53 protein-coding genes and 1 other RNA gene (2 of these 54 only partly in view) are annotated in these 57,552 nt (G+C 55.1%); 39 read left to right on the top strand and 15 right to left on the bottom strand.

Translation table 11 applies throughout. The annotated features are described in order from the left end of the window. The 4 genes from IXC47_RS02060 to IXC47_RS02045 form a co-directional block, all read left to right on the top strand. Positions 1–320 carry the 3' portion of an RNA-binding S4 domain-containing protein gene (locus tag IXC47_RS02060; protein WP_175624903.1) on the top strand. Its footprint begins 61 nt before the window's first position, so 320 of the gene's 381 nt are visible here — the last part of the coding sequence; its start codon lies beyond the left edge, outside the window; the stop codon is at positions 318–320. A 90-nt stretch (positions 321–410) separates the two neighbouring features. After that, the gene (locus tag IXC47_RS02055; protein WP_195874545.1) at positions 411–2,201 is read left to right on the top strand and encodes an acyl-CoA dehydrogenase C-terminal domain-containing protein; all 1,791 of its coding nucleotides are present in this window, start codon (positions 411–413) and stop codon (positions 2,199–2,201) included. 58 nt (positions 2,202–2,259) lie between these two features. After that, positions 2,260–4,647 (top strand): 3-hydroxyacyl-CoA dehydrogenase/enoyl-CoA hydratase family protein, encoded by a 2,388-nt coding sequence (locus tag IXC47_RS02050; protein ID WP_195874544.1) that lies wholly within the window; start codon positions 2,260–2,262, stop codon positions 4,645–4,647. 13 nt (positions 4,648–4,660) lie between these two features. Then, positions 4,661–5,857 (top strand): acetyl-CoA C-acyltransferase, encoded by a 1,197-nt coding sequence (locus tag IXC47_RS02045; RefSeq protein WP_175624906.1) that lies wholly within the window; start codon positions 4,661–4,663, stop codon positions 5,855–5,857. A gap of 83 nt (positions 5,858–5,940) precedes the next feature. Here the strand turns inward: IXC47_RS02045 and IXC47_RS02040 are convergent, their stop codons facing one another. Beyond that, positions 5,941–6,687 carry an SDR family oxidoreductase gene (locus tag IXC47_RS02040; protein WP_195874543.1) on the bottom strand — a complete coding sequence of 249 codons (747 nt, stop codon included), beginning with the start codon at positions 6,685–6,687 and terminating at the stop codon, positions 5,941–5,943. A 95-nt stretch (positions 6,688–6,782) separates the two neighbouring features. Between IXC47_RS02040 and IXC47_RS02035 the strand changes: the two genes are divergently transcribed. Then, complete coding sequence (locus IXC47_RS02035) at positions 6,783–7,715, top strand: AraC family transcriptional regulator (protein WP_175624908.1); 933 nt, start codon at positions 6,783–6,785, stop codon at positions 7,713–7,715. A 41-nt stretch (positions 7,716–7,756) separates the two neighbouring features. On the opposite strand, the gene IXC47_RS02030 is transcribed toward IXC47_RS02035, so the two are convergent. Then, positions 7,757–8,284 (bottom strand): GNAT family N-acetyltransferase, encoded by a 528-nt coding sequence (locus IXC47_RS02030; RefSeq protein ID WP_195874542.1) that lies wholly within the window; start codon positions 8,282–8,284, stop codon positions 7,757–7,759. 305 nt (positions 8,285–8,589) lie between these two features. Between IXC47_RS02030 and IXC47_RS02025 the strand changes: the two genes are divergently transcribed. From IXC47_RS02025 to IXC47_RS02010, 4 genes are all read left to right on the top strand, one after another. Next, positions 8,590–9,537, top strand: coding sequence for an ABC transporter substrate-binding protein (locus IXC47_RS02025; protein ID WP_175624910.1), 948 nt, complete (start codon positions 8,590–8,592; stop codon positions 9,535–9,537). Positions 9,538–9,592: 55 nt separating this feature from the next. After that, positions 9,593–10,423 carry an ABC transporter permease gene (locus IXC47_RS02020; protein ID WP_233588345.1) on the top strand — a complete coding sequence of 277 codons (831 nt, stop codon included), beginning with the start codon at positions 9,593–9,595 and terminating at the stop codon, positions 10,421–10,423. Then, on the top strand, positions 10,416–11,213 hold the full coding sequence (locus IXC47_RS02015; protein WP_012080927.1) for an ABC transporter ATP-binding protein: 798 nt from the start codon (positions 10,416–10,418) through the stop codon (positions 11,211–11,213). The genes IXC47_RS02020 and IXC47_RS02015 overlap by 8 nt, the downstream gene beginning before the upstream one ends. Before the next feature lie 105 nt (positions 11,214–11,318). Continuing rightward, positions 11,319–12,140, top strand: a complete 822-nt coding sequence (locus IXC47_RS02010; RefSeq protein ID WP_175624911.1) for an alpha/beta hydrolase — start codon at positions 11,319–11,321, stop codon at positions 12,138–12,140. Here the strand turns inward: IXC47_RS02010 and IXC47_RS02005 are convergent. Then, positions 12,137–13,126 carry a GlxA family transcriptional regulator gene (locus IXC47_RS02005; RefSeq protein ID WP_195874541.1) on the bottom strand — a complete coding sequence of 330 codons (990 nt, stop codon included), beginning with the start codon at positions 13,124–13,126 and terminating at the stop codon, positions 12,137–12,139. The genes IXC47_RS02010 and IXC47_RS02005 overlap by 4 nt on opposite strands. Positions 13,127–13,372: 246 nt before the next feature. Between IXC47_RS02005 and IXC47_RS02000 the strand changes: the two genes are divergently transcribed. Continuing rightward, positions 13,373–14,062, top strand: a complete 690-nt coding sequence (locus IXC47_RS02000; RefSeq protein ID WP_195874540.1) for a M24 family metallopeptidase — start codon at positions 13,373–13,375, stop codon at positions 14,060–14,062. 22 nt (positions 14,063–14,084) lie between these two features. Here IXC47_RS02000 and IXC47_RS01995 read toward each other — a convergent pair whose 3' ends face one another. Then, positions 14,085–14,792, bottom strand: coding sequence for a GntR family transcriptional regulator (locus tag IXC47_RS01995; RefSeq protein WP_195874539.1), 708 nt, complete (start codon positions 14,790–14,792; stop codon positions 14,085–14,087). Between the two features lie 19 nt (positions 14,793–14,811). Continuing rightward, entirely contained in the window at positions 14,812–16,611 is a 1,800-nt protein-coding gene (gene atzF, locus IXC47_RS01990; protein WP_195874538.1) for an allophanate hydrolase, read from the bottom strand. Between the two features lie 436 nt (positions 16,612–17,047). On the opposite strand from atzF, the gene IXC47_RS01985 reads away from it, so the two are divergent. The 3 genes from IXC47_RS01985 to IXC47_RS01975 all read left to right on the top strand — a co-directional run bounded on the left by IXC47_RS01985 (position 17,048) and on the right by IXC47_RS01975 (position 21,069). Next, complete coding sequence (locus tag IXC47_RS01985; RefSeq protein WP_195874581.1) at positions 17,048–18,697, top strand: L-lactate permease; 1,650 nt, start codon at positions 17,048–17,050, stop codon at positions 18,695–18,697. A 152-nt stretch (positions 18,698–18,849) separates the two neighbouring features. Next, complete coding sequence (locus IXC47_RS01980) at positions 18,850–19,917, top strand: carbon-nitrogen hydrolase family protein (protein ID WP_175624916.1); 1,068 nt, start codon at positions 18,850–18,852, stop codon at positions 19,915–19,917. 54 nt (positions 19,918–19,971) lie between these two features. Next, the gene (locus IXC47_RS01975; RefSeq protein ID WP_195874537.1) at positions 19,972–21,069 is read left to right on the top strand and encodes an enolase C-terminal domain-like protein; all 1,098 of its coding nucleotides are present in this window, start codon (positions 19,972–19,974) and stop codon (positions 21,067–21,069) included. Between the two features lie 47 nt (positions 21,070–21,116). Here the strand turns inward: IXC47_RS01975 and IXC47_RS01970 are convergent, their stop codons facing one another. From IXC47_RS01970 to IXC47_RS01950, 5 genes are all read right to left on the bottom strand, one after another. Then, positions 21,117–22,067 (bottom strand): LysR substrate-binding domain-containing protein, encoded by a 951-nt coding sequence (locus IXC47_RS01970; RefSeq protein ID WP_175624918.1) that lies wholly within the window; start codon positions 22,065–22,067, stop codon positions 21,117–21,119. Between the two features lie 62 nt (positions 22,068–22,129). After that, positions 22,130–22,591 (bottom strand): NINE protein, encoded by a 462-nt coding sequence (locus IXC47_RS01965; protein ID WP_175624919.1) that lies wholly within the window; start codon positions 22,589–22,591, stop codon positions 22,130–22,132. Between the two features lie 3 nt (positions 22,592–22,594). Further along, positions 22,595–23,881, bottom strand: a complete 1,287-nt coding sequence (locus IXC47_RS01960; RefSeq protein ID WP_195874536.1) for a c-type cytochrome — start codon at positions 23,879–23,881, stop codon at positions 22,595–22,597. A 12-nt stretch (positions 23,882–23,893) separates the two neighbouring features. Next, a complete protein-coding gene (locus tag IXC47_RS01955) occupies positions 23,894–24,643 on the bottom strand; it encodes a c-type cytochrome (protein ID WP_230089336.1) in 750 nt (249 codons plus the stop codon). 207 nt (positions 24,644–24,850) lie between these two features. Continuing rightward, positions 24,851–26,266, bottom strand: a complete 1,416-nt coding sequence (locus tag IXC47_RS01950) for an aminotransferase-like domain-containing protein (protein WP_195874535.1) — start codon at positions 26,264–26,266, stop codon at positions 24,851–24,853. 116 nt (positions 26,267–26,382) lie between these two features. Here IXC47_RS01950 and rnpB point away from each other — a divergent pair. The 21 genes from rnpB to lpxC all read left to right on the top strand — a co-directional run bounded on the left by rnpB (position 26,383) and on the right by lpxC (position 47,636). Next, positions 26,383–26,705, top strand: an RNA gene (gene rnpB / locus IXC47_RS01945) — RNase P RNA component class A. Positions 26,706–26,888: 183 nt separating this feature from the next. Further along, positions 26,889–27,443 (top strand): fasciclin domain-containing protein, encoded by a 555-nt coding sequence (locus IXC47_RS01940; protein WP_175624922.1) that lies wholly within the window; start codon positions 26,889–26,891, stop codon positions 27,441–27,443. Positions 27,444–27,610: 167 nt separating this feature from the next. Continuing rightward, positions 27,611–27,763, top strand: coding sequence for a DUF3096 domain-containing protein (locus IXC47_RS01935; RefSeq protein WP_175624923.1), 153 nt, complete (start codon positions 27,611–27,613; stop codon positions 27,761–27,763). A 69-nt stretch (positions 27,764–27,832) separates the two neighbouring features. Beyond that, positions 27,833–28,336 carry a DUF4124 domain-containing protein gene (locus IXC47_RS01930; RefSeq protein ID WP_175624924.1) on the top strand — a complete coding sequence of 168 codons (504 nt, stop codon included), beginning with the start codon at positions 27,833–27,835 and terminating at the stop codon, positions 28,334–28,336. Positions 28,337–28,867: 531 nt separating this feature from the next. After that, positions 28,868–29,296, top strand: a complete 429-nt coding sequence (mraZ, locus tag IXC47_RS01925; RefSeq protein WP_124574501.1) for a division/cell wall cluster transcriptional repressor MraZ — start codon at positions 28,868–28,870, stop codon at positions 29,294–29,296. Positions 29,297–29,303: 7 nt separating this feature from the next. Next, positions 29,304–30,272, top strand: a complete 969-nt coding sequence (gene rsmH / locus IXC47_RS01920) for a 16S rRNA (cytosine(1402)-N(4))-methyltransferase RsmH (protein WP_195874579.1) — start codon at positions 29,304–29,306, stop codon at positions 30,270–30,272. Further along, on the top strand, positions 30,269–30,541 hold the full coding sequence (ftsL, locus tag IXC47_RS01915) for a cell division protein FtsL (RefSeq protein WP_124574502.1): 273 nt from the start codon (positions 30,269–30,271) through the stop codon (positions 30,539–30,541). Before rsmH ends, ftsL begins: the two co-directional genes overlap by 4 nt. Next, positions 30,538–32,298, top strand: coding sequence for a peptidoglycan D,D-transpeptidase FtsI family protein (locus tag IXC47_RS01910; protein WP_175624926.1), 1,761 nt, complete (start codon positions 30,538–30,540; stop codon positions 32,296–32,298). The genes ftsL and IXC47_RS01910 overlap by 4 nt, the downstream gene beginning before the upstream one ends. Then, positions 32,298–33,824 (top strand): UDP-N-acetylmuramoyl-L-alanyl-D-glutamate--2,6-diaminopimelate ligase, encoded by a 1,527-nt coding sequence (locus tag IXC47_RS01905; protein ID WP_195874534.1) that lies wholly within the window; start codon positions 32,298–32,300, stop codon positions 33,822–33,824. Before IXC47_RS01910 ends, IXC47_RS01905 begins: the two co-directional genes overlap by 1 nt. Next, positions 33,824–35,191, top strand: coding sequence for a UDP-N-acetylmuramoyl-tripeptide--D-alanyl-D-alanine ligase (locus tag IXC47_RS01900; protein WP_195874533.1), 1,368 nt, complete (start codon positions 33,824–33,826; stop codon positions 35,189–35,191). The genes IXC47_RS01905 and IXC47_RS01900 overlap by 1 nt, the downstream gene beginning before the upstream one ends. A 1-nt stretch (position 35,192) precedes the next feature. Continuing rightward, positions 35,193–36,362, top strand: a complete 1,170-nt coding sequence (mraY, locus tag IXC47_RS01895) for a phospho-N-acetylmuramoyl-pentapeptide-transferase (protein WP_175624929.1) — start codon at positions 35,193–35,195, stop codon at positions 36,360–36,362. After that, the gene (gene murD, locus IXC47_RS01890) at positions 36,362–37,858 is read left to right on the top strand and encodes a UDP-N-acetylmuramoyl-L-alanine--D-glutamate ligase (protein WP_195874532.1); all 1,497 of its coding nucleotides are present in this window, start codon (positions 36,362–36,364) and stop codon (positions 37,856–37,858) included. Before mraY ends, murD begins: the two co-directional genes overlap by 1 nt. Continuing rightward, positions 37,855–39,063 (top strand): putative lipid II flippase FtsW, encoded by a 1,209-nt coding sequence (ftsW, locus tag IXC47_RS01885; protein WP_175624931.1) that lies wholly within the window; start codon positions 37,855–37,857, stop codon positions 39,061–39,063. The genes murD and ftsW overlap by 4 nt, the downstream gene beginning before the upstream one ends. Beyond that, positions 39,060–40,136: an undecaprenyldiphospho-muramoylpentapeptide beta-N-acetylglucosaminyltransferase gene (murG, locus tag IXC47_RS01880; RefSeq protein ID WP_195874531.1), complete on the top strand. Its 1,077-nt coding sequence runs from the start codon at positions 39,060–39,062 to the stop codon at positions 40,134–40,136. Before ftsW ends, murG begins: the two co-directional genes overlap by 4 nt. Further along, positions 40,133–41,533: a UDP-N-acetylmuramate--L-alanine ligase gene (gene murC, locus IXC47_RS01875; protein WP_175624933.1), complete on the top strand. Its 1,401-nt coding sequence runs from the start codon at positions 40,133–40,135 to the stop codon at positions 41,531–41,533. Before murG ends, murC begins: the two co-directional genes overlap by 4 nt. A gap of 8 nt (positions 41,534–41,541) precedes the next feature. Further along, a complete protein-coding gene (locus tag IXC47_RS01870) occupies positions 41,542–42,519 on the top strand; it encodes a D-alanine--D-alanine ligase (RefSeq protein ID WP_195874530.1) in 978 nt (325 codons plus the stop codon). Positions 42,520–42,544: 25 nt separating this feature from the next. Next, positions 42,545–43,312: a cell division protein FtsQ/DivIB gene (locus IXC47_RS01865; RefSeq protein ID WP_195874529.1), complete on the top strand. Its 768-nt coding sequence runs from the start codon at positions 42,545–42,547 to the stop codon at positions 43,310–43,312. A 10-nt stretch (positions 43,313–43,322) separates the two neighbouring features. Further along, positions 43,323–44,555, top strand: coding sequence for a cell division protein FtsA (gene ftsA / locus IXC47_RS01860; protein ID WP_175624936.1), 1,233 nt, complete (start codon positions 43,323–43,325; stop codon positions 44,553–44,555). A gap of 149 nt (positions 44,556–44,704) precedes the next feature. Then, positions 44,705–45,889 (top strand): cell division protein FtsZ, encoded by a 1,185-nt coding sequence (gene ftsZ / locus IXC47_RS01855; protein WP_175624937.1) that lies wholly within the window; start codon positions 44,705–44,707, stop codon positions 45,887–45,889. A 153-nt stretch (positions 45,890–46,042) separates the two neighbouring features. Beyond that, the gene (locus tag IXC47_RS01850) at positions 46,043–46,546 is read left to right on the top strand and encodes a peroxiredoxin (RefSeq protein ID WP_175624938.1); all 504 of its coding nucleotides are present in this window, start codon (positions 46,043–46,045) and stop codon (positions 46,544–46,546) included. A gap of 154 nt (positions 46,547–46,700) precedes the next feature. Continuing rightward, positions 46,701–47,636 (top strand): UDP-3-O-acyl-N-acetylglucosamine deacetylase, encoded by a 936-nt coding sequence (lpxC, locus tag IXC47_RS01845; RefSeq protein WP_175624939.1) that lies wholly within the window; start codon positions 46,701–46,703, stop codon positions 47,634–47,636. A 72-nt stretch (positions 47,637–47,708) separates the two neighbouring features. Here the strand turns inward: lpxC and IXC47_RS01840 are convergent, their stop codons facing one another. Then, on the bottom strand, positions 47,709–48,224 hold the full coding sequence (locus tag IXC47_RS01840; RefSeq protein ID WP_195874528.1) for a DciA family protein: 516 nt from the start codon (positions 48,222–48,224) through the stop codon (positions 47,709–47,711). Positions 48,225–48,272: 48 nt separating this feature from the next. Here IXC47_RS01840 and IXC47_RS01835 point away from each other — a divergent pair, with 48 nt between their 5' ends. The 5 genes from IXC47_RS01835 to IXC47_RS01815 all read left to right on the top strand — a co-directional run bounded on the left by IXC47_RS01835 (position 48,273) and on the right by IXC47_RS01815 (position 55,021). Then, positions 48,273–49,217 (top strand): M23 family metallopeptidase, encoded by a 945-nt coding sequence (locus IXC47_RS01835; protein WP_175624941.1) that lies wholly within the window; start codon positions 48,273–48,275, stop codon positions 49,215–49,217. A gap of 248 nt (positions 49,218–49,465) precedes the next feature. Beyond that, positions 49,466–52,228 (top strand): preprotein translocase subunit SecA, encoded by a 2,763-nt coding sequence (gene secA / locus IXC47_RS01830; protein ID WP_195874527.1) that lies wholly within the window; start codon positions 49,466–49,468, stop codon positions 52,226–52,228. 173 nt (positions 52,229–52,401) lie between these two features. Beyond that, entirely contained in the window at positions 52,402–53,637 is a 1,236-nt protein-coding gene (gene argJ / locus IXC47_RS01825; protein ID WP_195874526.1) for a bifunctional glutamate N-acetyltransferase/amino-acid acetyltransferase ArgJ, read from the top strand. Positions 53,638–53,670: 33 nt separating this feature from the next. After that, positions 53,671–54,543 (top strand): ATP-binding protein, encoded by an 873-nt coding sequence (locus IXC47_RS01820; RefSeq protein ID WP_175624944.1) that lies wholly within the window; start codon positions 53,671–53,673, stop codon positions 54,541–54,543. 58 nt (positions 54,544–54,601) lie between these two features. Continuing rightward, complete coding sequence (locus tag IXC47_RS01815; protein ID WP_195874525.1) at positions 54,602–55,021, top strand: NUDIX domain-containing protein; 420 nt, start codon at positions 54,602–54,604, stop codon at positions 55,019–55,021. A gap of 9 nt (positions 55,022–55,030) precedes the next feature. Here IXC47_RS01815 and yacG read toward each other — a convergent pair whose 3' ends face one another. From yacG to IXC47_RS01795, 4 genes are all read right to left on the bottom strand, one after another. Further along, the gene (yacG, locus tag IXC47_RS01810) at positions 55,031–55,225 is read right to left on the bottom strand and encodes a DNA gyrase inhibitor YacG (RefSeq protein ID WP_195874524.1); all 195 of its coding nucleotides are present in this window, start codon (positions 55,223–55,225) and stop codon (positions 55,031–55,033) included. A gap of 10 nt (positions 55,226–55,235) precedes the next feature. Further along, positions 55,236–55,991, bottom strand: coding sequence for a cell division protein ZapD (gene zapD / locus IXC47_RS01805; RefSeq protein ID WP_195874523.1), 756 nt, complete (start codon positions 55,989–55,991; stop codon positions 55,236–55,238). 192 nt (positions 55,992–56,183) lie between these two features. Next, positions 56,184–56,810 (bottom strand): dephospho-CoA kinase, encoded by a 627-nt coding sequence (coaE, locus tag IXC47_RS01800; protein WP_195874522.1) that lies wholly within the window; start codon positions 56,808–56,810, stop codon positions 56,184–56,186. A 5-nt stretch (positions 56,811–56,815) separates the two neighbouring features. Next, on the bottom strand, positions 56,816–57,552 hold the 3' portion of the coding sequence (locus tag IXC47_RS01795; protein WP_195874578.1) for a prepilin peptidase. 127 nt of this gene lie beyond the right edge of the window; only the last 737 of its 864 coding nucleotides appear in the window; its start codon lies off the right edge, out of view; the stop codon is at positions 56,816–56,818.

Raw genomic sequence — 57,552 nt, 5'->3', positions numbered from 1 at the left:
GGACGCTGGCGACCGATGCCGTTGACAGGGGCAAAGTGAAACTGGAGCAGGAGCGAACCAAGCCGGCTCGTACGGTCAAATGTGGTGATGTGCTGCAGATAGATAATGGCTCGACCGAGTGGGAAGTCGTCGTGCAGGCTTTATCCGATGTGCGAGGTTCGGCTGAAATGGCGCAGAAGCTTTACACGGAAACCGAACTAAGCCTTATCCAGCGGCAGCACGAAGCGGATCAGCGCAAGTTCTTCAAGGAGCCCGGCCTGGGTATCAAGGGCAGGCCGACCAAGCGCGATCGCCGCTTGCTGGATAAAACCAGTCAATAAGATAGTGTGCAGCGCGTCAAAGTCGCTGTCATGCGCTAGTATTCAACTAGCAATTTAATAAATCAGTAAATCAGCCGCGAGGAGACGTTTATGGGTCAATACATTGCACCGTTACGCGATATGCAATTTGTACTGCACGAATTACTACATGTTGCAGATGAATTGAAGGTTTTACCCAAGCATGCTGAGATCGACGCCGACATCATCAACCAGGTGCTGGAAGAAGGCGGCAAATTCACCTCTGAAGTCCTGTTCCCGCTGAACCATAGCGGCGACCGTGAAGGTTGCAAACTGGACAGCACCACACACGAAGTCACCCCACCCAAAGGTTTCAAGGCCGCCTACGAGCAATACGTGGCAGCGGGCTGGCCATCGCTGACCTGCGATCCGGAATACGGCGGCCAGGGTTTGCCTATGGTGTTGCAAAACTCTTTTTATGAAATGCTGAATTCGTCGAACCAGGCCTGGACCATGTATCCGGGTTTGTCGCACGGTGCTTACGAGTGCCTGTATGCGCATGGTACCGAACAGCAAAAAGCGCTGTACCTGCCGAAGCTGGTGTCCGGAGAGTGGACCGGAACCATGTGTTTGACTGAAGCGCAGTGCGGTACCGATCTCGGGCTGTTGCGCTCGAAAGCCGAGCCACAGGCAGACGGCTCGTACAAAATCACCGGCAGCAAAATCTTCATTTCCGCTGGCGAGCACGATATGGCTGCCAACATCCTGCATCTGGTGCTGGCTCGCTTGCCGGATGCACCGGAGGGTACCAAAGGTATCTCGCTGTTCATCGTGCCTAAATTCCTGCCGGATGCCGATGGCAAGCTGGGCGTACGCAATCCTATCTTCTGCGGTGCACTGGAAGAGAAAATGGGCATACACGGCAATGCGACCTGCCAGATGAATATCGATGGCGCTACCGGCTGGCTGATAGGCGAACCGAACAAAGGCTTGAACGCGATGTTCGTGATGATGAATGCAGCACGTCTCGGCGTCGGCATGCAATCGCTGGGCCTGACCGAAGTGGCGTATCAGAATGCCCTGGTCTACGCAAAAGACCGCCTGCAAATGCGCAGCCTGTCCGGTCCCAAGGCAACCGACAAACCGGCTGATCCCATCATCGTGCATCCCGACGTACGTCGTATGCTGCTGACGGCCAAGGCCTATGCCGAAGGTGGTCGTGCGTTCAGCTCCTACGTTGCGCTGCAAATCGACAAGGAATTGAATCATCCGGATGAGGCAGTGCGCGCCGAAGCGGTGGATGAAGTCGCATTGTTGACACCTATCATCAAAGCCTTCCTCACCGACAATGGCTGGATCTCGACTTCGGAAGCGATGCAAGTCTATGGTGGTCACGGCTTCATCTCCGAATGGGGCATGGAGCAATACGTGCGCGACTCGCGCATCAATATGATTTATGAAGGCACCAACACCATCCAGTCGCTGGACTTGCTGGGCCGTAAAATCCTGCTGGATAACGGTGCCAAGCTGCGTAAATTCGGCGCCAAGATACAAGCCTTCATCGAAGAAAACGGCACCGATGAAGCGATGTCGGAATTCATCACACCATTGGCTGACCTCGCAGACAAGGTCACCAAGTTGACGATGGAAATCGGTATGAAAGCTTTCCAGAATCCGGATGAGGTCGGCGCGGCTGCTGTACCTTATCTGCGCGTGGCCGGTCATTTGGTCTATGCCTACTTCTTTGCGCAAATGGCAAAGATCGCATTGGCCAAACAGGATGACAGCGATCCATTCTATAAATCCAAGCTGGCGACCGCGCGCTTCTACTTTGCACGCCTGTTGCCGGAAACCGCGATGCTGATACGCCAGGCACGCGCCGGTTCGGCCAGTCTGATGGCACTGGATGCCGAATTGTTTTGAACTTCAGGCCAGCTCGTTACGATAGAAAAATACGCATTACTCATTGAGAGGTTTAGGCATGTCAAATTTCATCGTCAGGAAAGTCGCCGTATTAGGCGCGGGCGTGATGGGCGCGCAAATTGCCGCGCATTGCGTGAATGCCAAAGTGCCGGTCATATTGTTCGACCTGCCAGCCAAGGAAGGCCCAAAAAACGGCATCGTCTTGCGCGCGGTCGAGAACCTTAAAAAACTCAGTCCGGCACCTTTGGCGAACGTTGATTACGCGCCTTTGATCGAAGTGGCGAACTACGAAGATGACCTGGAAAAGCTCAAGGATTGCGACCTCATCATCGAAGCGATCGCCGAGCGCATGGACTGGAAGCATGACCTGTATAAAAAGGTTGCGCCGCACATCGCAGCCAACACCATCTTTGCATCGAATACTTCCGGCCTCTCCATCACCGCATTGTCCGAAGGATTTGCAGCGGATTTGAAAGCCCGTTTCTGCGGTGTGCACTTCTTCAACCCGCCGCGTTATATGCATCTGGTGGAATTGATACCGACCGCCGCGACCAAAGCGGAAATCCTTGATCAGTTGGAAGGCTTCCTCACTTCGACCCTGGGCAAGGGTGTGGTGCGTGCCTACGATACGCCTAACTTCATTGCCAATCGCGTCGGTATCTTTGGCATGCTGGCTACCATGCATGAAGCTGAAAAATTCGGCCTCACCGTGGACGTGGTGGATGACCTGACCGGTAGCAAGCTGGGACGTGCCAAATCAGGCACCTTCCGCACTGCCGATGTGGTCGGTCTCGACACCATGGCGCATGTGATCACCACCATGCAAAACACTTTGCAGGACGATCCTTTCTTCCCGGTATATAAAACGCCGGACATCCTCACCAAGCTGATAGGTGGCGGCGCACTCGGACAAAAAGCCGGTGCCGGGTTTTATAAAAAAGTCGGCAAGGATATCCTGCGCATCGATCCGGCCAAAGCAGATTACGTCGCCGGTGGCGGCAAGGCAGATGACTTGATCGGCCGCATCCTGAAAGAAAAAGATCCGGCCAAGCGCATGAAAGCGCTGCACGACTCCACCAATCCACAAGCGCAATTCCTGTGGGCCATCTTCCGCGATGCCTTCCACTACATTGCCGTGCATCTGGAATCCATCGCCGATAACGCACGCGACATAGACTTCGCCTTGCGCTGGGGCTTCGGCTGGAATAATGGCCCGTTCGAAACCTGGCAAGCCGCAGGCTGGCAACAGATCGCGACCTGGGTCAAGGAAGACATAGATGCAGGCAAGGCACTCAGCAATGCGCCGTTGCCGGCATGGGTATTCGACGGACGCAATGGCGTGCATGCGGCGGATGGTTCATGGTCGCCCAAGCAAAAGAAAAACATTCCGCGCTCCCATCTTCCTGTCTATCAACGCCAGGCCTTCCGCGCTGCGCTGGTTGGTGACAATGGTGCGAATGGTCAGACAGCAGGTGCCACCGTATTTGAAGATGAGTCTGTACGCATCTGGCATCAGGATGATGAAGTCCTCATCCTGTCCTTCAAAACAAAAATGCACGTCATCGGTGCCGGCGTCACTGCAGGCATCAAGCGCGCGATAGAAGAAGCAGAGCAGAACTACAAAGGCCTGGTCATCTGGCACGCGGATGCCGCCGAAGGTGGCGCGTTCTCGGCGGGTGCTGATTTGCAATCGATGCTGCCGCTCTTCATGTCTGGCGGTGTGAAAGCGATAGAGCCCGAAGTCGTCAAATTGCAGCAGGCGCACCAGGCATTGAAATATGCGAATGTGCCGGTGGTTGCCGCGGTCGCCGGACTGGCGCTGGGCGGTGGCTGCGAATTGCTCCTGCATGCCGCCAAGCGTGTTGCTTCGATCGAGTCCTACATCGGTCTGGTTGAAGTCGGCGTCGGCCTCATTCCTGCCGGTGGTGGTTTGAAAGAAGCGGCTGCTCGCGCGGCCAGCGATGCGCGCGGTAACGACATCCTGCAATTCCTCAAAAACTACTACATGAACGCAGCCACGGCTGCGGTCTCGCGTTCCGCACTGGAAGCGCAAACCATGGGTTACCTGAAGAGTGATGACATCATCGTCTTTAATGCCTATGAGTTGCTGCACATCGCGAAGACACAGGCACGCGCCATGTTCGACGCAGGCTATCGTGCACCACGTAAAGCACTGGTGCCTTTGACCGGTAAATACGGCCTGGCGACGATAGGTGCGCAGCTCCTCAATATGCGTGATGGTGGTTTCATCTCGGCACATGATTACAAGCTCGGCATGATGATTGCGGAAGTCGTCAGCGGCGGTGACATCGAGCAGGGCAGCCTGGTCGATGAGCAATGGCTGCTGGATCACGAGCGCAAGGCCTTCATGGAATTGCTGAACAACCCTAAAACCCAGGAACGCATCATGGGCATGATGCAGACCGGTAAACCAGTGCGCAACTGATCAGGAGCATAAGATGAGCAAACAACTTCAAGATGCCTACATCGTTGCCGCGACACGTACGCCTATCGGTAAGGCGCCACGCGGGATGTTCAAGAATACGCGGCCGGATGATTTGCTGGTGCATGCCTTGCAATCAGCTTTGGCGCAAGTGCCATCGCTGGATCCGAACCTGATTGAGGATGCCATCGTCGGCTGTTCTTTCCCGGAAGCGGAGCAGGGTTTGAACATGGCGCGCATGGGCGTGCTGCTGGCAGGTCTGCCGAAGACCGTGGGCGGTGTCACAGTGAATCGCTACTGCGCATCCGGCCTGACCGCAATTGCCATGGCAGCGGACCGCATCCGTGTGGGCGAGGCTGATGTCATGATCGCTGCCGGTGCCGAGTCCATGTCCATGGTACCTATGATGGGCCACCATCCGTCGATGAACATGGGCATCTTCAAGGAAGAAAATATAGGCATGGCCTACGGCATGGGCCTGACCGCAGAGAAAGTCGCGACGCAATGGAAAGTCAGCCGCGAAGCACAAGATCAATTCGCACTGAATTCACACCTGAAAGCATTAGCGGCGCAGCAAAGCGGCGAATTTAATAATGAAATGACGGCGGTGGAAATCGTCGAGCGCTTCCCGAATCTGTCGACTGGCCAAATTGATGTCAGCACCCGCATCGTGAACATGGATGAAGGCGCACGTGCCGACACCAACCTCGAAGCACTCGCCAAACTGCGCCCAGTGTTTTCGCCTAAAGGGTCAGTCACTGCAGGCAACAGCTCGCAAACTTCGGATGGTGCAGGGGCGCTCATCCTGGTCAGCGAAAAAATCCTCAAGCAATTCAACCTGACACCGCTGGCACGCTTCGTCTCCTTCGCCGTGCGCGGCGTACCACCGGAAATCATGGGCATAGGTCCGAAGGAAGCGATTCCGGCCGCCTTGCGTGCTGCAGGCCTGAAGCAGGATCAGATGGACTGGATAGAGCTGAATGAAGCCTTTGCCGCGCAAGCCTTGGCTGTTATTCAGGATCTGGGCCTTGATCCGGCCAAGGTCAATCCTATGGGCGGCGCGATTGCGCTGGGCCATCCATTGGGCGCGACTGGTGCGATTCGCTCGGCGACCGTGGTGCATGCACTGCGTCGCAAGAATCTGAAGTATGGGATGGTGACGATGTGCGTGGGTACGGGTATGGGGGCTGCGGGGATTTTTGAGAAAATGTAAGGCAACACCGCCTCATAAAAAAGCACAGGATTTATACCCTGTGCTTTTTTTCTGCCCGATGGCCTTGTTCATTCCGTCCGCGATCAACTCTGCTCGAACCATTCAACGGCATCGGCGCCAGCAGGAACACGGAATGCAGTCGTATTGTCTTGCGTCACTTGCCAGACCACTTTGGCGACATCGATCGCATGCGTTACTGCACCCTGGTAGTTCTGGAATCCCGACAGCACTGCATTCATGGTGGCTGCATAGTCATCAGGAAATGTCTGCGCGACCCGTGCATGAGCATTGCTGGCAAATGCGGTTTCCGGTGCCATGCCGGGCAATACCGTACCCACCCTGATATTGAATTCCTGCAGCTCCAGTGCCAGCGATGCGGTGAATGCGACTATCGCTGCCTTGCTGGCCGTGTAGACCGGTAGCAAAGGTGTCATCGTCAACGTCACAGACGATGCCACGTTGACGATGACACCGGATTTGCGTGCGCGAAACTGCGGGAGCAGGGCTTGCGTCATGGCCATAGTGCCAAACGTATTTGTCTCAAACACATCGCGTACCGCATCCATGCTCGTGCTTTCGAATGGTCCCAGCATGCCGACACCGGCATTGTTTACCAGGACATCCACGGGGCCGGCTTCCTCGACTGCACGACGTATGCTCGCGGCATCTGTCACGTCTAGTTGCAGGATGCGTAAGTGCTCGGATTGCGGCAAAACATCAGCGCGTGGTGTACGCATGGTGGCGATGACATTCCAGTTGCGTTCCAGGAAATATTTGGCGATTTCAAGACCGAATCCGGATGAACAGCCAGTGATTAAAACGGTTTTCATGTGCGTCCTCTCATCAATAGGGAGGCTCAACGATAGTCGTGATGCGGCAAACCATCTACAATAGAAAGTCTTAAATTTGTTTGCGAGAGTCCGAAATGGTTGATCCTTTGACCTCGGTTGTCACCCTTCTTCAGCCCAAGATGGCGTATTCAAAAATTGTGACCGGTGCCGGGCGCTGGGGTGTACGCGGTGAATTCGATGATGCGCCCTTGTTCTGTTGCGTCGTCCTGGAAGGGAGGATGCGCTACATGGTTGACGAGTCGCCATTGATAGTTGAAGCAGGCGATTTCCTGCTGATTCCTTCGATGTCGAAATTCTCGGTATCGAGTTTCGACGTGCCTGCCGATCACGAATGGCAAACGGAACCTGCATTGCTGGAAAACGGCGAGCATCGCAATGGTTTGCTATCAGTCGATGCCGATGTGAGAACGCTGGTCGGTTTCTGTCATTTGACTTCGCCAGATTCTGCCTTGCTTTTGACGCTGCTGCCGAAGCTGGTTCATATTCGTGGCGACCTCCGCCTGTCGGCGCTGGTTCAGTTGGTCATAGATGAGTCGCGCTCACAGCGACCCGCACGGGAAGTGGTACTTGAGCGCCTGCTTGAAGTGTTGCTGATAGAGGCTTTACGTTCGTCCAACAATGCGGGGACTTCACCCGGCCTGTTGCGTGGACTCGCCGATATTCGTCTGGCGAATGCCATACGGTGCATCCATGAAAATCCGGAGCAGCCGTGGACTGTTGCACTGCTGGCGAAAGCATCGGCGCTGTCGCGTTCCACTTTCTTTGAGAGATTCAGCACGGCTCTGGGTGTCACGCCGATGGATTATCTGCTGTCGTGGCGGATGGCATTGGCCAGAAATTTTCTTGAGCAGAAAAAGAGCATTGCAGAAGTGGCGGCGTTGGTCGGCTACAGTTCATCAAGTACTTTTACCGTTGCTTTCACTCGTCACACCGGTATGCCGCCTGGTCAATATTCCAAATCGCGCCTCCTTGCGGCGGTGGCCGACAAGGTGGATGCTGTTTCATGAATTGTTTTCAACTTTGAACGAGTGCTAGATAAAGCTCTCTGCTATTTGATGGCCGTTGCGATCGATAGTCGCATAGCAATTCGCCTGCTTGCTGGCAAACCATACTTCACCTCTGCATCAAGCAATTGCCTTAAGCGTTGTTCTACCGACGCAGACACAATCTGAAATCCGAGTTGTGCATACCAGGGGGCATTCCAACTAACATCGCTGAAGGTCGTTAAGGTGAGTGCAGACAAACCACGATCCGATGCATGTTTGTATGGCTCCTGCACCAATCGTTTACCTATGCCCATGCGCTGAAAGTCTGCGTGAACGGAAAGCTCCCAAATATGCAGTTCATCATCGAACTCCTCTGTGCAGATAAAACCTATGACTTGTCCGGCATCAGTCTGTGCAACCCAGACAGTCCCTAGCGAGATAAGGCATATAAGTACGGGCTCGGACAAAGTGTCACTGTCAGCAAGCCATTCCAGACCTGGTGCTGTTTTGAATAATTGGGCTGCCGACTTTTCGATGACGGGTAACAGCGCCGCATCTTGCAGACAGGCGGGACGGATAGAAAATTCCATATCTAAGGTGTGTAGCAATCAGATTTAAATTCTACGACAGAGGCATGATAAGCATCTGTTAGCAAAGTAATGCACTCAAGCAGTGCAAGCACGCACCACGGCGACCCCCTGCGCCTGCATCCGGCGCAATCCCTCATCTCCCTCTGAACACAGTCAGCAATTTGTCGACTATTTGCCGAAAAATCGTAGTGGCACAGACCTTGCTATGACGTAGTTAAGCTTGTACACAAGAAGGTATTCTAATTACCGATCTGGTGTTGGCAGGCCGAATGCGCGCTTACTCGTCAACTTAATAAGGATCAGCCATGCACCCACGCAGAAAATTTATTGCCTCCCTGATTGCAGCATCGTTTGTCTGTGCCGCAGCGTCTACATCAGCACTGGCAGCGGATCAGGTGATCCGTGTCGGCACTCTTAAACTGATGCATGGCATCACGCCTTACTTCTACGATAAGTTCACACCACCGGGCTACAAGATAGAAGTGATCCCGTTTGAAACACCAACCGATGGCAAGAATGCAGTCGTGACCAAATCAGTTGATTTCGGTACCTACGGCCTGGCAGCAGCGACATTGGGTGCAGCAGCAGGTGAGCCGGTCGTGATCGTCGCAGCGCAGTGCAATCGCGGCATGGCAGTGGTGGCACGTGCTGACAGCAAGATCGCTTCCATCAAGGATTTGAAAGGCCAGCGCGTCGGCATCCTGCCTGGCTCGACGCAGGAAGTGGTGATTCTCGATCGCCTGAAACAAGAGGGCATGACTGTAAAGGACATCAAGCCTGTGCGTGTCTCTTTCAGTGAGATGGCTTCCGCACTGGAACGCAATGATATCGATGCATTCGTCGGTGCAGAACCTGGTCCATCCATCAGCGTCAGCCGTGGCATCGGCAAGATAGTTGAGTACCCGTATTCGACGCCGACCGGCACCGTGAATATGGTCATGACCACGCACGCAGATAACCTGAAAAACAAACAGGAACTGATCAAGGTCTTCCTGAAGATACATCGTCAGGCTACCGAGTACGCAATGGCGAATCGTGGCGCCTTCGTCGAGATGTCGGAACAGAAGCTGGGCTTGCCAGCCAAGGTCGTAGAGCTGGCCGCGCCTAACGTCGAGCTGACCTGGAAACTCGATGATGAATGGATCAAGCGTGCCAAGTACTACGGTTCGCAAATGCTGGACAAGAAACAAATCCGCCAGTTGCCTGATTACGGCAAGTTCATTGATGCCAGCTTCAATCAGCAAGTGAAGTAAGCATGACGTATCAAGCAGCAAGTATCTAGCTTAGTTTTATCTGGAAGGATTTATCGTGGAACAAACCGTCGAGTTACCGATGAAAGTTGTCAGGCCTGAGTTGTGGCCGCGTATCAAGCGTAGCCTGACGCCGTTGATAGTGCCCCTGTTGTTGCTGTTGGGCTGGCATGTGGGTGTCAAGGCGTCAGGTACGCAGTTGATCCCGCTGCCCAAGGACGTCGGCCTGATGTTGTATGACTTCGCGTTCGGCGGTATCTACGACGATGCCTTCAGCGAAACCTTGCCGCTGCATTTATGGAAATCGGTCACGCGCGTCTACGGTGGTTTCTTCGCCGCCGCGCTGGTCGGTATTCCGCTCGGTTTGCTGATCGGTCGCATCAAGGTAATACGCGAGTTGCTCGATCCGACCTTGCAGTTGCTGCGTCCAGTACCGGTGACTGCGTGGTTGCCGCTGTCGATGATTTTCTTCGGCATTGGTCCGAACGCAGCGATTTTCCTGGTCTTCCTCGGTGCGTTTTATCCGATTGTTTTTAATACGACTTTTGGTGTGAAGGCAGTTGATAACCGTTTGTTTGAAGCGGCGCTGATGCTGGGCTGTAATGGCTCATCGTTGTTCCGTCAGGTAGTGCTGCCTGCTGCAATGCCATCCATCCTGAATGGCTTGCGTCTGGGGCACGGCTTCGCCTGGATTCTGATCGTGGTCGGTGAGATGACAGGTGTACCGGAAGGCCTGGGTGCGGTGATTATGGATGGTCGCATGTTGTCGCGTACCGACCTGGTGATTGCAGGCATGGTCGTGATCGGCATCGTTGGTTACAGCACCGATCGCATCCTGGTCGCGATCAACAATTATTTACTCAAATGGAGCCCGCAACATCATGTCTGATACATACTCCGAACGTCGCCCTTTACCGGCGATAGATATCAAAGGCGTCAGCAAGGTTTTTTCGATAGGCGGACAAACCGTGCAGGCTTTGCGTGAAGTGAACCTGACCATTAACAAAGGCGAGTTCGTATGCCTGATCGGTGCTTCGGGCTGCGGTAAATCGACGCTGTTGCGCATCATGGCTGGCTTTGAAACGACTTCTTCCGGTAGCGCAAATATGTATGGCATGCCTATCGACGGACCTAGTCCGGAACGCGGCATGGTGTTCCAGGATTACGGCTTGTTCCCGTGGTTGACCGTGAAGGAAAACATAGGCTTCGGTCAGCGTCAGCGTAATCTGCCCAAGGCCAAGCTGGAAGAACTCTCGGCTTATTACACCGATATGGTTGGACTGACCAAATTTGCCAATTACTATCCGGGGCAGTTGTCCGGCGGCATGAAGCAACGTGTGGCGATAGCCCGTGTGCTGGCGAATGATTGTGAAGTTTTGCTGATGGATGAGCCGTTCGGTGCGCTGGATGCGTTGACACGTGAAAAACTGCAGCAGGATTTGCTGGAAATATGGGAACGTACCAAGGTGACCGTCGTGTTTGTCACGCATGCGGTAGAGGAAGCCGTGATGCTGTCGGATCGGGTGGTGGTGATGACAGCTGGCCCGGGCCGCATCGAAGAAGATATCAAGCTGGATCTGGCACGTCCGCGCGATATTACGGCGGTCGAGTTCAATGAAATCCGGCGCGATATTACCCAGTATTTGACCAGTCACGTATCGGCCAAAGTCGCAGCCTGAAGTTGGCAGCAAAATAGTCGTAAAGGCGGAAATTCGCGCTACCATGGCATAGGATTTCCGCCCATGCGGAAAAAGAGCCAAATAAAATAACAACGTGAATCCGCTATGAATTCGATATATCACGGCATGGACCAGGCCGCTCTGGACGCCGGTTACAACAACTCGCTGGCGGTCAAGGATAGCCCGGCCATATTGAAAGATTTTGATCAGCGCAGTGCGGCTTTGCGCGCCGAGTACGGGCAGCGGCTGGATTTGCGCTATGGCCCGGCAGAACGCAATCGCATCGATTACTTTGCCGGCAACAAGCCGGGACCGCTGCTAGTGTTTATCCACGGCGGCTACTGGCAAATGCGTGCCAAGGAAACCTTCAGCTTTCTCGCTGCAGGACCGTTGGCGCACGGCATGCATGTCGCGCTGATTGGTTATACGCTGGCACCGGATGCGACATTGACTGAAATCGTGGCAGAGGTAAGGGCGGGCATCGCCTGGTTGCGGCAGCATGCCGCAGAGTTTGGCGCTGACGTGGAACGCATAGTCGTATCCGGTTGGTCGGCCGGTGGGCACCTGACTGCCATGTGCGTCGATGAGCCCGGTGTGATCGGTGGTGTGGCGATCAGCGGCATCTATGACCTGGAACCGATACGCCTGTGCTACCTGAATAACAAACTACAACTGAGTGCAGCGGAAGAGAAAGAGCTGAGCCCGTTACTGCTGCCGCTCAGTCCACGCCCGTTGACGCTGATGTATGGCTCGGATGAGTTAGCCGAGTTACAGCGGCAGTCCGAGCAGTTCGGTGCAGCGCGCAATGCCTTGCCGGGTGCGCTGGTGCCGCTGGCACAGCGCAATCACTTTACTATCCTCAATGATCTGGCCGCGGTCGATGGCGCGATTACGCGTGAAGTGTGCGTCATCGCCGGGATTGCTTAATTCGCTGCAGCGGCTATCGTGGCGTCGGAGCGGAAGCGCTGGCGGTAGTCGCTCGGTCCTATGCCCAATCGTTTCGAGAAGATGCGGCGCAGCGTAGCTGCATTCGTCAGTCCGCAACGGCGGGCAATTTCACTCAGGCCGAGATCGGTCGATTCCAGATAACGACGTGCCGCATCGATGCGGGCGTCATTGACGAAATTCATCAGTGTTAAACCGGTTTCCTGCTTGAAGACGCGCGACAGATTGCGCGCACTCATTTGCATTTCATCGGCGATGCTGAGCAGCGTATGCTCAACGTTGAGGTTGTTGAGTACATAGTTCTGTACTGCGGCAACCGGCGAATCGTTCTTGACCTGGACTTCCAGCAGCGGACTGAATTGCGATTGTCCGCCAGCGCGGCGCAGGTAGACGATGAGATACTTGGCCACATCGAGTGCCATTTGTTTGCCGAAATCTTCTTCTATCAAAGCCAGCGATAAATCGATGCCTGCTGTCACGCCAGCCGTGGTGTAGAGACTGTCGTCCTTCACATAAATCCGGTCAGGCTCTACCGTCGCCTTGCGGAACATGGACGCCAGGCGTGCGGCATCCATCCAGTGTGTGGTGACGGTCTTGCCATTGATCATGCCCGCCGCACCCAGTGCGAATACACCGTTACAGATCGCGCCTATGCGACGGCAGCTTTCGCCTTGCGCCGCCAGCCAGTCGGTCAGCGTGGTGTCTTCCAGGATGTCGAACACCCCAAGCCCGCCCGGCACGATCAGCGTATCAAAGTGCGGGCAGGGATCAAAGATGGTGCGATCCGGCATGACGGTCAGTCCGCTGGATGACTGGATAGGCCCGCGCGTGGTGGCGATGGTCAGGATTTCATATTCGCATTCGCCATTGCTGAGTACTTTGACCTCGGCAAAGGCATCGCCGGGCGCAGCGATGTCCAGCATCTGGAAACGGGGGAAGACGACGAGGCCTATCGTAATTTTGCGCATGAAAAGTGGTGTGCAGAAAAATTCGGGATTGGTATAAATCTGTGCAAATCATACCTGATGCAGGCCGCCAGTTGCATATAGACAGAATCAGGGGGCAAGCATTGCTTTGGCAGGATAGCCGCCATGTTTGGCGGATTAAGACCGCAGACTATGGTTTTGCTTTTTGCTCTTGCTTTGCATACTGGATACGGGTTCAGCACAGCTCATTTCGGGATGTGCGACTGCTTATTCAATCAGGAGAGCAAGATGGAAGTAGCAATATCCAGTGCCGAGGATGTAGGCCCGGCTTTTTCAGTAGATGGCATGTTGCAGGCGCGCGCCAAAACCCGTGAAGCGATACGTACCATCGCCGCGTTGGTGCGACCGGGCATGGTGGAAGAGGATGCGGTCGATATGGCGAAGCGTACGCTGATCGCTTCCGGCCTGGATCTGACCTGGCATCCGACGCGCATACGCTTCGGCCGGAATACCATGAAGGCGATGAAGCAGGCTTCCGAGCCGGGCATCGTGTTGCAGGAAAACGATATTTTCTTTATCGATATGGCACCGCGTTTTGCAGCATGGGAAGGGGATGGCGGCGCATCTTTTGTAGTCGGCCAGAACGCCGAGTACGCACGCTGTGCTGCCGATGCAGAAGAGATTTTTCATGCCGTGCGCAAGGTCTGGCTAGAGGAGCAGGCGAGCGGACAAGAGCTGTATCGCTACGCCGAACAGCAAGCACGGCAACGTGGCTGGGAATTGAACTTTGACCTGCCCGGCCATCGCGTATCTGACTTCCCGCATGCGGCCATACACACGGGTTCGCTGGCCGATTTTGCAGCGACACCATCCGGCATGCGCTGGATACTGGAAATCCATATCCGTCATCCGGAACAGCAGTTTGGTGCTTTCTTTGAAGACATGCTGCTGGACGACAGCAGCTATATCGTCGCCTGATCCGTATCAGTTGCCGTTCCGCTCAGGCCGATAGCTGCGCCGCCAGCCGCGCCTGGTGCAACATCTGTATTGTGATTTTCTTCACTTCAGATTGACTCAGGGCGATGTGGGCGCGCAGCAGGTCCTTGGCCTGACAGCTGCGTTTCTCGATGATGGCACGCAGGATGTGCGCATGTTCGGTATAGGTGACTTCTATGCGCATTTCCTTGGTGAATTCGAGACGACGGATGACGCGTATGCGTTCGGTGATTTCGTGATGTATGCGTGCCATCTCGACGTTGCCACTGGCTTCCACCAATTGTTCATGGAAGCGTTCGTCATGCACCGAGAGGGTGGGAACATCGGTGATGCGTTCATGTTCCGGTACGAACCAGAGCGCCGCCAGTTCCTGCAATAGTGGCGGTGCTTCCGGCATCGCGCACAATTGCTCGACGGCCGCGCATTCGAGCACGCTGCGTACATCGTACAGCTGCTCAAACATCTGGAAATCGAAGGGCCGGATTTGCCAGCCTGCCTTGTGCAAGACTTCTACATAGCCTTCACGCTGCAAACGGAATAATGCTTCGCGTACCGGCGTACGGCTCATTTGCAGGCGCTCGCTCATTTCGTTTTCGCTAAAGCGATCACCGGGCAGGAAGTGGAAATCAAAGATATCCGCTTTCAGCCGGGTATAGGCTTGCGAGGCGAGGCTGTCCGGCAGGACTTTGGCAAATTTAAGCTTGGGGATCATGGACGTTCCAAAAGTCAGTTCAGGCTGCCTTGTTGCAATATGCGCGCCAGCCACCGTAGGCCGTAATGTCCTGCGCACTTTCCAGTGCATAGGGTTCACAGATGAAACCCTTCACTAGCCTGCCGTCGGCCAGTTCCAGCGTGCCTATACCCAGTGGCGCGGGTACACCAGCGACAAAGGAGCCGAAGGCGGTGAGCGGGATATCCCATAACTCCACAGCAATCGCAGCGCCGTCCTTGCAGCGCGCCAGGCCGGGTTTGGGCGGGACGGTTTGTGCCAGTGCGTACAGGCGGTAATTGCTGGCGGTTAGGGTGCTTTCTACCAACAGGGCTTTGCGTTCAGTCAGCTCACGATTCAGTGGCATGCCGGTCAGGTGCGCACCTACCACAGCGATGCGCAAATGACCTGCCGGTACTTGCTCCTTGGTCGATGACGTTGCGTCAGCCCCGTTATAAGGCAATCCGGTAGCACCACGCGTCAGCCCTGTTTGCGCCTGCCAACGTTTTCCGTAGGCAGCCAAGGCCTGATCCGACCAGGCCGGGCCTATCAGCGTCAGGCCGAACGGCAGGCCGTCGTTACGCAGGTTGGCCGGTACGGCCAGAGCGCACCAGTTCAGCAGATTGACGTAGTTGGTGTACTTGCCCATATGACTGTTGAGGCGTACCGGATCGGCTGCTACATCGGCGATTTTGTAATGCGTCGGTGCGGTCGGTACCAGCAAGGCATCGACCGAGGCCATGATCTTGTCGGCAGCGCGCTTGAGATCGGCCAGCTTGTATTGCGCATTGAAGGTATCCGCCGCAGAGAATTCCTGCGCGCGGAAGATGATGTTGCGTACGACCGGATGGATGGCATCCGCATGTTCTTCGGCGAAGGCTGCAATGGCGGCATAGCGTTCGGCTACCCATGGGCCATCGTAGAGCAGGGCGGTGACTTGATCGAAGAGTGAGAAGTCGAGCGGGATGCATTCCGCGCCAGTGGCACGTACTGCATCCAGTGCTTTTGCATAAGCCGCTTCGGCCACAGCATCGCCATAGAATTCAGGTGCAGCCGGGATGCCGAAACGCGGTTTGGCTGGCAGTGTGGTTGACACTTGTTCCGGACGCGCACGGGAATAGGCATCTGCGTCATCGTAGCCCGCAGCTTGTGTATAGACCAGTTCTGCATCAGCGACGGTGGTCGCGAAAATGGAAACGCAATCCAGCGTACGGCATGCCGGTACTACGCCACGTCCGCTGAGTGAACCTACCGTTGGTTTCAGTCCGACGATATTGTTAAGTCCTGCCGGTACGCGACCCGAACCTGCGGTATCGGTGCCGAGTGAAAACGGTACCAGGCCACGCGCAACGACCGAGGCCGAACCGGAACTGGAGCCACCGGAAACATATTCCGCATCGAAGGTATTTGGCACGACGCCGTAAGGAGAGCGGATGCCGACCAGGCCGGTAGCGAATTGATCAAGATTGGTTTTGCCGATGACGATAGCGCCTGCATCCAGCAAGCGCCGTACCACGGTCGCATGTTGTTGCGCGATGTAGGCAAACTCGGGACAGGCTGCGGTAGTGCGTATGCCTGCCACATCGATATTGTCCTTGGCCGCAAACGGTACCCCGTACAAAGGCAGCTTGCTCAGATTTGGATCGGATACACGTCTGGCTTCCAGCGCTTGTAGTTGTGTTGCCAGATAAGGCTGGTCTATCAGCGTGATCCAGGCGGCATCATCCTGCGCCATGCTGTCCAGCAAGCCGGGAAGTAAAGATGCCGGTGTTGCACCGTCGCGGTAAGCGTTTTGCCAATCAACTATAGTCCATCCCAACATTTTGAATACCCTTATGTATACAAGTTTGTATTTGTCTTAGCATGAGTCATGCCAGTGGAAATTGGCAAGCTTTTGCTCACGGCAGGGCAGATGTGTGCACTCTTGCATGTGGCCTGTTTCGCCTTGGTGCGGGCGCGCACTTTTCGAGTGCGTTTGTATGTTGCGTACGATAAGAGTGCGCTTTCTTCTGCAGTTTTTCTCTCGCTACTCTCGTCAATTCTCTCTGTTGTTTTTCGCTGATGTTCACGTCGCGAAACACTTCACTTCTCATAGCAAATTTCATTTTGCTTCACATCGGATTGCATCCTTTTCACGCCTTCGCCGGAATCAGCTATGACAGAATTTGCGTCGCTGTTCCGCTGTAAAGATCAATTAAAAAAATGACGTCGGCTTCACGCCTGCTAACGATTACACCCATTTCCTGGGAGACTAAATGATGTGGTCACACGTGTACGATCCTTTTAACAACGCGCTACTCTCAACGCTGGCGGCGGCAGTACCTGTCGTCGTGATGTTGTCGGCGTTGGCTTTCTTTCATATCAGGGCACATATTGCCGCGCTGCTCGGTCTGGGCTCGGCTATCGTGGTCGCGATATTCTGTTTCACCATGCCTGCTTCGAGTGCGCTGTCGTCCGCTGCATACGGCGCGGCAAATGGTCTGATGCCTATCGGCTGGATCATCCTGAACGTCATTTTTCTGTATCAACTCACCGAGCGTAAAGGCTACTTCAAGGTGCTGCAGGAAAGTATCACCGGCATTACGACGGACCGACGTTTGCAACTGTTGCTGGTGGCGTTTTCCTTCGGTGCATTCTTTGAAGGTGCAGGTGGCTTCGGCACGCCGGTAGCAGTAACTGGTGCGATGCTGATCGGACTTGGTTTCGCTCCGCTGGCTGCTTCCGGTTTGTCGCTGATTGCTAATACCGCACCGGTAGCGTTCGGTGCACTGGGTACGCCTATCATCGCGCTGGCTGGCGTGACCGGACTCGACATGCTGCAACTGTCGGGCATGGTAGGTCGTCAGCTGCCGGTGTTTTCCATGCTGGTGCCGTTCTGGCTAATCTGGGCCTTCTGCGGTTTCCGCGGCATGCTGGCTGTGTGGCCTGCGATCCTGGTAGCTGCTGCTGCGTTCGCGGTACCGCAGTACCTGATTTCCAACTTCCACGGTCCGTGGCTGGTGGACGTTGGTGCAGCGATTTCGTCCATGGTCTTGCTGACTCTGTTCCTGCGCGTATGGAAACCAGCCGCGATCTGGACTTCGGCTGCTGGCAAGTTCAAGGCTGCGCCACAACAACAGCAAGCGTCAGTGATCCATACCCATACACGTGAGGCGGTGATACGCGCGTGGTTGCCGTGGTTCATTCTGTCGGTGCTGGTGTTCCTGTGGGGTATACCGGGCTGGAAGAAGATGCTGGATGGCATCTCGGTGCTGCGCTTCGAATGGCCGTGGTTGCATATGTTGACGCAAAAGATGCCACCAGTCGCTTTGCATCCGCATGTGGAAGCCGCCATCTTTAACCTGAACTGGTTGTCTGCAACCGGTACCGGGATTTTCATTGCGTCGATGATTTCCGGCCTGGTGATGGGCTATCGCTTCAAGCAATTGTTTGTCGTGTATTGGGACACGCTGAAGATACTGCGTCACTCACTGATCGCCATCGCAGCGATGCTCGCGCTCGGTTACATCACACGTTACTCCGGCATGGATTCGACCCTGGGCTTGGCATTTGCACACACCGGTGCCTTCTATCCTTTCTTCGGTACTTTGCTGGGCTGGATGGGCGTCGCACTGACTGGTTCCGATACTGCAGCGAATGTCTTGTTCGGTGGCTTGCAAAAAACTACCGCAGAGCAGCTGGGCCTGAATCCTGTGTTGATGGCATCAGCCAATTCATCGGGCGGCGTGATGGGCAAGATGATCGATGCGCAATCCATCGTGGTGGCCGCTACCGCCACCAAGTGGTACGGCCATGAAGGCGAGATCCTGCGCTATGTCTTCTTCCATTCGATCGCACTGGCTTGTCTGGTTGGTCTGTTCGTCACCTTGCAGGCGTATGTGTTCCCGTTCACCCGCATGGTCTGGTAGCGGCTCTGGCATTAGGGATGCAGTTTTCCTGCATCCCGGATGCAAATCATTTCAATCTGTAAAGCGCTCTTTTTTCGCTGTACCCCGCCTATAGTGGCACGTGACTTTCGGACTCACTATCCGGACTCAAAATATATTTTAGGAGAGTAGTAATGAAGGAATATCCAAAATTCAAGGCCGCAGCATGTCATGCAGCGCCTATCTATTTCGACACCCCTGCCACCATTGATAAAGCTTGCGACCTGATCGCTGAAGCTGCGCGCAATGGCGCTTCGTTGATTGCATTCCCGGAAGCGTTTGTCTCTGCATTCCCGATCTGGTGTGGTGTATGGGCGCCAGTTGAAACGCATGAATTCTTTTTCAAGCTGGCTTCGTCAGCGATAACAATCAATGGCCCGGAAGTAGCGCAGTTGCGCGAAGCAGCACGTCGTCATGGCGTGTTTGTTTCGATGGGTATCAATGAAGGCACACCTGTCAGCATGGGCTGTGTCTGGGATACCAACATCCTGATCGGCGACGACGGCAGCATCCTGAATCGTCATCGCAAACTGATCGCCACCCATTGGGAAAAGCTGGCATGGGCCAGCGGTGATGGCAGTGGCTTGCGCGTGGTCGATACACGTATCGGTCGCATCGGCGCACTGGTGTGCGGTGAAAACACAAACGCACTGGCGCGCTTCTCACTGATGGCGCAAGGCGAAAACGTACACATCTCCGCATACTCGCCACGCTGGCCTACCCATCCTTCCGGCGAAGTGGCGTATGACCTGGAAGCATCGATCCGCCTGCGTGCCGGTGCTGCTGCGTTTGAAGGCAAGATGTTCAACATCGTTGCTTCCGGCTTCCTGCCACCAGAAGCGATCGACATGATCAGCCGTAATGATCCGCGCGTACGTCGCCTGATGGAAGAAGCATCGAAGAGCGTTTCCATGATCATGGGCCCGGATGGCATGCCTATCAGCGACACCTTGCAGGATGAAGAAGGCATCGTCTATGCCGATATCGATCTCGCCAAATGCGTCGTACCTAAACAATTCCAGGATGTGGTCGGTTACTACAATCGTTTCGATGTATTCGAATTGAAGGTCAATCGTCGCGCATTGACACCAGTCGAGTTCAATGACGCAGAAGCGGAAACCGAGCGCGCGCAGTTTGCTGCCGAGCTCGGGCCTTTGCCTGCACTGTCACGTGTACCTGACGGCAGCGACCGTTTGCAATAAGGTTAAGCCGCCTTTACGAAGGCGGTGTTTTCATTTTTAGATAGCAGGGCGATTATGTCTTTACCTCTCATCACTGAAATGCGTGTACGTGCGTTGATCATACCGCTCGCACAGCCGCTGAAAACGGCGAGCGGCACGGTGCAAGCGGCACCCATGCTATTGCTGGATGTACAGACGGATGCCGGTGTTTGCGGTCATGCGTATATCTTCACGTACACGCCGCTGGTGCTGGGCGCAGTCAAGCAACTGGCGACTGACCTGAACTTGTTGCTCGAAGGTCAGCCGCTGGATCCGCTGGGGCTGACGAATAGTCTGCGTAGCCGCTTCATGCTGATCGGTACCTATGGCCTGTTGGACATGGTGCTGGCCGGTATCGACATGGCGGTGTGGGATGCGCATGCGAAGTTCCTTCAGCTGCCGCTGGTGCGTGCGCTGGGTGGCAGCGTAGGCAGTGGTACTGCAGCTGACGGTATCCCTGCGTATGCCAGTTTCGGTATGGATGGGATGGCAGATGCGGTCAAGCATGTGGCCGCTGCAGTGGAGCGCGGCTTCAAGGCGATCAAGATCAAGATCGGCTATCCGACCTTGCAGGAAGATATTGCGGTGGTGCGTGCAGCGATCAAGGCGACGGAAGGTGCGGCGCGCCTGATGGTCGATTACAACCAGAGTCTGGATGTGGCTGAAGCGATGGTGCGTTGTCCGGCGCTGGATGATGAAGGTTTGCTGTGGATAGAGGAGCCGACCCGTTACGACGACAACTGTGGTCATGCGCAAATTGCAGCTGCCATCAAAACGCCGCTGCAGCTAGGCGAAAACTTGTGGGGGCCTCGTCAGGTAGCAGAGAGCCTGCGCATGAAGGCATCGGATTACATGATGCCGGACCTGATGAAGATAGGTGGCGTGTCGGGCTGGATGCAAACGGTCGGTTTGTGCGCGGCGAATAATGTGCGTGTCTCGAATCACTTCTTCCAGGAAATCAGCGTGCATTTGCTGCGCGTGACACCGACTGTGCATTACATAGAGTATTTCCAGATGGCAGATCCGATACTGGTCGACCCATTGCAGGTACGCAATGGCAACGCGATCGTACGGGATAGTCCTGGCAACGGTATCCAGTGGAAAGAGGAAGCCGTTGAACGTTACACCCTCTGAAGATGGTGTGTCTCTTTAGGCAGTGCCCCGCGCGTGCGAGGTGCTGCCTATTTTTTTCTTTTGCCTGATGGTTTGCTGGCCAGCGCCAATGCCTGCATCGCATCTTCACGCTCAAGGTCGCTGCGCAGCCAGTTGATCACTTCCAGCGACTCCGTATGTTGCAAGGCTTCCGGCAAGCAAGTTGCGAAGTAGGAATAGGCAGGCTTCGCACTCAAATCAAACACCGGTACCAGCCGCCCGCTGGCGGTCAGTGAGGCTGCCATTTTCGGACGCGCCAGCGCGACGCCGTGACCCCATGCCGCTGCCTGCATGCAGGACCCGATATCGACGAATTGCAGTGTGCCGACCGGCTCGCGCCAGTCCAGACCGGCCGCCTGGAACCATGGATGCCACGGTTCTATCGTGCAGCGTAGCAAGGTCGCGCGCTGCAGGTCTTCGTAAGTCTCAAACGGACCGTGTTGCGCCAGGTATTCCGGGCTGCACATAGGCACCACATCTTCATCGAGTATGCGCGTGACGTGATAGCCGGGATAGTGGCCTATGCCGAAACGTATTTCTATATCCGAATCGTCCGCTTTCAAACCGACCAGTGGCACTGATAGCTGTAACTCAAAACGCAGTGCCGGGAAATTTTCCTGCAACGAGCTCAGGCGCGGAATGATGATCTGATAGGCAAAGGTCGGTGGCGCGGCGATGCGCAATTGCTTTTTAACTTTGCTGCTGGCAGCGGGATTGCGCCCGAAGTGACTCAGTGTATTCAGCGCATTGCGCACCGCTTCCAGGTAAGCCTGGCCATCGGCGGTGAGGACTGCTTCGCCACTGGTCTTGCGAAACAGTTGCAGATTGGTCGCTTCTTCCAGTTGCTTGATGCGATGACTGACAGCGCTCGGTGAAATGCACAATTCGCGCGCGACCAGTACACCGCTGCCCAGGCGTGCACGCGCTTCAAATGCAATCAGGCAAGGAATCGGCGGCAGGCGGAAATCGATAGTAGACATGGATGCGCTATCTCGATGGTGATGTGCAATGAACGATTATAGAGCGCTATGCGGAGATGCGATTAACCGTAAGCACCACCAGTGAGAAATAAATCTGTCATGCGTGCCATGCTGATGACGATGGTGGTGAATGTGCAGGCGAAAGTGAGCACGATCAGGATGACGACAGACCAGCGCGAGTCGGATTGTTGTGCCGACAGTTCGTTATGTTTCGCATCCCATTTCTCATCCGGTGTGAGGCCGATCACGAGCGCTTCTATCCACGCCGCAAAGACGGGAATAGGAAACAGGCTGAGCAGATTCAGCGCCAGCGAACTCGATGTCTGCGCGACGAACAGGGTCAGGATGAAAAGAACAAAAGCACAGAAGTAAATCCAGGCCCAGAAGTCCTTGCGACCATATAAGTAAAAACGATGTGCACCGGTGCCACCGAGCAAAACCGCCAGCAAAGTGGTGCTGGTCTTGCTCTTGTGTTTGCTGCTCAGTAGTGGTGTGTGACGTGATGATGAATGCGATGCAGGCATGTTTTAACGTGAGCGATAACGATTGACATCGTTGGGTGAGACCGCGCTAGCCTGGTTGCCCCAGGAATTGCGGATGTAGGTCACGACAGAGGCGACTTCTTCATCCGTCATCGAGTGACCGTATGGTGGCATGCCGTAAGGACGCGGATTGCCTGCAGTACTCGGGGCATAGCCGCCATGCAAGACCATGCGGATGGCATTGGTCGCAACCGGTGTGGTGATAGCGCGGCTACCGGCCAGTGCCGGATAGATGGAGGCCACACCTTTGCCGGATTCCTGATGACAGCTGGCGCACTGGTTTTCATACAGCTTGGCACCGGCCTTGATCATGTTTCTCTTGGTTTCATCCGGGATGCTTTCAGCTGTCACTGCCGGTGCCGCGATTTGTTGCGGTAGTGATTTCAGGTAAACCGCCATCGCCTTGACGTCTTCATCCTTCGCATATTGCAGGCTGCCGAATACCACTTCTGCCATCGGACCGCTGACTGAGCGACTTGGTGCGACGCCGGTTTTCAGCAGTGCTGCCAGGTGTTCGGTTTCCCATTTTCCGAGGCTGGTCTGGGCGTCACCATTCAATGGCGGTGCGTACCAGTTCAGCACCGGGATCATGCCGCCGCCGAGCTCGGCTTTCAGGTCAGTGCCGCCGAGATTATCGCGCGGGGTATGGCAGGCACTGCAATGGCCCAGGCCCTGTGCCAGATAAGCGCCGCGATTCCATTCCACCGATTGCTTGTCATCATTCGCGTACTGGCCGGGACGGAAGTAGAGCGCACGCCAGACATAGAGTGCGAGACGGTTGTCGTAAGGGGAGCGCAGCTCAGGTGCGCGATTCGGCTGGCTGACCGCAGGCAGGGTTTGCAGGTAAGCGAAGATGGCATCCGAATCTGCGCGCGTGACCTTGGTGTAGTTGGTGTACGGGAAGGCTGGATAGAGCAGGCTGCCATCTTTCGATTTGCCGTTGTGCATCGCTTGCCAGAAATCGTCGCTATTCCATTTGCCCAGACCGGTTGCGTCATCCGGCGTCAGGTTGGATGTATAGATATTGCCAAACGGGGTCGGTACCGCACGGCCACCGGCGTAGGACTCGCCGCCGCGCGAGGTGTGGCAGCTCATGCAATTGCCGACGCGTGCGAGATAGGCACCTTGTACCAGTTGCTGGGCCGGATCGGCAGGTGGCACCGACGGCTGGTCGAGGTCAGGGTTGCGATTGGCGAGGAATAGCCAGACGATGAAGACCGTGAAGATGCCGAGCAGCAGAGCGAAAAAGCGCAAGAGATAGGATCGTTTCATGGGTCTGCTTCCCTACGGTGCGAGTTTGCCGCATTCCAGCGGGAGCTTGGCCGTGATGGCGGGGGCTGGCGAGGCATCGGCCGGTACGCGCTGTTCGGACAACCAGGCGGCGGCGGCACTGATATCTTCCGCACTCATTTTTTTGACGATGTCGGCCATGCAGTCCGGCTTGGCGGCGTGGCGCGTGCCTATCTTCCATGCGCCTATTTGGCCCAGCAGATAGTCACGCGGCAAACCGATCAGGCCGGGGATGGCAGGTGCGGTGCCGGTCATTTTTGCGCTATGGCAGGCGACGCAGGCCGGTATACCTTTGGCTTTGTCACCGTCATGCACCAGGCGACGACCCCGTTCCAGTTCAGCAGGATTTGATTGCGAGGCTTGCGGTTCGGGGTAGGGCGGATGCTGATCGGAGAAGTATTGTGCGATTTCGCGCAGGTAGGTATCCGACATGTTTTCCAGCATGGCGGTCATGACCGGATAAGTCCGTTTGCCGTCGCGGAAGTTGATGAGCTGGTTATATAGATAGCCGGCTGGTTTGCCTGCAATGCGTGGATAGTAGCCGTCGCTGCCGGCGCGGCCTTCCTTGCCGTGGCACACCACACAGGCGGCCACGCGTTGCGCGATGGTATCGGGGATTTTTCTGTTGTCTGGCGTCGTATCCGCGGCAGCAATTGCCGTGGTTGCAGCAAGCGCGAGGCTGGCGCTGGCGAGCAGGCGCATCAAGGCTGAGCATTTACTACGCATGGTGTGCGATGCACTCATTGTTATAGGTCTCTAGTCTTAGGCCGAGGGACTGATGATGCGTGCTTAACCCTCTGCAGCTTGTCGGATTTTCTACATGATACTGCAAGGGTAAGGGGGCAGCGCTGCTTTGCCTAGCATCAGTAGCTGCGCAAAAAACCATAGCAGTTTGCGTACAAGTGCCTGATAACCATTTTGTGATGATTAAAAAGGCATCGCCGCGCGGGCTCAGACCATCTTTTGTACCAATGCACCTAGCGTGGCCAGCGCCGTTTCGCTGCGCTCATCCCATGCATGCCCATAGTTCAGGCGTATGCAATTGGTGAAGCCGTGATGGGCGGAAAAGATGGGCCCCGGTGCAATGCTGATGCCCAGCGCCAATGCCTGGCGGTGCAATTCCAGCGCGTTTACTTCGGCTGGTAATTCCAGCCATAGGAAATATCCGCCTTTGGGCCGTGTCGCCTGTGTACCCGGCGGAAAGTAGCGGGCGATCGCTTCCATGAAGAGTGTTTGCTGGACCGACAGTGTGTGGCGCAACTGGCGCAGGTGTTTGTCGTAGCCGCCTTTTTCCAGATAGGTGGCGAGTGCTGCCTGTGCCGGAGCGGAAGCGGCCAGCGTCGTGGTCAGCTTGTGGCGCGCCACGGCACGAGTAAAACGGCCGGGTGCAGCCCAGCCGACACGATAGCCGGGAGCCAGGCATTTGGAGAAAGACGAGCAATGCATGACCAGGCCTTTGCTGTCATAGGCCTTGGCCGGCATCGGTCGTTTGTCGCCGAAGTAGAGTTCGCCGTAGACATCGTCTTCGATCAGCGGGATTTCATGTTGTGTCAGCAACTTGACGAGGTCGCGTTTTTTTTCATCCGGCATCAGGCTGCCGAGCGGGTTCTGGAAGGTGCTCATCAGCCAGCATGCTTTTGGCTGGTGTCGCTCGATGGCGCGCGCCAGCGCTGCGAGGTCTATGCCTTCGCGCGGATGGGTAGGTACTTCTATCGCGTGCAAGCTGTTACGTTCCAGTGCTTGCAGTGCTGCGTAGAAGGTCGGCGATTCGACCAGTACCGCATCACCGGGACGTGTCACTGCACCCAGGCACAGATTGAGTGCGTCCAGCGCACCGTTGGTGATGACGATTTCATCGCTATGTATATGCAGGCCGTCGGCCAGATAGCGCAAGGCGATCTGACGACGCAATTGCGGATTGCCCGGTGTCAGGTCATCGACGGCGCTCCACGGATCGAGTTGCTGCACGCTGGATGCCATTGCCCGCGCCAGCCTGGCCATAGGGAATAGCAAAGGGCTGGGGAAGGCGGAACCGAACGGCACCAGGTCGCGCATCTTCGCGGATTCCAGGACTTCAAACACGCGTTCACTGATGTCGACAGGCGATGACGCTTCGTCTGGCTGCGAGGCCTGTTCCGGTTCCGGCGGTAATTTCTGCGCGGCACCGGCTACGTAGTAACCGGAGCGTTCGCGCGCCCTTATCAGGCCGCGTGCTTCCAGCAGGTAGTAAGCCTGGAAGACGGTGGATGGGCTGACCGCGCGACTGGTGCTGGCCTGGCGTACTGAAGGCAGACGATCACCCATGCGCAAGACGCCATCCTGTATGGATTGCGCGAGTTCGGCGGCGAGCGTTTCGTACAATTTCATGTAATGAATCTCTGCGTGCAGGGGGATGGGTGAAATCAGGATAAATTTCTATCGCGCAAGTGCATGATAAAACATTATTCGCGCTTGCCGACGCTTGCTGGACTACAATGTCGCCTGAAGTAAGCCAAGACAACCGCTGGCTGTCATTTCGGTGATGGCGGGAGGAAGGTCCGGACTCCATAGAGCAGGGTGACGGTTAACGGCCGTCCGCCGTGAGGCGAGGAATAGGGCCACAGAGACGAGCGTATTAAGTTACGGTGAAACGCGGTAACCTCCACTCGGAGCAATTCCAAATAGGCACGCGTTGACGTTGCTCGCGGAGCGTGCGGGTAGGAAGCTTGAGCCGTGGAGTAATTCACGGCCTAGAGGAATGGTTGTCATAACGCATGGGCTTGCCCATGCGTCGTAACAGAATCCGGCCTATCGGCTTGCTTCAACTTCTATGCAAAACGGTGCGATGAAAGTCGCACCGTTTTTTTTTGCGCCATCGGTATGGCCATGCAGCCAGTTAAGTTGCTGCAGGTATATATGCAGGCAAATACATACGCACATAGTTGAATCTGTCCGTGTCGGGACGCCGTATATCACTACGCAATCCTGCACATTCCGGAAGGAAACGATCATGCGCAAACTTTCTTATGCCTTGCTGCTGTCCGCCTCACTCGCTTCAGTTTCATTCGTTTATGCTGCCGATGCCGTCATGGTCGGTGGGCAAAGCATGCTGCCCAGCAAGGATATTGTTGATAACGCAGTGAATTCAGCCGATCACACTACCTTGGTCGCTGCCGTGAAAGCAGCGGGCCTGGTTGATACCCTGAAAGGGAAAGGCCCGTTCACTGTATTCGCGCCAACCAATGCTGCGTTCGGCAAATTACCCGCCGGTACGGTAGAGAATCTGGTCAAGCCGGAAAACAAGGCAACCCTGACAAAAATCCTGACCTATCACGTGGTACCCGGCAAATATGACTTTGCTGCTCTCGAAAAAGCCATCAAGAAAAACAAAGGCAGCGCACAACTGGCAAGCGCCAATGGTGCAAAACTGACCTTTGTCATGAATGGCAAACACAATATCAATGTGAAGGATGACAGCGGTAATACGGCCAGTATCAGTACCTATGATGTGTATCAATCTAACGGTGTGATCAACGTGATCGATACGGTTCTGCTGCCGAAATAAATAAATCCTGATGCGATGCCTGAGGGTGTTGCTTGGCGCGCGATCGTTACCGATTGCGCGCTTTTTTATTTGCGACATGGTGCGCTGTGCAAGCGAACGAGCGATGCGGATAGGGTAAGCTTCTGCCGCAAGAATTTGCCTTGACGGTTTACATATAGGAGTCTGCCTTGAATCTGCATATTACCCTCGCACCACTGCTCGCCCTGATCTCCGGTATCCTGATTTTGCTGATGCCGCGTTTGCTGAATTTCATCGTGGCCTTGTACCTGATCGTGATCGGTCTCATCGGCTTGTTCGGCACCGGTCACTTCTTCCGCTGAGATGACGTGGGCATGCGCGTTACAGGCATGCTATAAAGCTATTACCTGTCCGCGTATACAAGGCGACTCATGGCACACACCTTCCTTACTTTTATCGCTTGCTGCTGCATGGCGTCGGCCGTGCATGCAGATGAAATCTATCGCTGGGTAGATGAAAAAGGGCGTACCCAGTTTTCGGACCAGGTGCCTGAGCGTTACCGGAATGCGGCGACCAGGGTCGATACCAATCCTTCCGAACTGACTGATGCGCAGCGCCAGGATGCGGCGGTACGTGCAGCGCGTGAAAAAGCGATGGTGGAACGTGCGAATGAAGAGCGGCCAGCGCCGCCGCAACCGGCAGGAGCGGTGATGGGGGCGCGTGACAGCCTGACGCAGAAGCAGCTCGATTGCGAACGCATGCAACGCGAGTATCGTGAAAGCCAGGAGTGCTTTGCTCCATTCATCATACGTGGCCGCGATGGTCGTCCGCGTCGACGTGGTGCAGCAGTGCGGGAGGAAGCTTTCCTGTACTGTAAACCAGTACCTGATCCGTCGGCCCAATGTGGTTCGCCGCCGCAATATATCGGACAGTAAAATCCGGTTTGGCAGGACGGTGGCGAATTGTTAAATTGGCCTGTTTAAATAGTGCAAATTAGGCAATAAAACAACCTTGTTTTTGCGTTGCATCATATTCTTTTGATATCAAATGCTGTGGTCCGCAGCGAAATTTTCGATATCAGCCAAGAAATCGGCATTAAGCCGATTTTTCCGCGATCTTGACGACAAGACGCACCAAAATCCTACAGAAATTTCCCCATCGTGCACTGCGTTTTCCTGGATAAACACATGTGTTTATCTGAAGTGCCACTTTCACTATCAATCATAAGTGCTTAATTCTTAGAGGTATTTCATTTACATGTTGCGTCAACGTAATGCGCTAAGTCCTTGACTTCATTGAAAAAATTCTTGTTTTTACCCCTGAATATCGCTTGACCGGTAATGGTGCATCCTCTAAAGTGGGCGACAGTGTGAAAAAGTGTTTATTTGTGGGTATTTGAAACGTAAAAAATAAACACGGAATCCACCCGATTCAGCATGTAAAACGTACAAAAAAAGGATTTCAGGGTGTTTCAAGGCGCGTCCTCTCTCAATCTCGATGCCAAAGGCCGGATGACTATTCCGTCGCGGCATCGTGACGCACTGCTTTTGCAGTGTGAGGGTCGTGTCACCCTGACCAAACATCCGCACGGCTGCCTGCTGTTCTTCCCGCGCCCGGTATGGGAAACCCATCGCGAACAAATCGCTGCATGGCCTATGTCTGCGCGCGCGTGGCAACGAATTTTCCTCGGTAATGCTTCTGACGTAGAGATGGATGGCGCTGGTCGCATCCTGATCGCGCCTGAATTGCGTTCGGCGGTAGGTATGACGCGTGACGTGATGTTGCTCGGTATGGGTAGCCATTTCGAGATTTGGGATGCGGCGAAACTGGCGGAAAGCGAAGCGGCGGCCGTAGCCAACGGCATGCCGGATGTACTCAACGATTTTTCTTTCTGACGCCGTGATGAATGCAGATGCGGTGCAGCAATACCAGCACCGTACGGTGTTGCTGGATGAGGCGGTCGATGCGCTGGCGCTGAGTGGTGATCGCGTCAATGGCGTGTACGTCGACGGCACCTTCGGGCGTGGCGGGCATAGCCGCAAGATTTTGCAGCAGCTTGGTAGTGGTGGTCGTTTGCTGGCCTTTGACAAGGATACGCAGGCGATAGCCAATGCAGCGACGATCAATGACCAGCGTTTTGAGATTGCGCACGACAGTTTTGCAACCTTGAGTGAGGCTTTGGCTGTACGCGGTATCAAGCAGGTGGATGGAGTATTGCTGGACCTGGGGATTTCGTCACCGCAAGTTGACGATGCGACGCGTGGTTTCAGTTTTCGCGCAGACGGGCCGCTCGATATGCGCATGGATACAACGCGCGGCATGTCGGCAGCGGAGTGGCTGGCGACGGAAACTGAACAAAAAATCGAGAAAGTGATACGAGATTATGGGGAAGAACGGTTTGCTTTTCAGATTGCAAAGGCGATTGTTGCTCGCAGGGCAGTCGAGCCAATTTCAAGCACACGACAGCTTGCCGAGATCGTGGCACGCGCCGTCAAAACCCGCGAGAAAGGCAAAGACCCGGCCACTCGCACCTTTCAGGCTATCCGGATTTTCATCAATCAGGAGCTTGAAGAACTCGAAGTAGTCTTGAACGAGGCATATCGGTATCTGGCCCCGCATGGGAGATTGGTTGTGATCAGCTTTCATTCTTTGGAAGATCGCATCGTCAAGCAGTTCATGGCCGGCAAAGCGAATGTGCCGCAGCCAGACCGTCGCCTCCCGATTCGTGCCATCGATTTGCCGCAACCAGAAATGAAGCTGTTGTCCCGAGTAAAACCATCCGCTGCAGAAATCAGTGAAAACCCACGCGCGCGTTCCGCCGTGATGCGGGTGGCTGAGCGTCTGTCGGCGGGCGCTGGAGGGACAATATGAGCGGCCGCATCTGCTTCGTCCTCACCCTGATTCTGGTCGCCTGCGCGTTGTCGGTCGTCAACGCGCATTATCAATTCCGTCGTCTCTTCATTGAACTCGAACGTGCCCAGGCACAAGCGCGTCAGCTCGACATTGAATGGGCGCAGCTGCAACTCGACCAATCCACACTCGGCAAACACGCGCGTATCGAAGGCAACGCACGCCGTGATTTGCGCATGGTGCCGGTGACACCGGCCAGCACGCAGTACCTGACGATGGGGGCTAAATGACGCGTAGTACGTCGCGCACTGCCGCATCCAAGGGCGTGCCATTCTCGTCGAACCCGGTACTGGCAACCAAGTTGCCAGCCTGGCGTTCTCGGGTCGTGCTATTCCTGATTTTCGCTGCTTTCCTGACCCTGGCTGGTCGCGCCTTGTGGCTGCAGGGCATGTCGACTGAGTTCCTGCAAAAGCAGGGCGCTTCGCGTTATGCGCGTACGCTGGAATTGCCTGCGACACGCGGCAAGATTACTGATCGCAATGGCCAGGTATTGGCTTCGTCTATCCCGGTGCGTGCAGTGTGGGCGATCCCGGAAGATGTACTGGAATCACCACCGGAAAAATTGCAGGCACTGGCCAAGTTGCTGGATATGCCAGAGCGAGAACTGCGCCGCAAGCTGGATTCTGATCGTACCTTCGTCTATCTGAAGCGTCAGGTTGAACTCGACACCGTCGACAAAATCCTCAAGCTCGGTATCGCCGGTATCGACACCCGTAAAGAATACAAACGCTATTACCCTGAGGGTGAGGTGATGGCGCATATCGTCGGTTTCACCAATGTCGAAGACAAAGGCCAGGAAGGTATGGAGCTGGCTTATCAAAAGACCCTGGTTGGTGTGACTGGCAGCCGCCGCGTCATCAAGGACCGCCTGGGTCGCATAGTTGAAGATATCGAATCGGTGCGTGAGCCGCATGACGGCAAAGACCTGGCTTTGTCGATAGACAGCAAGATCCAGTACATCGCATTCACCGCCCTGAAAGAAGCAGTCGAAGAGAACAAAGCCAAAGCGGGTGGCATCGTCGTCCTCGATGCGAAAACCGGTGAAGTACTGGCGCTGGCCAACCTGCCGACCTATAACCCGAACAACCGTTCTGTACTGACTGGCGCGCAACTGCGCAATCGCGTGATTACCGATACCTTCGAGCCAGGCTCTACGATGAAGCCGTTCTCGGTTGGACTTGGACTGGAAACCAAGCGCGTTACGCCTAACACCATGATCCAGACTGCGCCGGGCAAGATGACTATTGGTACGGCGACCATCGGTGATGCCCATGCATCCGGTTTGCTGTCGGTGTCACAGGTGATACAGAAATCATCAAACATCGGCACTGCAAAAATTGCACTGCAAATGGAACCACATGAAATGTGGGACATGTTTACCAGCATAGGCCTAGGCCAGCAGCCTAAGATTAATTTCCCAGGTGCGGTAGCAGGGCGGGTACGGCCATATAAATCCTGGCGTCCGATTGAGCAAGCCACCATGAGTTACGGGCACGGTATATCCGTGTCTTTGTTGCAATTGGTGCATGCGTATACAGTCTTCGCGCGTGATGGTGATTTGATTCCGATTACCTTCCAGCGTGCGACCGACCAGCCTATCGGCGAACGTATTTTCAGCCCGACTACTGCGCGCCAGATGCGCGGCATGCTGGAGATGGCGGCGGGTCCGGCTGGTTCAGCTCCACGGGCACAAGTGCCGGGTTATCGCGTCGCCGGTAAAACCGGTACCGCTTACAAAATTGAAAAAGGCCAGTACGTGCGGAAGTATGTTTCTTCCTTCGTTGGTTTTGCGCCGGTATCTGATCCGCGCATCATTATTGCCGTGATGATCGATGAGCCGGGCGCAGGTAAGCACTACGGTGGTCAGGTTGCCGCGCCGGTGTTCGCGACCGTGACAGCAAATGCCTTGCGTTCGATGAACGTCGCGCCGGATTCCAGCGTGACCAATATCATCATCCCGGCCGGTTCGGAACAGGAGAATATGTAATGTCTATCCTGACCACGACCGCGCTCGCAAACATCCTCGACTGGCTGGCCGCTAACGCGCCCAAGGCCGAGCTCGCGTCTGATTCGCGTCGTATTGCGCAGGGAGATGCTTTCTTTGCCTATCCTGGTGACGAAGCCGATGGTCGCAACTACATCGCCAACGCGATCGAGCGTGGCGCACAGGCAGTAATCTATGAAGCTGCCGGTTGCACCTGGGATGCGGAATGGAATGTGCCGCACCTGGCGGTCGAAGATTTGAAAGCGCATGCAGGCGAAATCGCCGCAGCGTATTACGCCCATCCTGATCGTTCGATGTTTACCGTCGCGATCACCGGTACCAATGGCAAAACCTCATGTGCGCAATGGCTGGGCAATGCCTTGTCGCGCCTCGGTCAACCGACGGCAGTGATAGGTACGCTCGGTATCGGCATCTATACCAATGGCGGAGCGGGTGATTTTGACGTCACCGGTTACACCACGCCGGATGCAGTCTTGCTGCAACGCTCGTTGGTCAATGTACGCAATCTCGGTGCAAGCGCGCTGGCAATAGAAGCGTCGTCCATCGGTTTGCATCAGGGGCGCTTGTCCGGCATGCACTTCGACATGGCCTTGTTCACCAACTTCACGCGCGATCACCTGGATTACCACGGTGATATGGCGGCTTATGAAGAAGCCAAGGCGATGCTGTTTGACTGGCCGGGACTGCAACACGCGGTCATCAATCTGGATGATGCGATGGGTCTGCGCATGGTGCAGCGCTTGCAAGGCAAACAGGCTGATACCGCGATTACAGGTTACACACTGGGCGAGCAAAAAGTCGACGGTATTGCACTGTTGCGCGCAACGGATATCCGCAGCAACCAGAGCGGTACTGCTTTCCACCTCGAATCAGCGGTGGGTAGTGCACAAGTCAAAACGCAGCTGGTGGGCCAGTTCAATGTCAGCAATGTGCTGGGCATTATCGGCATCCTGCTGGCGAAAGGCGTGAGCCTGCATGATGCAGTCAACGCCATCGAGGCTCTGACAGCAGTGCCAGGCCGCATGCAGCAACTCGGCGGAGGTGAAGCACCGCTGGTCGTGATTGACTATGCGCACACGCCAGACGCGCTGGAAAAAACACTGGCTACTTTGCGCAATGTCGCAAATGACCGCGGTGGCGAGCTGTGGTGTGTGTTTGGTTGCGGCGGTGACCGCGATCCGGGCAAGCGTCCGCAAATGGGCAAGGTCGCAATGGCGGCTGACCATATCGTGGTGACGACAGACAATCCGCGCAATGAAGAGCCGACCACCATCATCAGCGACATCGTGGCTGGCATTACTGCACCGAAAAATGCACCGCAAATCATAGAGGATCGCGCCAGCGCGATTTTGTGGGCCGGACGTCATGCAGCGCGACACGACGTTATCCTGCTGGCGGGTAAAGGACATGAAGCCTATCAGGAAGTGAAAGGCCGCAAATTACCTTTCCTCGACGCCGACCATGCCGCACTGGCTTTGTCGACACGTGTCATGCAGGGAGCGAGCTAATGAACTCTACATTAGCCATCCTCCAGTCTGCACTGCAAGGTGCACGCATGACGGCTGACGCAGCTTTTGATGGTGTCTCGACTGACAGCCGCACTGTAGGCGAGGGTAATTTGTTCGTCGCTTTGCGCGGTGAGCGCTTTGATGCGCACGACTTCCTGCCGCAAGTGGCGGAGCGCAAAGTCGCGGCCGTGGTGGCAGAAACCGTACCGGCAGGCCTGACAGTGCCAGCGTTGATTGTGCCGGATACCCGCGTCGCGCTCGGACAGATCGCGCATTACTGGCGTCAGCAATACGCGATACCTGTGATTGGCGTGACCGGCAGCAATGGCAAAACCACGGTCAAGGAAATGATCGCGGCGATTCTGGAAGCAGCATGCGGTGTCGATAACTATCTGGCGACACGCGGCAACTTCAATAACGACATCGGCGTGCCTTTGACGCTGATGCGCTTGCAAAAGTCTTGCAAAGCCGCGGTGATCGAACTGGGTATGAACCATCCGGGTGAAATCGCCGTGCTGTCCGCGATTGCGCGTCCGACGGTCGGCCTGGTGAATAACGCACAGCGCGAACATCAGGAATTCATGGAGAGCGTGGAAGCGGTTGCCAAGGAAAACGGTGCGGTACTCGCTGGCTTGCCAGCTGACGGCATCGCGGTATTTCCGGCAGATGACGAATTCACGCCTTTGTGGCGCACGCTGGCAGCGCAGCGCAAGGTGCTGACTTTCGGTTTCTCGGATGATGCAGACGTACGTTGCAGCTACAGCGCGAACGCCTTCGGCAGCGATATGGAAGTAACGGCAGGTCGTCAGCAATTCAGCCTGGCGCTGGCTGCTGCCGGTGTGCATAACGTCCGCAATGCGCTGGCAGCGATCGCTTGCACACTGGCGATTGGTATTTCGACCGATGCCATCGTGCGCGGCTTGCAGGCGTTTGCACCTGTCAGTGGTCGTTTGCAACGCAAGCATGCAGCGAATGGTGCACTGGTCATAGACGACACCTATAACGCCAATCCGGACTCGGTACGTGCTGCGATTGATGTGCTGGCGCAGATGTCGGCGCCACGCATCCTGGTCCTCGGAGATATGGGCGAAGTCGGTAATGACGGTCAGCAGTACCACGAAGAAATCGGTGCGTATGCACGTACTAAAGGTATACAGCATGTGCTCGCACTGGGCGATATGACGCGTTACATCGTCAGCGCCTTCGGTAGCGGTGCACATCACTACGACAGCGTAGAAGAATTAAACAATGCATTGGCTGGAATCTTTACGGTGGATGTAACGGTGCTGGTTAAAGGTTCGCGTTTCATGAAGATGGAGCGCGTGGTCCAGCACTTACTTGGTCAACAAACTCAGGAAGCCCATTAATATGCTGCTCTGGCTGGCACAATATTTTCAAGACGAACTAGGGCCACTGCGGGTCTTTAACTTTATTACTTTCCGCGCGGTGTTCGCGACCCTGACTGCACTGGTCATCGGCCTGGTCACAGGGCCGGCCGTGATCCGCATGCTGACCCGCCTGAAAGTCGGACAAGCAGTGCGCACCGACGGTCCGCAAACACATCTGGTGAAAAGCGGTACACCTACCATGGGTGGCGTGTTGATCCTGGTTTCCATCGGCATTTCGACTTTGCTCTGGACTGATCTCAGCAACCGCTTTATCTGGGTCGTGTTGATCGTGACGCTGGGCTTTGGTGCGATAGGCTGGGTCGATGATTACCGCAAGGTGGTCTATAAAGATCCGAAAGGCATGGCTTCGCGTGAAAAGTACATGTGGCAATCCATCATCGGTTTGTTTGCTGCTATTTATCTGGCGTTTTCGGTCTCCGCACCGAGCAATTCGCAATTCCTCGATCTGTTTGTGGCATGGGTGCAGTCCGGCTTCAGCATGGACTTGCCACCTAAAGCCGATCTGATTGTTCCTTTCTTTAAGACCATCAGCTATCCGTTGGGCGTCTGGGGCTTTATCGCACTGACTTACTTCGTTATCGTCGGCACCAGCAATGCAGTCAACCTGACCGACGGCCTCGACGGTCTGGCGATCATGCCGACCGTGATGGTGGGTACCGCGCTGGGTCTGTTTGCTTACCTGACCGGTAGCGCCAACTATTCCAAATACCTGTTCATTCCGCATATCCCGGGTGCCGGCGAATTGATTATTTTCTGCGGTGCGATGGCCGGTGCGGGTTTGGCTTTCCTCTGGTTCAACGCACATCCGGCGCAAGTTTTCATGGGCGACGTCGGTGCGCTGGCACTGGGTGGTGCGCTCGGCACCATCGCCGTCATCGTGCGCCAGGAAGTTGTGCTCTTCATCATGGGCGGCATCTTCGTGGTGGAAACACTGTCCGTCATGTTGCAGGTGGCCTACTTCAAGTACACCAAGATGCGCACCGGTATCGGTAAGCGCGTGTTGCTGATGGCGCCTTTGCACCATCATTTTGAACAAAAAGGCTGGAAAGAAACACAAGTCGTGGTGCGCTTCTGGATCATCACGATGATGCTGGTGTTGTTTGGTTTGTCTACTTTGAAATTACGCTAATGAACTACGCAGGTAAACACGTTCTGGTTTTAGGGCTCGGTGAATCCGGGCTGGCGATGGCGCAATGGCTGGTCCGTTGCGGCGCGTCTTTGCGTGTTGCCGATACGCGTGAGCAACCGGATCGCCTGCCGCAGTTGCGCGAGATCGCACCGCAAGCCGAGTTCATCGCAGGTACATTTGATGCCGCCTTGCTGGAAGGAATCGATTTCGTTGCCGTCAGCCCTGGCCTGATGCCAGCGCGCGAACTGGCCGCGATTATTCCAGCTGCCGCAGAAAAAGAAATCCCGGTCTGGGGCGAGATCGAGCTGTTCGCGCAGGCCCTGGCTGCACTGAAAGAAGAAAAAGAGTACGCACCGAAAGTCATCGCTATCACCGGCACCAATGGCAAAACCACGGTCACCAGCCTGGTTGGTTTGTTGTGCCAGCGTGCGGGTTTGACGGTGCAGGTGGCGGGCAATATCAGCCCGGCAGCACTGGATAAATTGCATCAGGTGCTGGCCGATGATCAATTGCCGCAAGTCTGGGTGCTGGAGTTGTCCAGCTTCCAGTTGCATACGACTTACAGCCTGCAAGCCGATGTCGCTACCGTCCTGAACCTGACCCAGGATCATCTCGACTGGCATGGCGACATGGCCGCTTACGCCGATGACAAAGCACGTATCTTCGGCAGCAACACGATACGCGTGCTGAATCGCGACGATGCGCTGGTTATGCAAATGGCTAGCCCGCTGGCGAAAGTCATCACCTTTGGTGCAGATGAAGCAGAGCAGGCAGATTGCTTCGGCCTGGTCGATGAAAACGGCATGCGCTGGTTGTCGGTTGCGGTAGAGGAAGAAGAGCCGCAAAAGAAACGCCGCAAGAAAGACAATGTCGAGCTGGCCGTATCGACCAATAAATTGATGCCGGTGGATGCACTCAAGATCCGTGGTCAGCACAATGCGATCAATGCCTTGTCGGCACTGGCGCTGTGCCGTTCGATAGGCTTGCCGTTTGCCCAGTTGCTGCACGGCTTGCGTGAGTATCACGGCGAGCCGCATCGGGTTGAACATGTGATGACCATAGGTGGCGTTGATTACTACGACGACAGCAAAGGTACCAACGTAGGCGCGACCGTGGCGGCCTTGAATGGTTTGGGTGCGAGCCAGGACGGCGCGTCCAATCATCTGGTGCTGATCGCTGGTGGTGATGGCAAAGGACAGGATTTTTCGCCACTGGCGGATCCGGTCGCCAAATATGCGCGTGCCGTTCTGCTGATCGGCAAGGATGCCGACAACATACGTGCAGCCTTGCAGGCGACCAGCGTGGAATTGATCAACTGCGCGACTTTGCAGGAAGCAACCCAGAAAGCCGCGGAACTGGCACAAGCGGGCGATGCAGTCTTGTTGTCGCCAGCATGCGCTAGCCTGGATATGTTCAAAAACTATGCGCATCGGGCGCAGGTTTTTGTTGATGAAGTGCGTGAAATCGGTTTGTCGCGTGGCGAGGTCTCTGCATGAAATTCGCCTTCCCATCATTCTCCGGCGCTGCGGCTAAAAAAGCCGTGACCAGTCTCGACCAGCGTTCGAAGATGATGGCCTACGACCAGCCTTTGGTGTGGGTGGTCGTGCTGCTGATGTTGTTTGGCATGGTGATGGTGTACTCGGCTTCGATTTCGCTGCCGGATTCGCCTAAGTATGCGCGTTACGACAATGCGCACTTCCTGACCCGCCAGGCGATGTTTATCAGTGTGTCGCTGTTTGCTGGTTTGCTGGCTTTCCGCGTACGCATAGAAACCTGGCAAAAGCTGGCGCCTTACCTGTTTGTGGCGACGCTGATTTTGCTGGTGCTGGTATTGGTGCCGGGCGTAGGTAAAGGCGTGAATGGTGCGCGTCGCTGGTTGTCGTTCAAGGTCTTCAACCTGCAACCGTCCGAGCTGATGAAGTTATTCGTGGTTTTGTATGCAGCTGATTACACAGTGCGTAAGCAGCAGTACATGCACAAGCTGACCAAAGGCTTTATGCCGATGACGCTGGCGATAGGTTTCGTTGGTTTGCTCTTGCTGCTGGAACCGGATTTGGGCGCGTTCGGTGTGATCGTGTGTATCGCGATGGGTATTTTGTTCCTCGGCGGTATCAACGGTATTTGGTTTGGTGGCATAGGCGCGACGCTGGTCGGTATTTTCAGCATGGTGATTATCTTGTCACCGTGGCGGCGCGAACGAATATTTGCTTACCTGAATCCGTGGGATGAAGAGAATGCATTGGGCAAGGCGTATCAGTTGTCGCACTCGTTGATCGCATTTGGTCGTGGTGAATTGTTTGGAGTCGGTCTCGGCGGCAGCGTGGAGAAACTGCATTACTTGCCGGAAGCGCATACCGACTTCTTGCTGGCGGTGATTGGTGAAGAGCTCGGTTTTGTTGGTGTGCTGGTGGTGGTGGCGCTGTTCTATTGGCTGATCAAGCGTGCATTTGAAATCGGCCGGCAGGCGATTGCGATTGATTTGACATTTGCCGGTTTGACGGCGAAGGGCATAGGTATCTGGATAGGTGTGCAGGCTTTCATCAATATGGGCGTGAACCTCGGCTTGCTGCCGACCAAGGGTTTGACGCTGCCATTGATGAGCTATGGCGGTTCGGGTGTGCTGATTAACTGCATAGGTTTGGCGATCCTGCTGCGTATCGATTATGAAAATCGCGTCCTGATGCGCGGAGGTCGTATATGAAACGACTCGTGATCATGGCGGCAGGTACGGGCGGACATATTTTCCCGGGACTCGCGATAGCGGAAACGATGAAGGCGCGCGGCTGGCAAGTGAGCTGGCTCGGCACTTCGCACGGTATGGAGCGTGAGCTGGTGCCTAAAGCGGGCATCGAGATGGACACCATAGAGTTCAGCGGCCTGCGCGGTAAGGGTTTGCGTCACACGATTACCGGTGCGTTCAAGCTGGTGGCGAGTTTTGCAACTTGCTTCTCCATCCTGAAGCGTCGCAATCCGGGCATTGTGCTGGGCATGGGCGGTTATGTAACGGTGCCTGGCGGTTTCATGGCGAAACTGCGCGGTGTGCCAGTGGTGCTGATTAATGCGGATGCTGCCCTGCAGTTGTCGAACAAGACTTTGACGCCGGTGGCCGAGCGCGTGCTGTTTGGCTTCCCGGCTGATTTTGGTCCGGCTGCGAGCAAGGCTTTGGTGACTGGTAATCCGGTGCGTCAGGAAATCATTGCGTTGCCGACGCCGACCGAGCGCTATGCAAAGCACAGCGGTCCTTTGAAGGTGCTGGTAGTGGGTGGCAGCCTGGGTGCAAAAGCACTGAACGATGCGATGCCTTTGGCTTTGGCGATGTTGCCAGCCGGGCAGCGACCAGTGGTTACGCATCAATCGGGTAAGAAGAATATAGATGCTTTACGCGCTAATTATGCGCAAGCAGGAGTGGAAGCAGAAGTTCTCGATTTTATCGATGACATGCCGCGTCGTTATGCAGAAGCAGATCTGGTGATTTGCCGTGCTGGTGCAATTACGGTGTCGGAATTGACCGCTGCGGGTGTGGCCAGTGTGCTGGTGCCTTTGCTGGTATCGACCACGACCCATCAACGTGATAACGCGCAGTGGATGGAAAAACAAAATGCGGCGATACACCTGCCGCAAAGTGAATTAAGCGCGCAGGGTTTGGCAGAACTGCTGCAAAACATGACGCGCGAGAAATGCAAGCAAATGGCCGAGGCAGCGTATGCCCAGGGTCGCCGCGATGCGAATGCCGCTATCGCCGATGTACTTGAAAAGTTAGTGAAGATCACATGAAGCACAAAGTCAAAAATATTCATTTCGTCGGCATCGGCGGCAGCGGTATGAGTGGTATCGCTGAAGTGCTGCTGAATCTCGGCTATACGGTGTCAGGCTCCGACCTCGGCAGCAATGCCGCGACCCGTCGCCTGAGCGAGCTGGGTGCGAAAGTGATGCTGGGTCACGCGGCTGAGAATGTGGAAAAAGCAGATGCGATCGTCACTTCGACCGCAGTCAAGGAAGACAATCCGGAAGTCATCGCTGCCCGTGAAAAGCACATTCCTATCGTGCCGCGTGCTGTGATGCTGGCTGAGCTGATGCGCCTGCGTCGCGGTATCGCGATTGCCGGTACCCACGGCAAGACCACGACTACCAGCCTGGTTGCCAGTGTATTGGCCGAGGGTGGCCTGGACCCTACGTTTGTGATCGGTGGCTTGCTTAATAGCGCAGGTGCGAATGCCAAGCTCGGTACCGGTGAATTCATCGTGGCTGAAGCCGATGAGTCGGACGCGTCCTTCCTCAACCTGTCGCCGGTGATTGAAGTCATTACGAATATCGATGCCGACCATATGGAAACTTATGGTCACGACTTTGAAAAACTGAAGCAGGCTTTCATCGAATTCACGCAGCGCTTGCCGTTCTACGGCGTTGCAGTGCTGTGCCTGGACGATGCGACGATACGCGAAATCATGCCGCGTATCTCCAAGCTGATCACGACATACGGCTTCCATGAAGATGCGCAAGTACGCGCGATTGACGCGCAAGCCATCGATGGTCATATGCATTTCACCGTGTTGCAGCAAGGTTATGCGCCGATGAAAGTCAGCCTGAACCAGCCTGGCATGCATAACGTACAGAACGCCTGTGCCGCGATTGCGATTGCACGCGAACTGGGTGTCGCTGATCAGGCGACACAAAAAGCACTGACTGAATTCAATGGTGTGGGCCGTCGCTTCACACGCTATGGAGAAATAAGCATCCCGGCTGTCAACGACAAGCCTGCTGGCTCGTTTGCTCTGGTGGACGATTACGGCCATCACCCGGTGGAAACCGCAGCAACCATCGCAGCGGCGCGCGGTGCTTATCCGGGGCGTCGCCTGGTGTTGGCATTTCAGCCGCATCGCTATACGCGTACCCGTGATTTGTTCGAGGACTTCGTCAAGGTCTTGTCGACTACCGACATGCTGGTGCTGGCGGAAGTGTATGCAGCAGGTGAGCAGCCTATCGTTGCCGCCGACGGACGCACGCTGGCGCATGCGTTGCGGGTGGCAGGCAAGGTAGACCCGGTGTTCGTGGAAAAGATAGCCGATATGCCGGCGACCATCATGAACATCATCAAGGATGGTGATGTGGTGATCACGATGGGTGCAGGATCGATTAGTGGCGTGCCAGCCAAATTGGCAAAGCCTGAGTGAAGAAGATCATGACTACAGAGCAAATGAAAAAGGAATTTGGCAAGGTCGGCGTGTTGTTCGGCGGCCGCTCTGCCGAGCGCGAGGTTTCGCTGATGTCGGGCAAGGGTGTATTGGCAGCCTTGCAATCGAAAGGCGTAGACGCGCATCCGTTTGATCCGGCTGAGCGCAGCCTGGCGGAACTGGCAGCGGAAAAATTTGATCGCGTTTTTATCGCGCTGCATGGCCGCTTTGGCGAAGACGGCAGCCTGCAGGGTGCGCTGGAACAGCTGGGTATTCCATACACCGGACCGGGGGTAATGGCGTCGGCGATTGCGATGGATAAAGTGATTACCAAGCGTGTGTGTCTGAGCCACGGTGTGCCTACACCGAAGTTCACCGCGCTGGAAGTGGAAGCGACTACGCCAGAACAGTTGCAGGCAATCGCAGCCGAGTTCGGTATGCCGCTGATGCTGAAGGCGCCGCATGAAGGTTCGACCATAGGTATCGCCAAGGTTGAAACAGCGGCAGGCATGCAGGCCGGTTTTGATTTGTGCGCCAAATACGATGATGTGGTGCTGGTTGAGCAATTCGTCAAAGGACGTGAATTGACAGTGCCGGTACTGGGTAGTGGTCGCAATGCACGCGCGTTGCCGATAGTTGAAATCATCGCGCCGCAAGGTAACTACGATTACGAGCACAAGTACTTCAGTGATGACACTCAATACCTGTGCCCGGCACCGCTAGACGCAGCTTTTACCAAACGGGTACAGGCATTGGCGGTCAACGCCTTCAATGCCGTTGGTTGCACCGGCTGGGCGCGGGTGGATTTCCTGGTGCGTGAATCGGATAACGAGCCATTCCTGTTGGAGATTAATACTTCGCCGGGCATGACCGGTCACTCGCTGGTGCCGATGTCGGCCAAGGTCGCGGGTACTGCTTATGAAGATTTGTGTGTGGAAATTTTGCGTATGGCCAAGCTGGGCCTGAAACCAGTGCAGCACAAGTAATTGAGACGGAACGATAGATAACGCTATGTGGCAAGACATCAGAACCCTGAACGCAACCGCCAATGCCTTGTTCGGCCTGGTCGCGCTCGCGCTGGTTTCTTGCTGCCTGTGGTGGGTCGCGCAACGGCCTTATTTCACGCTGAAGGTGATACGCATAGAAGGTGCGGAGCAGGCGCAGTTGCGGCATATCAATCCGCTGACCGTACGCAGTGCAGTGCTGGCACGTATCAAGGGCAATTTCTTTACGGCCAATCTGGATACGGTACGTCAGACATTTGAATCAGTACCTTGGGTACGCAAGGCAACGATACGTCGTGACTGGCCGAACCAATTGACGGTGACGCTGGAAGAGCACACGCCGCTGGGTACCTGGGGTGAAGACGGACGTTTGTTGTCGACCAAGGGCGATGTATTTACCGCCAATCTGGCCGAGGCGGAAGAGGATGCCAACCTGCTGACCTTCAATGGTCCGCCGGGAAGTGAAAAAGAAGTGGTGGCGCGCCTGAATGATTTGAATGAATGGTTCGCGCCGTTGAATTTAAGCGCCGAGGCACTTTCATTGTCGGGGCGCTATGCGTGGACTGTGAAGCTGAGCAATGGCGTGACAGTGGAGTTTGGCAGGGAGAAAAGCAGTACGACTTTGAAGGAACGCGTGGATCGATTGGTGGGGATATATCCGCAATTGCTCGCACGTTTGCAGGACAGGATAGAAAGTATTGATATGCGTTATCCGAACGGATTGGCCCTGAAGGCGCAGGGTTTGAAGGTCGGATCGGACAGTAAAAAAAAGTAAGTGGAAAAACATGACTAAAGACGCAAAAAACCTGATCGTCGGTCTCGACATCGGCACCTCGAAAGTGGTGGCTGTAGTGGCGGAAGTAATGCCCAACGGCCGACACGAAGTGATTGGTCTGGGCCAGCACGAATCCAAGGGGCTGAAGAAGGGGGTGGTCGTTAATATCGAAGCGACCGTCGAATCGATACAGCGCGCACTGGAAGAAGCAGAGCTGATGGCGGACTGCAAGATCCGCAATGTGTATACCGGTATCGCCGGTAACCACATCCGCAGCTTCAATTCCAGCGGCATGGTGGCGATCAAGGATAAGGAAGTCACGGCGACCGATGTTGCACGCGTGATCGAAACCGCGAAAGCCGTCAATATCCCGACCGACCAGCAATTGCTGCACACCGTGCCGCAGGAATTCATTGTCGATAATCAGGAAGATGTGCGTGAACCTATCGGCATGAGCGGCATCCGACTCGAGGTGAAGGTACACATCGTGACCGGTGCTGTTTCCGCCGTGCAGAACATCGTCAAATGTATCCGTCGTTGTGGTCTGGAAGTCTCCGATCTGATTTTGCAGCCTATGGCTTCAGCCGAAGCAGTGCTGACGGCAGACGAAAAAGAATTGGGCGTGGTGCTGATTGATATCGGTGGCGGTACGACCGATGTTGCGATCTTCACCGAAGGTGCGATCCGTCATACCGCTGTGATCCCGATTGCCGGTGACCAGATCACCAACGATATCGCGATGGCGGTACGTACGCCGACTGCGGAAGCAGAAGAAATCAAATTACGTTACGGCATGGCCAAGCAAGTGTTGGCTGATCCGGCCGAAACGCTGGAAGTACCTGGCCTCGGTGATCGCGGTACCCGCGCCTTGTCACGCCAGGCTTTGGCTGCAGTGATCGAGCCGCGTATTGAAGAATTGTTTTCGCTGGTGCATCAGGTGGTGCGTGAATCCGGTTACGAAGAAGTGCTGTCATCCGGCATCGTGCTGACCGGTGGTACCGCGATGATGCCGGGTATGGCAGAACTGGCAGAAGATATTTTCTTAAAGCCTGCGCGTTTGGGTACGCCCGAATACAACGGCCAGTTGGCAGATGTAGTCCGTAGTCCGCGGTATGCAACCGTATTGGGTTTGTTGTTGGAAGCGAAAAAGCAGTACCTGCGTGGACACATCGTCACGCGTCAGGATGGCTCGACGGTGGCAATTTTCCGTCGTATGAAGGAATGGTTTTTAGGTAATTTTTAAGTTGGTATTTACGCAGTAAGTATTTAATTCGCAGCAAATATTTAGTTTTGTCTTAACTCATTTTGTAATAACCCGCAGTTAGCAGTTGCTAGTTGTCACACCGCGTGAGAACTATCAACTGGAAACTGCATAATCTTTAAGGAACTATCATGGAAATCGACATGCTCGAAAATGTGGCACAAGGAACCGTGATCAAGGTGGTTGGCGTTGGTGGTGCTGGTGGCAACGCTGTACAACACATGATCAATAAAGGCGTGAACGGCGTTGAATTCATCGTCGCCAACACCGATGCGCAAGCATTGCAATTATCGAAGGCGCACAACATCATTCAAATCGGTGAAACCGGTCTGGGTGCTGGCATGAAGCCTGCGGTAGGTCGTCAGCTGGCGGAAGAAACCCGTCCACGCATCGAAGATGCACTGCGCGGCGCACACATGGTCTTTATCGCTGCAGGTATGGGCGGCGGTACCGGTACCGGTGCTGCTCCTATCATTGCGCAAATCGCGAAAGAGCAAGGCGCACTGACAGTGGCTGTGGTTTCCAAGCCATTCTCGTACGAAGGCCGCAAGTGCATGGACATCGCTGACGAAGGTCTGGAAGCGTTGGGCCAGCACGTAGATTCGCTGATTATCATCCTGAACGAAAAACTGGAAGAGATTTACGAAGACGACAGCATGATCGAATGGCTGCAACACGCGGATGACGTATTGAACAATGCCGTTGCCGGTATTGCAGAAATCATCAACGTACCAGGTCATATCAACGTCGACTTCAATGACGTGAAAACGATCATGGGCGAACAAGGCAAGGCGATGATGGGTACCGCAACCGCACAAGGTATCGATCGTGCACGTATCGCTGCTGAACAAGCAGTGGCTTCGCCATTGCTCGACGGCATCGACCTGTCCGGCGCGCGCGGCGTACTGGTCAACGTGACTGCCAGCCGTGGCCTCAAAGGTAAGGAAATCAAGGAAGTCATGGCGACTGTCCGTGCATTCGCAGCTCCAGACGCATCGATCGCGCAAGGTATCGCGTACGACGATGAAATGGGCGACGATATCCGCGTGACCGTGGTGGCAACTGGCCTGGGTCGTGCGCGTAAAGGCGTACAACTGGTACAGACTCCAATGTTGCGTACCGGCACCCATAACGAACCTATGATGGCCAACACCGGCATGATGCAAGGCGCAGCGCAACCAGCCGCTTCGTTCGACGGTTTGAAGGCGCCAGCAGTATGGCGTCGTGAATCGGCGTCCGATACGGTACGTGCGCTGGAGAAAAACGGCATGGAAACCTACGATATTCCTGCCTTCCTGCGCAAACAGGCTGACTGATTCCGTATGGCATTTTGCGGGTAGCTTGACGATTTATTGTCAAACTACCTGCAAAATTGAACGGAACAAGGCATACTTCGGTTTCTACGCCGCGCCACGTGCGCGGCGTTTTCTAGTCGGCTATGCCGGTAAAACTATTCAAAGGAATTCGCAATGACAATCAAAGTTGGTGATCAGCTGCCAGAAGCGCGGCTCGCAGAATACGTCGATGTAGCAACTGAAGGCTGCTCCGTTGGCCCAAGCAAAGTCATGGTGCACGAAGCAACCAAAGGCAAAAAAATCGCAATTTTCGCGGTTCCTGGTGCATTTACCCCAACCTGCTCCGAACAACACGCTCCTGGCTACATCCAGGCAGCTGACCAGTTCAAAGCCAAAGGCGTTGACGAAATCTGGTGCATCTCGGTTAACGATCCGTTCGTTATGGGCGCATGGGGCCGTGAACAAAAAGCAGCTGGCAAAGTACGTTTCATCGCTGACGGCAGCGGTACTTTCACCAAGGCACTGGGTCTGGAATTCGATCTGACCAAGGGCGGCCTGGGTGTGCGTTCGCAACGTTACTCGATGCTGGTTGAAGACGGCGTCGTCAAACAATTGAACGTTGAAGACAGCGGTCACCTGGAAGTATCGACAGCAGAAAAACTGCTGGCACAAATCTAAGTTCCTGTTTCCGCAGGAAAATATAAAGAACGGCGCCTGGTGCGCCGTTTTTTATGCCTGCAGTTGGCGGAGAGCGCCGCCTGGCTGTTGTTTTAGATGTCAGCAGGCGTAACAGTGTCGGGTGATTTGCGGCTTAGGTTGCTATAATCACAGCATGTTAAAACAACGCACCATCAAACAAGTGGTCAAGTCCGTTGGCGTCGGTCTGCATTCCGGCACCAAGGTAGAACTGACCATGCATCCGGCACCGATCGATGCCGGTATCGTATTTCGTCGTGTCGACCTCGACCCAGTGGTCGAATTGCCTGCGCAGGCGACCATCGTCGGCGATACGCGTATGGCATCGACACTGCAAAAAGGTGATGCCAAGGTTTCCACTGTTGAGCACCTGATGTCGGCCTGCGCCGGCCTGGGTATCGACAATCTGTATGTCGACCTGACCGCTGAAGAAGTGCCCATCATGGATGGTTCGGCCTCTTCCTTTGTCTTCCTGCTGCAGCAAGCCGGTTTGCAGGAGCAGGACGCGCCGAAGAAATTCATCCGTATCAAGAAAACGGTGGAAGTGCGGCAGGGCAGTGGTGATCGTGAAATCTGGGCACGACTGGAGCCATATGAAGGCTTCAAGCTCAAGTTCTTTATCCAGTTCAATCATCCGGCAGTCGACGGCACCGGCCAGACTGCAGAAATCGATTTCAGCTTTGAGTCATACGTAAAGGATGTCGCACGTGCGCGTACCTTTGGTTTCATGCAGGATATGGAAACCTTGCGTGGCATGGGCCTGATACGCGGCGGCTCGCTGGAAAATGCGATCGTGATGGATGAATATCGCATCCTCAATACCGATGGTTTACGCTACGACAATGAGTTCGTGCGGCACAAGATACTGGATGCGATTGGTGATTTATATCTGGTGGGGCATCCGCTGATCGCCAGCTATAACGCGCATAAATCCGGTCATATGCTGAACAACCTGCTGGTAAGGGCGTTGCTGGAACAGCCGGATGCGTATGAAATCGTCACGTTTGAAAAAGTCGAAACCGCACCTACCGATTATGCCCGTCAAGCCAGCCTTGAATGGGCGCTGACCTGATCAGACAGGTCGTCTTCCTATTGATTATTTGATGCCAGCGCTGCCGTCGGGCGTCAAATAATCAGCTTTCCATCAAATTCCTGTTTTTGCTTTTTTGCTGTGATGATGTTGCATCATCGATTCCAGCGCCGCTTTTAATGCCTGGTTGCGCGGACTGTCTTCCAGCGCTTCCTCCAACTCTGCAAACGCGGAAATCGCTTGTCGGGGCAGTTCCAATTGTCTGGAAGCTGTTGATTTTATAAGGGTTTTGGCAACTTGCACTTTGAGGCGTATTGCGTTAACCTGCCAACCCCGCTGCTGCAATTCATCTTGTAATTTTGGTAATTGTTGTTTCAGTCGCGCCGCCAATGCTGCATTGGGCGTAGACAAAACCAGCTGGTTCGCCTCAAACTGCAACACCGCACAGTGCGCAAACATGGCCGGTAACGCTGCAGCACAATCGTTCTGTAGCGACGCCATGCGTTGGACTGCCGGTAACAGTGCCGCAAGCTTGTCGTGCGAACGCAAGAATTCCGCAGCACCCTTCGCAGGTTTTTGCGTGGGAGTGCTTTGTTTGAATGGGATAAATGAGGATGGTCGCATCGTCATGGAACCTTATCACACCTCGTCTTGAAGCGGCGAGCCTAGGGAGTCGCGATGCAGATTATTTTGTTGCACCCTCGTTTTACCCATGCCAAGTCAGTCACGCTGACGCGCCGGCATTTGCTGGCCTTGTTCGTCAGTTTTGTCGTGGCAGTTATCCTCGGCGCATCCTTCCTGTCCTACCTCGTATTCAGCAATGCCTCCAGCATGCCGTCGCCGGTGCGCGAACTGGTGAGTGGCGGTTCCAGTGGTGAGGAGGCTAATAAAGACAAATTCCTCAAAGAGAACCTGGCGCTGATGGCGCGCCGCCTCGGTGAGATGCAGGCGCAACTGATGCGTCTTGATGCGTTGGGCGAACGGGTGCAAGGTCTGGCCGGTGTCAAACCAACCGAATTCAATTTCCGCGAGATGCCTGGTCGTGGTGGCATAGAGCCGATGGACGGTACCAGCAGCCGTGATCTCACCATGTCCGAATTCAAGGCGCTACTTGATGCGATGGCGCACGACGTCGAGCGTCGTGCCGACTATATGAATGTGGTCGAGTCGACGCTGATGAGCGACAAGATCAAATCCAAGCTACTGCCTACCATCCAGCCGGTTAACGTCAGCTACAACGCTTCGACCTTTGGCCGTCGCCTCGATCCGTTCTCGGGTCGCAGCGCGATGCATGAGGGGATAGATTTTGCTGCGCCTATCGGTACGCCTATCGTGGCGGCTGCTGGCGGTGTGGTGACAGTGGCTGAATTCCATCCGCAATACGGGAATATGATGGAAATCGACCATGGCAATGACATGATTACCCGTTATGCGCATACTTCGCGCCTGTTGATGCAGGTCGGCGACATCGTGCGACGTGGCCAGCATATTGCCGATATAGGTACCACCGGCCGTTCGACCGGCCCGCATCTGCACTTCGAAGTGCGGGTCAAGGGTGTGGCGCAGGACCCGCATAAATTCCTGTTGGCAGGTGCAAACCAGGCGCGACTGGCCGCGAAATGACGTTTTATACCCGAGCGCGAGCTAAGGGTATTCAGGCGCTGGGCGAACAAAAGTCGCTATGACGGGTCAGATCTGGCACTGCTAGTTGCAAAAGCCATTGCAAAAGCTATTGTTTCCGGACTGATAAGCCCAATATGCCGGAAACGACATGATAAAATCCACCATTTAGCCCAAGCCCAATTCGATGCAGGTCAGGCCATAGCTTGCTGCATCCGGTTGTTTCAAGGCGCCTTTTTTAGAATCCAAGCATGTCATTACTGACTCAGATTTTCGGTAGCCGCAATCAGCGCTTACTCAAGCAATACCAGAAGACCGTTCGTGAAATCAATGCTCTTGAACCGGCGCTGGAACAATTATCCGACGAGGCCCTGAAGGCCAAGACCCCGGAATTCAAGGAGCGTCTCACCAAGGGCGAAGACATCGACAAGCTCCTGCCGGAAGCCTTTGCTGTCTGCCGTGAGGCCAGCAAGCGTATTCTCAAGATGCGCCACTTCGACGTGCAACTGATAGGCGGCATGGCGCTGCACTACGGGAAAATCGCCGAAATGGGTACGGGTGAAGGTAAGACCCTGATGGCAACGCTGCCAGCCTACCTGAATGCACTGGCTGGCAAAGGCGTGCACGTGGTGACGGTCAATGATTACCTGGCCCAGCGCGATGCTGAATGGATGAGCACCCTGTACGGCTGGCTCGGCCTGACGACTGGTATCAACCTGTCGCAAATCGATCACGAAGCCAAGCAAACTGCGTACAACTCCGACATCACCTACGGTACCAACAACGAATTCGGCTTTGATTATCTGCGCGACAACATGGTCTACGATACGGGCGATCGCGTCCAGCGTGGCCTGCATTACGCGATTGTCGATGAAGTTGACTCCATCCTGATCGACGAAGCGCGTACCCCGTTGATCATTTCCGGTCAGGCTGAAAACCACACTGACCTGTATCACAAAATCAATGAAGTGCCGCCGCTGCTGTCCTTGCAAATCGGTGAAGAAACACCGGATGGCAAAGGCAAGATTGAAGTGCCGGGCGACTACACCAAGGATGAAAAATCCCATCAGGTCCTGTTGACCGAAGCCGGTCACGAAAAAGCCGAACAAATCCTGACCCGTATGGGCTTGCTGCCGGAAGGTGCATCGCTGTACGACGCTGCCAATATCACCCTGATCCACCACTTGTACGCTGCCTTGCGCGCACACACGCTGTATCACAAGGATCAGCACTATGTGGTGCAGAACGGTGAAGTAGTGATCGTTGATGAATTCACCGGTCGTCTGATGACTGGTCGTCGTTGGTCCGAAGGCTTGCACCAGGCGGTGGAAGCGAAGGAACACGTCAAGATCCAGAACGAAAACCAGACCCTGGCTTCGATCACATTCCAGAATTACTTCCGTATGTACACCAAGCTGTCCGGCATGACCGGTACAGCGGACACCGAAGCCTACGAGTTCCAGGAAATCTACAAACTGGAAACCGTCGTCATCCCGCCGAATCGTCCTAGCCAACGCAAGGATCGCCAGGATCAGGTTTACAAATCGTCGGAAGAAAAATACGGCGCGATGCTGAAGGACATTCAGGATTGCTACGAGCGTGGCCAGCCAGTCCTGGTCGGTACGACTTCGATTGAAAATTCCGAACTGTTGTCCGGCATCCTGACCAAAGCCAAGTTACCGCATAATGTGCTGAATGCGAAACAGCATGCACGCGAAGCGGAAATCATTGCGCAGGCAGGTCGTCCGAAAGCCATCACTATCGCTACCAATATGGCGGGTCGCGGTACCGATATCGTCCTCGGCGGTAACGTTGGCAAGCAAGTACAGATCATTGAAGCCAATGATGCCTTGAGCGATGCGGATAAAGCGGCGCAAGCGCAAACCTTGCGTGACGAATGGCAGTCCTTGCACGATCACGTCGTGAACGCAGGTGGCTTGCACATCATCGGTACCGAGCGTCACGAATCCCGTCGCGTCGATAACCAGTTGCGTGGTCGCTCCGGTCGTCAGGGTGATCCGGGTTCCTCGCGCTTCTACCTGTCGCTGGATGACGCTTTGCTGCGTATCTTCGCCGGTGACCGTGTACGCGCGATCATGGATCGTCTGAAAATGCCGGAAGGCGAACCGATTGAAGCAGGTATCGTGTCGCGTTCGATTGAATCGGCACAGCGCAAGGTGGAGGCACGTAACTTCGATATTCGTAAGCAATTGCTCGAGTACGATGACGTTGCCAACGACCAGCGTAAAGTGATTTACCAGCAGCGTAATGAATTGCTCGAAACCACCGACGTTTCCGAGATGATCACTTCCTTGCGCCAGGGCGTATTCACCGACTTGTTCCGCACTTATGTGCCAGAACAATCGATGGAAGAGCAGTGGGATCTGGCAGCACTCGACGCAGCGTTGCGCGATGAGTGGAAAGTCGATTTCTCGCTGGCTAAAGTACTGGAAGCCGAGCCGAATATCACTGACGAAGACATGCTGGAACGTCTGCTGAAATTCACCGACGACATCTATGCACAAAAAATTGAAATCGTCGGCAAGGAAGCATTTGCCGGTTTCGAACGCAGCGTGATGTTGCAGGCAGTTGATTCGCACTGGCGTGAACATCTGGCGGCGCTGGATCATCTGCGCCAGGGTATCCATCTGCGTGGTTACGCGCAGAAGAATCCTAAGCAGGAATACAAGCGTGAAGCATTTGAATTGTTTGGCCAGATGCTGAACCTGATCAAGGATGAAGTCGTCAAGATCGTGATGACAGTGCGCATCCAGTCGCGTGAAGAAATTGATGCGGCGGAAGAGCAATTGTCGCAATCGCATGTGGAAAACGTGCACTACCAGCACGCTGACTTCGACGCTGATGCAGCGCCGGAAGAATTGCTGGCACCGACCGCAGCGGCGAGCGAGGCGAACCAGACCCAGGTGAATGCCTTGCCTAAGGTTGGTCGCAACGATCCATGCCCGTGCGGTAGCGGCAAGAAGTACAAGCAATGCCATGGTCGCCTCGCTTAATCGCGACCTGATGCGTTGAAACCGGAAGGGCGGGCTTATCCCGCCCTTTTGCTTTGGTAGTCCGCCTGCGGGGCTGATAGATGCATATGCCCGCTAGCGATTACAATATTGATCTGATCTGTAGTCCGCTTTGGTAGTCTGTCTTATTAACCCTCTGATATAGAAAACTTGCGATGGCCGTTAATCTTCCTCTCCCGATTCCTGAAAATCTGACCGCTGTAGCCGGTATCGAACTCGGCCATGCCGAAGCAGGCATACGAAAAGCCAATCGCAAGGACGTGCTGGTCATGAAGCTGGCACCGACCGCAACCGTGGCGGGTGTGTTTACGCAAAACCGTTTTTGCGCAGCACCGGTACAAGTCTGTAAAGAACACCTGGGCAAGCTGCAAGCCAGCGCGCCTATACGCGCACTCGTGATCAATACCGGTAACGCGAACGCAGGCACCGGCGAAACCGGCCTGGCGGACGCAAAAGAAACCTGTAGCGCACTCGCAGGTCTGCTGGGCTGCGATGCGTCGCAAATCCTGCCGTTCTCGACCGGTGTGATCCTGGAGCCGCTGCCTATCGACAAACTGAAAGCCGGTTTGCCGCAAGCGATCGCCAACCTGAAGTCGGATAACTGGCACAACGCTGCCTTGTCCATCATGACTACCGACACGCAGCCGAAAGCAGCTTCACGTCAGGTCAGCATTAATGGCCAGACCATCACCCTGACCGGTATCAGCAAAGGCGCAGGCATGATCAAGCCGAACATGGCGACCATGCTGGGCTTTATGGCGATGGATGCGAAAGTCGCACAACCGGTACTCGATCATCTGACCAAGGAAGTGGCGAATCGCTCGTTCAACTGCATCACCATCGACGGCGATACCTCAACTAATGATTCCTTCATCGTGATCGCAACCGGTGCTTCCAGTGTTGAAGTGCATGCTATCGACACCCCTGAATACCAGGCACTGGCAGCTGCAGTGCTGGGCTTGTCGCAAGAGCTGGCGCAAATGATCGTACGTGATGGTGAAGGTGCGACCAAGTTCATCACCGTCACGGTAGAAGAAGGCAAGAGCGTTGAAGAATGCCGCAAGATCGCCTACTCGATCGCGCATTCACCATTGGTTAAAACCGCTTTCTTTGCCTCCGATCCTAACCTCGGCCGTATCCTGGCGGCGATAGGTTATGCCGGTGTCGATGATCTCGATGTGACCACCTTGAACCTGTACCTGGACGATGTCTGGGTCGCGAAGAACGGTGGCCGTAATCCTGACTATCAGGAAGCAGACGGACAGCGCGTGATGAAGCAAAGCGAAATTACAGTGCGCGTAAAACTAGGTCGCGGCAAGGCAGACGCCACCATCTGGACCTGCGATTTGTCGCATGAATATGTAACGATCAACGCGGATTACCGTTCCTGATTCGCTTTTGAATAATTAATACGCTCGATTACGATGACTCAACTAGAACAGTTTTTAACGCGGGCGGAAGCCTTGCTCGAACGCCTCGAATCCTTCCTGCCACCGGCGGTGCCGACACCGGACTGGAATGCAGGGATCGCTTTCCGCTGGCGTAAATCCAGCGGCAACGCGCGCGGCTATCTGCAGCCGGTCGCGCATTTGTCGCCTATCGCTCTGGATGACTTGCATAACATCGGGCCGCAAAAGCAGCAGATAGAACAAAACACCCGCCAGTTTGTGGAAGGTGTGCCGGCTAACAATGTCTTGTTGACGGGCGCACGCGGTACCGGCAAGTCTTCATTGATCAAGGCTTGTCTGAACCAGTTTGCCGACCAGGGTTTGCGCCTGATCGAAGTCGACAAGGATGATCTGGGCGACCTGGCTGATATCGTGGATCTGGTTTCTGGCCGTCCCGAACGCTTCATTATCTTTTGCGACGATTTGTCGTTTGAAGAGGGTGAGGGCGGATATAAGGCATTGAAGGTGGCGCTGGATGGCAGCATTTCCGCGCAGTCCGACAATGTCCTGATTTACGCGACCTCGAATCGTCGGCACTTGCTGCCGGAGCGCATGTCGGACAACGCCGGTTACAAGACTGACGATAACGGTGACCTGCATCCGGGCGAAACCGTGGAAGAGAAAATCTCGCTGTCCGAACGTTTCGGTCTGTGGGTGACTTTTTATCCATTCCGTCAGGATGACTATCTGGATATCGTCGCGCACTGGCTCAAACATTTCGGTTGCAACGAGCAACAGATAGAAGAAGCACGCACCGAGGCTTTGCAATGGGCCTTGCAGCGTGGTTCACGTTCCGGTCGTGTGGCCTGGCAATTCGCCAAGGACCACGCCGGAAAAATGCGCAAGTAATCCACTACGGGTGCCTGGCCAGTCCGGGCACCTGCCTAGCTCCCTTCAAGTCTTTCTCATGTCTGAAACCAAATCCGCACCCATCGATGTCGCTGTAGGCATCCTCATGAAGCCGAATGGTGATGTCCTGCTCGGCCAACGGCCGGATGGCAAGCCCTATGCCGGTTACTGGGAATTCCCGGGTGGTAAAGTCGAATCCGGCGAAGCCATCATAGATGCACTGAAGCGCGAGTTTGTCGAAGAGCTGGGTGTCGAAGTGTTGTCAGCGGAGCCGTGGTGTGGCGTCGAACATGTTTATCCGCATGCGCATGTACGGCTGCATTTCTACATCAGCCAGGAGTGGCGTGGCGAACCGCAGAGCCTGGAGAATCAGGCTTTTGCATGGCAGGGGAGTGTTGGGGTGGAGCCTTTGTTGCCGGCGACCATCCCCTTGATTGAATGGCTGGATAAGTTGCGCTATCCGGCGGCGTCTGCTTAAAACCAGACTTCAGGGTTGCGATGGTGGCGGGATATCGTCTTCCAGGTCATCCAGCGGATTGACGACCGGAATCACATACTTCTCTTCAGCCCAGGCACCGAGGTCTATCTGTTTGCAGCGGTTGGAGCAGAACGGGCGAAACTTGCTCAGCTCGGTCCATTCCACTTTGGTGCCGCATGTCGGGCAATTGACTGTTGTAACCATTATTCTCTACTCAGAAGCTGCACAAGCTCAATTCAAAAGGCACATCGCCTTCAAAGGCTTTTGGCTTCATGTCGCCATCCTGTGAAGTAAAGCGTATCCACAGCATGTATTTGTTGGCGGAGATCTCGGGAATCGCACCCAGCGCTTCATCGATATTCAGACGCAGCATTTGATAAGCCTTGCCTTGCAGCATTTGTTGGTAGCTGCCGGTTTGCGCAATCATTTTGACCGGACGACCAGATTCACGCAGCAGGCGCAAGACCATGCCGATGGCATCGAACAGTGGGGCCAGCGGGGTGAACCATTTATGGATATCGGCCAGGCGCTGTTCTGCCGAATCATGCTGCCACGCGTAATACGACGGTAAATCGAATTCGCAGGCACCGCCCGGGATGATGGTACGGCCACGTATGCTCATCAGCCATTCGTTTTCACGGATGTGCTGACCGGTCTTGCCTTGGGATGCGATCAATGCGGCACTGATGCGATCCAGGTCAAACAGGATGGTGTCCAGCATTTCTGCTTCGACGTTCGGATTGGATTTAAAACCAAGCAGGGTTTGCTTTTGACGTTCCAGCTCTTGCAGCAAGTCGGATTTGAGGTCGGCGCGACCAGCCACCTCCAGCATTTCGAACATGGTGGCAAGGGCAACGTGGTGATGCTGCGGATGATCCTGACCGATAAAGAAAGCGAATTTCTCGTATAGGTCTTCTAGCCGCAACAACGTGCGAATACGCTCGTTGAAAGGGTATTCGTAGACAATCAAAGTGGCATCCCTTAAAAGTTAAAACCGGGCAATACGAGCTAATGTTGTGATTCTGAACGAAGCCGCGACAAAATACAAATGATGCAACGATTTTGTTTGGCATTCATTAAAACGGGCACTGCTTTTGTTCTGATTTTAGTACCGGATTCCGGTGCCGGATTGCAGCTATAGACAGCGTCGCTGCGCTAACGTTCACTGGGCTGATGCCAGTTTCAGATATAGCTGGTGCAACTCCAGGACCTGGGGTAATAGCGCTGCGCTATCGCCTTCGTTGCTGATGACGTCATCGGCTGCTTTCAGTCGAGCGCTGCGGCTGGCCTGATTCGCCATGATGGCACGCACTTGCTGCTCACTTAAGTTATTGCGTTGCATCACCCGGCGTATCTGTACTTCTTCCGAACAGTCGACAGTCAGTACGCGTGATACCCGCTGTTGCCAGAGGCCGGACTCGACCAGTAAGGGCACTACGAAGAGCAGATACGCTCCTTCAGCTTGCTCCGCCGCCTCACGGGTGGATAGGCGTATTAACGGAATCAGGATGGCTTCCAGGCGCTTCTTTTCAAGCGGCTCGGCAAATACGCGCTCGCGCATCGCCGTCCGGTCCATGGAGCCATCGGGCAGGATGAACTCCGCGCCGAAGGTAGCGCGGATAGCCGGGATCGCGATGCCGCCAACGGCAGTCAGTTGATGCGCTATCAGGTCGGTGTCGACGACTGCCGCGCCTTGTTCGGCAAACAGATCGGCCACCGTGCTTTTACCGCTGCCTATGCCACCGGTCAGGCCTACGGAAAAGCGTTTGAATGTGCCCAGTTCGTCCATGCTGCCTAGTAGTAGAAGCCCAGATAAGTTTCGGCCAGTGATTTGCCATATACCAGGGCTATCATACCGGCCGCAGCGAGATAGGGGCCAAACGGAAGCGGGATGTCGCGTCCGCGCTTGGCCAACACGATGAGGGCGATGCCGACTACGGCGCCGACCAATGACGACAGCAGGATGATGACAGGCAGCATTTTCCAGCCCAGCCAGGCACCGAGTGCGGCCAGCAGTTTGAAGTCGCCATAGCCCATGCCTTCCTTGCCGGTCAGCAGCTTGAATAGCCAGTAAATCGACCACAGGGTGAGGTAACCCGCCGCCGCGCCTATGACTGCCTCATGCAGTGGCACGAAGGTGGCATTCAGATTCAGTAGCAAGCCCAGCCACAGCAGCGACAGGGTCAGGTCATCCGGCAGCAGTTGCGTGTCGGCATCGATGAAGGTCAAGGCAATCAGCAAGTAAGTGAAGAGCAGGGTACTGAGTCCGAGCAAGCCACTGCCGAAGTGCCAGATCAGGAAGGCGGACAGCACGCCGCTCAACAGTTCGATGATCGGATAACGTACCGAGATCGGGGTTTTGCAGGCCTTGCATTTACCACCTAGCGCGAGGTAGCTGACGACGGGGATGTTTTGCAGTGCGGTGATTTGGTGACCGCATTGCGGACAGGCGGAGCGTGGCACGACCAGGTTGTAACGATCTTCGTGCGGCAGCGGCTGACCGCTTTCGCTGGCGACGTAGTTGTCCGATT

Origin of the sequence: Herminiimonas contaminans (assembly GCF_015645465.1) — a bacterium.
Lineage (GTDB): Bacteria > Pseudomonadota > Gammaproteobacteria > Burkholderiales > Burkholderiaceae_D > Oxalicibacterium > Oxalicibacterium contaminans.
This window is presented reverse-complemented; position numbering and strand designations above follow the sequence as displayed.

Bases quoted from the DNA above. Each gene is read 5' to 3' on its own strand.
- IXC47_RS02055 (WP_195874545.1), top strand. From the start codon at position 411: ATGGGTCAATACATTGCACCGTTACGCGATATGCAATTTGTACTGCAC.
- IXC47_RS02050 (WP_195874544.1), top strand. From the start codon at position 2,260: ATGTCAAATTTCATCGTCAGGAAAGTCGCCGTATTAGGCGCGGGCGTG.
- IXC47_RS02045 (WP_175624906.1), top strand. From the start codon at position 4,661: ATGAGCAAACAACTTCAAGATGCCTACATCGTTGCCGCGACACGTACG.
- IXC47_RS02040 (WP_195874543.1), bottom strand. From the start codon at position 6,687: ATGAAAACCGTTTTAATCACTGGCTGTTCATCCGGATTCGGTCTTGAA.
- IXC47_RS02035 (WP_175624908.1), top strand. From the start codon at position 6,783: ATGGTTGATCCTTTGACCTCGGTTGTCACCCTTCTTCAGCCCAAGATG.
- IXC47_RS02030 (WP_195874542.1), bottom strand. From the start codon at position 8,284: ATGGAATTTTCTATCCGTCCCGCCTGTCTGCAAGATGCGGCGCTGTTA.
- IXC47_RS02025 (WP_175624910.1), top strand. From the start codon at position 8,590: ATGCACCCACGCAGAAAATTTATTGCCTCCCTGATTGCAGCATCGTTT.
- IXC47_RS02015 (WP_012080927.1), top strand. From the start codon at position 10,416: ATGTCTGATACATACTCCGAACGTCGCCCTTTACCGGCGATAGATATC.
- IXC47_RS02010 (WP_175624911.1), top strand. From the start codon at position 11,319: ATGAATTCGATATATCACGGCATGGACCAGGCCGCTCTGGACGCCGGT.
- IXC47_RS02005 (WP_195874541.1), bottom strand. From the start codon at position 13,126: ATGCGCAAAATTACGATAGGCCTCGTCGTCTTCCCCCGTTTCCAGATG.
- IXC47_RS02000 (WP_195874540.1), top strand. From the start codon at position 13,373: ATGGAAGTAGCAATATCCAGTGCCGAGGATGTAGGCCCGGCTTTTTCA.
- IXC47_RS01995 (WP_195874539.1), bottom strand. From the start codon at position 14,792: ATGATCCCCAAGCTTAAATTTGCCAAAGTCCTGCCGGACAGCCTCGCC.
- atzF (WP_195874538.1), bottom strand. From the start codon at position 16,611: ATGTTGGGATGGACTATAGTTGATTGGCAAAACGCTTACCGCGACGGT.
- IXC47_RS01985 (WP_195874581.1), top strand. From the start codon at position 17,048: ATGTGGTCACACGTGTACGATCCTTTTAACAACGCGCTACTCTCAACG.
- IXC47_RS01980 (WP_175624916.1), top strand. From the start codon at position 18,850: ATGAAGGAATATCCAAAATTCAAGGCCGCAGCATGTCATGCAGCGCCT.
- IXC47_RS01975 (WP_195874537.1), top strand. From the start codon at position 19,972: ATGTCTTTACCTCTCATCACTGAAATGCGTGTACGTGCGTTGATCATA.
- IXC47_RS01970 (WP_175624918.1), bottom strand. From the start codon at position 22,067: ATGTCTACTATCGATTTCCGCCTGCCGCCGATTCCTTGCCTGATTGCA.
- IXC47_RS01965 (WP_175624919.1), bottom strand. From the start codon at position 22,591: ATGCCTGCATCGCATTCATCATCACGTCACACACCACTACTGAGCAGC.
- IXC47_RS01960 (WP_195874536.1), bottom strand. From the start codon at position 23,881: ATGAAACGATCCTATCTCTTGCGCTTTTTCGCTCTGCTGCTCGGCATC.
- IXC47_RS01955 (WP_230089336.1), bottom strand. From the start codon at position 24,643: ATGAGTGCATCGCACACCATGCGTAGTAAATGCTCAGCCTTGATGCGC.
- IXC47_RS01950 (WP_195874535.1), bottom strand. From the start codon at position 26,266: ATGAAATTGTACGAAACGCTCGCCGCCGAACTCGCGCAATCCATACAG.
- IXC47_RS01940 (WP_175624922.1), top strand. From the start codon at position 26,889: ATGCGCAAACTTTCTTATGCCTTGCTGCTGTCCGCCTCACTCGCTTCA.
- IXC47_RS01930 (WP_175624924.1), top strand. From the start codon at position 27,833: ATGGCACACACCTTCCTTACTTTTATCGCTTGCTGCTGCATGGCGTCG.
- rsmH (WP_195874579.1), top strand. From the start codon at position 29,304: ATGAATGCAGATGCGGTGCAGCAATACCAGCACCGTACGGTGTTGCTG.
- ftsL (WP_124574502.1), top strand. From the start codon at position 30,269: ATGAGCGGCCGCATCTGCTTCGTCCTCACCCTGATTCTGGTCGCCTGC.
- IXC47_RS01910 (WP_175624926.1), top strand. From the start codon at position 30,538: ATGACGCGTAGTACGTCGCGCACTGCCGCATCCAAGGGCGTGCCATTC.
- IXC47_RS01905 (WP_195874534.1), top strand. From the start codon at position 32,298: ATGTCTATCCTGACCACGACCGCGCTCGCAAACATCCTCGACTGGCTG.
- IXC47_RS01900 (WP_195874533.1), top strand. From the start codon at position 33,824: ATGAACTCTACATTAGCCATCCTCCAGTCTGCACTGCAAGGTGCACGC.
- mraY (WP_175624929.1), top strand. From the start codon at position 35,193: ATGCTGCTCTGGCTGGCACAATATTTTCAAGACGAACTAGGGCCACTG.
- murD (WP_195874532.1), top strand. From the start codon at position 36,362: ATGAACTACGCAGGTAAACACGTTCTGGTTTTAGGGCTCGGTGAATCC.
- ftsW (WP_175624931.1), top strand. From the start codon at position 37,855: ATGAAATTCGCCTTCCCATCATTCTCCGGCGCTGCGGCTAAAAAAGCC.
- murG (WP_195874531.1), top strand. From the start codon at position 39,060: ATGAAACGACTCGTGATCATGGCGGCAGGTACGGGCGGACATATTTTC.
- murC (WP_175624933.1), top strand. From the start codon at position 40,133: ATGAAGCACAAAGTCAAAAATATTCATTTCGTCGGCATCGGCGGCAGC.
- IXC47_RS01870 (WP_195874530.1), top strand. From the start codon at position 41,542: ATGACTACAGAGCAAATGAAAAAGGAATTTGGCAAGGTCGGCGTGTTG.
- IXC47_RS01865 (WP_195874529.1), top strand. From the start codon at position 42,545: ATGTGGCAAGACATCAGAACCCTGAACGCAACCGCCAATGCCTTGTTC.
- ftsA (WP_175624936.1), top strand. From the start codon at position 43,323: ATGACTAAAGACGCAAAAAACCTGATCGTCGGTCTCGACATCGGCACC.
- ftsZ (WP_175624937.1), top strand. From the start codon at position 44,705: ATGGAAATCGACATGCTCGAAAATGTGGCACAAGGAACCGTGATCAAG.
- IXC47_RS01850 (WP_175624938.1), top strand. From the start codon at position 46,043: ATGACAATCAAAGTTGGTGATCAGCTGCCAGAAGCGCGGCTCGCAGAA.
- lpxC (WP_175624939.1), top strand. From the start codon at position 46,701: ATGTTAAAACAACGCACCATCAAACAAGTGGTCAAGTCCGTTGGCGTC.
- IXC47_RS01840 (WP_195874528.1), bottom strand. From the start codon at position 48,224: ATGACGATGCGACCATCCTCATTTATCCCATTCAAACAAAGCACTCCC.
- IXC47_RS01835 (WP_175624941.1), top strand. From the start codon at position 48,273: ATGCAGATTATTTTGTTGCACCCTCGTTTTACCCATGCCAAGTCAGTC.
- secA (WP_195874527.1), top strand. From the start codon at position 49,466: ATGTCATTACTGACTCAGATTTTCGGTAGCCGCAATCAGCGCTTACTC.
- argJ (WP_195874526.1), top strand. From the start codon at position 52,402: ATGGCCGTTAATCTTCCTCTCCCGATTCCTGAAAATCTGACCGCTGTA.
- IXC47_RS01820 (WP_175624944.1), top strand. From the start codon at position 53,671: ATGACTCAACTAGAACAGTTTTTAACGCGGGCGGAAGCCTTGCTCGAA.
- IXC47_RS01815 (WP_195874525.1), top strand. From the start codon at position 54,602: ATGTCTGAAACCAAATCCGCACCCATCGATGTCGCTGTAGGCATCCTC.
- yacG (WP_195874524.1), bottom strand. From the start codon at position 55,225: ATGGTTACAACAGTCAATTGCCCGACATGCGGCACCAAAGTGGAATGG.
- coaE (WP_195874522.1), bottom strand. From the start codon at position 56,810: ATGGACGAACTGGGCACATTCAAACGCTTTTCCGTAGGCCTGACCGGT.